This is a genomic window from Microbacterium sp. GCS4, from assembly GCF_001262495.1.
Classification (GTDB): Bacteria; Actinomycetota; Actinomycetes; order Actinomycetales; family Microbacteriaceae; genus Microbacterium.
Genome location: NZ_LGYE01000002.1, coordinates 57,455 through 113,319 on the forward strand (window position 1 = coordinate 57,455; position 55,865 = coordinate 113,319).

Consider the following 55,865-nt stretch of genomic DNA (forward strand, 5'->3'; position numbering starts at 1 on the left):
CCCTACTTGATCGGTTTAGCCTGCAGGAAAAGAAAGCCGTATCGTTTCGACGCAGATGCTAGATCGTTTTAGTAAATCGGATAGCATCGTCGGACGACACCGCATCGCGGATGTCCGCCCCCTCACCGTCGAGCCCGGAGACCACCCCCATGCATGACGACACCTCGCTCACCGTCGGACGCGTCAAGCGCGTGCTGGACGAGCGGATCCGCCCGGCCATCCACTCGGCATCCGTGCCGCTCGAGATCGCCGTCCACGAGCTCCCCGGCGAGCCGATCGCTCCCGGCGACGGACTCGCGCTCGAGTTCGCGCCCGCGTCGGTGCCCGCGCCGTGGGGACCCGCCTGGAGCACCACCTGGTTCCGCCTCACCGGCGCCGTGCCCGCCGACTGGGCCGGCCGTCGCGTCGAGGCCGTGATCGACCTCGGCTTCGACATCAACATGCCGGGCTTCCAGTGCGAGGCTCTCGTCTACCGTCCCGACGGCTCTCCCGTGAAGAGCGTCAACCCGCGCAACCAGTGGGTGCCGATCGTCGAGACGGCGCAGGGCGACGAGCCGGTCGAGCTCTACCTCGAAGCCGCGGCGAACCCCGTGCTGCTCGACTACCACCCCTTCCTCCCGACGCAGCAGGGCGATATCCGCACATCCTCGCCGGAGCCGCTGTACCGCACCCGGCGCATCGACCTCGCGGTCTTCGAGCAGGACGTCTTCGACCTCTCCCTCGACCTCGAGGTGCTGTTCGAACTGCAGGCCGAGCTGCCGGCGACCTCGCCCCGTCGCATGCGCATCCTCCAGGCGCTGGACGACGCCCTCGACGTCCTCGACCTGCAGCGCATCGTCGAGACCGCACCGAATGCCCGGGCGCAGCTCGCGGACGTCCTCGCGGCGCCCGCCGAAGCGAGCGCCCACCGGATCTCGGCCGTCGGGCACGCGCACATCGACTCCGCGTGGCTGTGGCCGGTGCGCGAGACCATCCGCAAGGTGGCGCGCACGACCTCCTCCATGACCAGCCTCATCGAGGAGCAGCCGGACTTCATCTACGGCATGTCCAGTGCGCAGCAGTACGCCTGGATCAAGGAGCACCGCCCCGAGGTGTGGGAGCGGGTCAAGGCCGCGGTCGCCGACGGGCGCTTCCTGCCTCTGGGCGGGATGTGGGTCGAGTCCGACACCGTCATGCCCACGGGCGAATCGCTCGTGCGGCAGTTCTCCTACGGTCAGCGCTTCTTCGAGCGGGAGTTCGGCATCCGCTCGAAGGGCGTGTGGCTGCCCGACAGCTTCGGATACTCGCCGGCCCTGCCGCAGCTCATGCGCCGGGCCGGATTCGAGTGGTTCTTCACGCAGAAGATCTCGTGGAACCAGCAGAACGTCTTCCCGCACCACTCCTTCCTCTGGGAGGGGATCGACGGGTCGCAGGTGTTCACGCACTTCCCCTCGATGGACACCTACAACTCGCAGTTGAGCGGCATGGAGGTCGCCAAGGCCTCCCGCCAGTTCAAGGAGAATCGCGTGTCCTCGCGGTCGATCGCCCCGGTCGGCTGGGGAGACGGCGGCGGTGGCACGACGCGCGAGATGACCGGCAAGGCCCGCCGCCTGCAGGACCTCGAGGGCAGCGCGCGCGTCGAGTGGGAGCATCCGGACGCGTTCTTCGACAAGGCCCGGGCCGAGATCCCGCACCCGGCGGTGTGGGTCGGCGAGCTCTACCTCGAACTGCACCGCGGCACGCTCACGAGCCAGCACGCCACGAAGGCGCTGCACCGCTGGGCCGAGCACGCGCTCGTCGAGGCCGAGCTGTGGGCGGCGACGGATGCCGTGCGCACGGGTGCCGCCTATCCGAAGGCCGAGCTCGACCGTCTGTGGGAGTCCGTGCTGCTGCACGAGTTCCACGACATCCTCCCCGGCACCTCGATCGCGTGGGTGCACCGGGAGGCCGTCGAGGTGCTGAGCGGGGTGCTCTCGGATGCCCGGGACATCGCGGATGCCGCGCGGCGGTCTCTCGCGGGCGAGGGCGACCGGGCGCTGCGCTTCACGCCGAGCTCGGTCGGCGCCGGACGCGCGCTCGGGGCGTCCTGGGTCGAGGAGTCGTCGGAGCCGTCGGTCTCGCTGAGCGAGGAGTCCGGCGGGTGGCGGCTCGAGAACGAGCTCGTCTCGGTGCTCGTGTCGGCCGAGGGCCTGATCGTGTCGGCGATCGACAAGGGCACGGGTCGCGAAGCCGTCGCGGAAGGCCGCGCCGCCAACCTCTTCCAGCTGCACCAGGACTTCCCGAACATGTGGGATGCGTGGGACATCGACCGCTACTACCGCAACAGCGTCACCGACCTGACCGGGGTCGCGTCGATCACGGCATCCCTCCTCGACGGCGTCGCGACCGTGACGGTCGTACGGGAGTTCTCGGAGTCGACCATCACCCAGGCGATCGCGCTGGCCCCGGGATCGCGCACCGTCGCGCTGCGCAACGACATCGACTGGAACGAGACCGAGAAGCTGCTCAAGCTCGCCTTCCCTCTCGACGTCCAGGCAGCGCACACCGAGGCCGAGACGCAGTTCGGCTACCAGGCGCGCCCCACGCACACGAACACGAGCTGGGAGGCGGCGAAGTTCGAGACCTCGATGCACCGCTTCGTGCTGGTGCGGGAGGCGGACTTCGGCGTCGCACTCGTGAACGACTCGATCTACGGCTACGACACCTCGCGCGACGTCGACGGCGACACGGTCACGACGACCGTGCGGCTGTCGCTGCTGCGCGCGCCGCGGTTCCCCGATCCCGAGACGGATCACGGGCACCACGCGATCGAGGTCGGCTTCGTGATCGGAGCGGATGCCGAGATCGCGACGGCCGAGGGGATCGCGTTCAACGCCCTCCCGAGCCTGGTGCGCGGCGCGCGCGAGGTCGAGCCGCTGGTCGCGGTCGAGGGTCGCGGCATCGTGGTCTCGGGCGTGAAGCTCGCGGACGACGACTCGGGGGACGTGATCGTGCGTCTCTACGAGGCGCTGGGGCGGCGGACGACGGGCACGCTCACCGCCGGTTTCGAGCACCGGGAGATCCGCGAGGTCTCGCTCATCGAGGACGCACTCGACGACGCGCGTCTCGGCGGCGAGCTGACGCTCCGCCCGCTCGAGGTCCGCACGCTCCGCATCGTGCGCTGACACCCGCTGCCCCGGCGCGCGGGGCGGCGGGCTCAGCGCGCCGAGCGGAACGCTGCGTAGTCGGCGAGCGAGACCTCGGCGTAGCCGCGTGCCCAGTCGAGGATCGCCGCCGCGACCGCCCGGCCTCCGCCGATGTACCCAGCGACCTGCGTGGCGGTGACCGACTGGCTGTGCGCTCGCGCGACGGTCGCCGCGCACGCCTGCGCGTACGTCACGAACGGGCCGTCGTCGAGCTCCTCGACGTCGACGCTGCCCTTCATGTCGTGGAACTGGCGGGCGTAGAAGTCGGCGACGGGGCTGCGGAGGTGCCCCAGGAACGGATCGGAGAGCGCCTGCAGGATGCGCTGCATCGCGACGACCCTGGCGCCCTCGCCGTGCGTGCGGATCAGCTCGCTCAGCTGGTGCGGCTGCTCGACGCGGCCGTACTCGACCAGCACGCTCTGCGCGGCCTGCTTGGGCTGCATGAGCAGGGTGTTCCCGTCTCCGTCCTGGAAGAGCACGAGGAAGCACCGGGTCCCGACGCTGCCGACGCCGACCACCCGTCGGGCGACGTCGCTCACGGTGTAGTGCTCGAACAGCAGGGCGACGTCGGGGTTCACGGTGCGGCGGTACTGGCCGACGAGCTCGTGCACCTGAGCGCGCTGCTGCTCGTCGATCGGCGTGGTCGTCGGCTCGTCGACGAGGAAGCGGCGCCGGCCCTCGGCATCCGCTTGCGTGAGTCGGCGCACCGCGCGGTCGCCCGTGCGCTTCTGAGCCTGCGCGACCGCGCTGCGGATCGCCCGCCGGGACTCCTTGTCGAGCATCCCCTTCGTGGAGTCCACGTCGAAGTGCGTGAAGTACCGGGCGGTCGGGCTGAGCGTGCTCGCCCGGCGGATGCCGCGCACGTACGCGGTGGTCGCCGCCAGCGCCGCCGCGTCGATCACAGAGTCGGGGCGTCCGGTCGCCTGGCCGCCGATCACGATGCTGGCCACGAGGCGCTTGACGTCCCATTCCCAGGGCGCCCAGGCGGCCTCGTCGAAGTCGTTGAGGTCGAACATCAGGCTGCGCTGCGCCGAGGCGTAGAAGCCGAAGTTCGACACGTGCGCGTCGCCGCAGGAGGCGACGAGGATGCCGCTGTGCGGCGCCTCGGCGAGATCGGCGGCCATCAGGGCGGCGGTTCCGCGGTAGAACGCGAACGGACTGGCGGACATGCGCTCGCTGCGCAGCGGGACCAGCTCGGGGATGCGCGAGCGGTTCTGCGCCTCGAGGATGCCGAGCGGGTCGCGGGCTGCGGTGGACAGCTCGGCGAGCGTGCGACGCGGCGTGCGCGCGCGGGCCTCGGCGCCGGCGGAGATCAGCTCCGCGGCCGTGAGCGGCGCGGTCCACGCGACGCTCACGGCAGACCTCTCTCGGTGCTCATGCGGCCATTGTGGCAGTCGGCGCGCAGGAGGACGATAGCGGCATGGCGACCATCGAGGACGTGCGGGCGATCGCGCTCGCGCTGCCCGGAGTGACCGAGCGCACGGGCGGTCACACCGGCGAGCCCGGGTGGCGGCTCCCGAACGGTCAGATCGCGTGGATCCGGGGACCGAGCGCGACGGATCTGCGCCAGCTCACGGCCCTCGGTGTGACGTGGCCGGAGGGCCCGGTGCTGGGCCTGCGGGTCGGCAGCCTCGAGGAGAAGGAGGCGCTGCTCGCGGCGGAGCCCGGTGCGCTGTTCACGATCCCGCACTTCGACGGGTATCCGGGTCTGCTCGTGCAGCTCGACGTGATCGATCGCGACCGGCTCGCCGAGATCATCGCGGACGCGTGGCTCGAGCGCGCTCCGGTGCTCGTCGCGAAGCAGTGGCTGGACGAGCGCGGCCTGGCGTGATCCGGCTGGGCGTCAGCCTGCCGCCGTGAGGAACGGTCGCGCGGCGGCGAGGAAGGCTCGGGGGTCGTCCGCCCAGAGTCGAACGCGAGCGACGGTGTGCACGCCGCCCTTCGGGTGCACGCCGGGCAGCCGGATGGCGATCGGATGCTCGAGCTCGATCTCGATGTTCGTCTCGTCCTGCACCCGTTCCGCGTACTCGCCGTCCGTGACGCGGCGCTGCTTCGGCTCGTCCACGCGGCGGGAGATCTCGATGGAGGCGATGTCGTCCCACGCGATCGACACCTCCGACTCCAGGCCGCTGCGCACCTGCACGCCGTCCGGCCCGATCGTGTGCGGCCGCATGAGCATGGCGCACAGCAGACCGACCATCCACGTCACCCCCCAGATCCCCACGACGAGCATGATGATCCGCACGACCGGCCAGCGGTGCACGATCAGGTCGACTATGGGGATCTCGACCGCGGACAGCCCGATGAAGACGATCAGGATGGTCAGCAGCGGACGGTGGTAGGCGATCCCGGTGCCGCCGATCGGGACGGCGGGGCGCCGGGCGATCGCTCGGGCGATGCTCGTGTAGACGCGGATCTCGCTCAGCAGGGCTCGACGCAGGAGGCTTCCCAGGCGGGTCGCCCGCGACGGGGGAGCGAGGTCGACCGTGCTCGCGGTCATGAGCCCGTGCCCTCGTCGCGCGGTCCCTCGTCGCCCGCAGCATCCGCGACCAGGTGTTCGAGGTGCGAGGAGATCGCGGCCAGTCCGCGCACCACGGCCTCGCGGTCGCCCGGTGCGACGGACCGCATCAGCGAGTCGTCCAGCTCGGAGTGCTCGCGCTGCATCCGTGTCATCGTCTCGACCGCCGACGGCGTCAGCTCGACGAGGACGGCCCGGCGGTCCGTCGGATGCGGTGCGCGACGAACGTGCCCGGTCTTCTCCAGGGCATCGACGAGCGCTGTGATGTTGCGGGGTGAGACGCTGCACGCGCGAGCCAGTGACTGCTGCGTCGATGGCCCCGCGTGCTGGAGCACCCACAGCAGGTGCACTCGCGCGGTCGTCAGGCCCGTGCCGGCGAACGCCCGCTCCATGTCCTTCTGGAACAGGTCGGCGATCAGCAGCAGGCGGTCGAGCAGAGGGACGTCCATGATCGTTAACCTACTACATAGTTACCTATATTCACTACATGGTCACGCGGGGCCGAGGCGCAGGACCTCCGGCGACTCGCCGCCGGTCAGTTCATCGGCGACGCGGATGCTGCGGGCGAGGTCGTCGAGCGCGCCGTCCAGCGTGCCGAAGCGCTCCCGGTCGCTGCACACCGCGGTGAGGGTGATGAGATGGGTGCCCGTGTCCCACGTGTACGTCGTGAACGGCGGGGAGGCGGGCGACGGCGGCATCGCCACCACGAGCTTCTCTCCCGCACCGAGCCAGCGACTGCGGAACGACTCGGTGTCGTCGTAGTCCATGGGCATGGATGCTCGGGCGATGCGCACCTCGGGGGTGAGGGTCTGCACGGTCGCCATCGCGACGACGAGCTCCGGATCGGCCTTCCACGTCCACACCAGCACGCGCCCGTCGGCGCGCTTCATGAGCAGCGGTGCCGCCTGGCTCATCGCCCACGCGCCGAACCGGGACCCCGGACGCTCGGTCGCGCCGAGCGCCGTGTTCGCCTGGCCCAGCAGCATCCGGATCGCGGCCTTGCGGTGGCGGCGGCCCTTCCAGCCGAGAGAGTCCGTGACGGGGATCCACTGCTGGGGGTCGGCGTCGGCAGTCAGTCGCATGGCTCCACGCTACGGGGGAAAGCTACGGGATGCGCGGGAATCGGGTCTGCACGGGGCACGGCCCGCCTCGGCGGTGCCATCAGGGGCCTCGGGTAGAGTGGCCAGCGCCCAGATCGGGCATCCTGGCCGCCAGACCGATAGGCAGAATGTCTTCCTCTCCCTCCGATCCGACGAGCGCCCCCGACGCCGTGTCCGCCGCCCCGACCCCGGGTGAGCGTCCGCTGCGCATCCTGATCGGCTGCGACACGTTCGCGCCCGACATCAACGGCGCCGCCCGCTTCGCCGAGCGCCTCGCGGCCGGCCTGGTCCAGCGCGGCGACGACGTGCACGTGGTCGCCCCGAACGTCGCGTACCGCCGAGCCCCGGCGCGCACCGAGGTCATCGAGGGCGAGCCGATGACGATGCACCGGCTGCCCTCCGTCCGCTGGGCGCCGCACGACTGGCTGCGCTTCGTGTGGCCGTGGCGCTCCAAGCACTACGCGCGCAAGGTCCTCGACGCGGTGCAGCCCGACGTCGTGCACATCCAGTCGCACATCGTGATCGGACGCGGTCTCGCGCGCATCGCCCACCAGCGCGGCATCCCGGTCATCGCGACGAACCACGTGATGGCCGAGAACATCCTCGACCACACCACCATGCCGAAGTGGGTCGACGACCTGGTCCTGCGCTTCGCGTGGGCCGACGCCAAGCGCACCTTCGGCCTCACCAGGGCCGTCACGACCCCCACGCGTCGCGCCGCGGACTTCCTGGAGCGGACGATCGAGCTGCAGGGCGTGATCCCGGTGAGCTGCGGCATCGACCGCAGCCAGTACACGCCGGTGATCGGACCTCGCGACAAGAACCGCATCGTGTTCGTCGGACGCCTCACGGCCGAGAAGCAGGTGGAGGTCATCCTGCAGGCCATGACGAAGCTCGACCCCGCGCTCGACGTCACGTTCGACATCGTCGGCGGCGGGGACCAGCGCAAGCAGCTCGAGAACCTCACGGCACAGCTCGGACTCGCCGACCGTGTGACGTTCCACGGCCGCACGACGGACGAGGAGCTGCGCGCGCTGCTGTCGCGCGCCTCGCTGTTCGTGATCGCGTCGATCGCCGAGCTGCAGTCGATCGCGACCATGGAGGCCATGGCGTCGGCGCTGCCGATCGTCGCGGCCGACGCCGTCGCCCTGCCGCACCTCGTGCACGACGGCGAGAACGGCTACCTGTTCGCACCGGGCGATGCGGACGCTCTCGCGGAGCGGCTCACCCGCGTGCTCACGGCGGAGCCTGCGGAGTACGAGCGGATGCAGCAGGCGTCGCTCGACGGTGTCGCGATCCACGACATCCACCGCACGCTCGACACGTTCGAGGCGCTGTACCGCGACGAGCCCCTCCCGCAGTAGCGGGCCGCCATGCACATCGTCTTCTTCGGCGATCAGCACCTGGACTCGCTCGGCGGAGCCCAGGTCTCGATGCGCCTGCAGCGGGAGTTCCTCGAACGTGCGGGCCACACCGTCACCGTGGTGGCTCCGCGGATGCACGGGCCGCGCGCCGCGCGCGTCCCCGATCCCGCGAACGTCGACCTGCCGTCGATGCCCATCACGCTCGACCGCGAATACTCGATGAGCTGGCCCGGCCGTGCCGCCGACCGGCACCTCGACCGCGCCATGACGCACCGGCCCCCGGTGGACCTCGTTCACGTGCAGGCCGACTTCTGGGGCGCGTTCATCGGCCACCGGTACGCGGCGCGCCACGGCATCCCGGTCGTGCACACCATGCACAACCGCGTCGACGTGGGGATCGCGGCGGTCACGCCGCTGCATCGGCCGGTGCTCGCCGTGCTCAACCTCTGGCGGCGTGCGGCCCTGCGCGGCGTGGTCGAGCGCATCGGGGGAGCGGACGGCTGGGCGTTCCTGCGCGGGCTCGCCCGGGGAGCGGATACCGTGACCGCGCCGTCGACCCATTTCGCCCGCCGACTCGAAGAGCACGGCGTGTTCTCGCCGGTGGATGTGGTGTGGAACGGGATCGACGACGACATCCGGGAGCGGACGCTCGCCGCCGCGTCCGCCGGGCGTGAGCCGGGCCGACCCCGGTTCGTGTGGCTCGGACGGATGAGCCCGGAGAAGCGACTGCTGCCGTTCCTGCGGGCGTTCGTCGAGTCCGGCGTCGATGCCGACCTCGAGATCATCGGCGGGGGAGGGCAGCGCGCAGCCGCAGAGAGGATCGTCGCGGGGGACCCGCGCGTCCGGTTCGTCGGCACGCTCAGCTACCCCGAGACCCTCGCGCGGATCGCTGCGGCGGATGCTCTCGTGCAGACGTCGATCGGCTTCGAGACGCAGGGGATGACCCCGTTCGAGGCCGCGACCCTCGGGACGCCGTCGATCATCAGCGACCCCGACATCGCGGCCGAGCTCGGCGGAGGTCTGTGGGCCGTCCCGGGTGCGGCCGGTACCGAGGCCCAGCGCGAGGCGGGGCTGGTCGAGACGCTCCGGCGCGCAGCATCCGACATCTCCTCCGGTATCGCTCCCGTGCCGTCGCGCGAGGTCTCGGAGGCGTTCCGCCAGTCGTCGCGGACCGCCGCGATGATCGAGGTGTACGAGCGGGTGCTCACGGGCCGACCGGCCTGAGCCCGGGCCGCAATCCGACGTCGCGGATCAGAGCCCGATGGAGGATCAGAACCCGATGTAGTAGAACAGCGTCGACGCCCAGCCGAACAGGCGCATCGCGATCGACGCCCCGGCGATGCCGATCGCCATGGCGGCCAGCACGTGCGGCGCGGGTCGGCGGAGCGCGACGATGCCGAGCACGAGCGCCGCCGCGTTGCCGAGGAGCACGAAGACCCCGATCACCGTGCTGAGCCCGTCGGCGACCGCGTATCCTCCGCTCGAGTACAGCAGGGGGGTGAAGAACGTGACGATCAGGCCGATGCCGAGGGTGATGAGGGCGATCACGAAAGCGGTGCGGCCGAGGGTGTTGCCCGGGCCGCCTGCACCCGACGCGGCGCCCGGATATGACGGATTCTGCGGGTACGACGGATTCTGCGGGTACGGCTGTGCCTGCGGGTAGGGCTGGCCCTGCTGCGGGTACGACGGCTGGCCCTGTGCGTACGGCTGGCCCTGTGCGTACGGTTGGCCCTGTGCGTACGGCTGGCCCTGCTGCGGGTACGACGGCTGGCCCTGCTGCGGGTGCGGCGGGGCCTGCGGTGCCGGATATCCCAGGCCGGGGTCCTGCGGAGGCGCGGGAGGTGTTCCCTGGGGCTGGCCGGAGGGCTGCTGCTCGCTCATGCTGTCGAGCGTAGTCCGGTACTCCGGTGTGCAGGAGAACATCCGGTGAGGCGCCGAGGCGTCGAGGAGGTGCGTCAGCGATAGGCGTGGCCGGACTGCGCATCGTCGAGTGCGTCGCGACCGGCGACGCGGCCCCAGTCGGTCGGCTGCCGGCGATAGCCGTCCCGGCGGATTTCGACGACGGTCGCGACGACCGCCCAGAGGGAGAGGGCGAGGAGTGCGATGAGAAGGATCATGGCAGAAAAGCTACGCTCGGTCTTGATCCGCCACGAGTGGCAGATTAGACTCCGAACATCGGAAAACTGCCAAACCGGGGAGCCGCCATGGAAACCGTCGCCTGCATCGTCCAAGAGGGGTTCGCGCCCTTCGAGTTCGGGCTCGCCTGCGAGGCCTTCGGTCTCGACCGGTCGAACGACGGCGTGCCGAACTTCGACTTCCGCGTCGTCGCGCCGCATCCCGGGGCGATCCCGTCCAAGCTGGGGTACTCGCTCAACGTCGAGAACGACCTGTCCTTCGCGTACGAGGCCGACCTCGTCGTGTTCTGTCCGGTACCGCGCGAGTACTGGTCGACGATCGATCCGCTCCTGATCGAGGTCGCCCGCGACGCGGTCGCGCGCGGTGCCTGGGTCCTGACGATCTGCAGCGGGTCGTTCATCCTCGGTGCGTCCGGGGTGCTCGACGGCCGTCGCGCGACGACGCACTGGATGTACTCCGACGTCATGGCCGACATGTACCCGCAGATCGACGTCGATCCCGATGTGCTGTTCGTGCAGGACGGCCGCATCATCACGAGTGCCGGCACCGCGGCCGGCATCGACGCGTGCCTGCACCTGCTCCGTCAGGAGCTGGGCGCCGAGCTCACCAACCGCATCGCCCGGCGCATGGTCGTGCCCCCGCAGCGCGACGGCGGTCAGGCGCAGTTCATCGACCGGCCGATCCCCGTGGTCCCGAACGACTCGCTCGCCGCGGTCGCCGACTGGGCGGTGTCGCACCTCCGCGAGGACCTCGGCGTGGACCAGCTCGCAGCCCGCGCACTCATGTCGCCGCGGACCTTTGCGCGGCGGTTCAAGGCCGAGTACGGGGCGACGCCGGCGGCGTGGCTCGCCCGCCAGCGGGTGCTGCACGCGCAGCGGATGCTGGAGCGCAGCGACGTCCCGCTCGATCGCATCGCCCAGGAGTGCGGCTTCGGGTCGGCGGCCGTGCTGCGCCAGAACTTCGCGCGTGTGCTCGGTACCACGCCGACCGCCTATCGTGCCCGGTTCTCGTGCGCCGACGACCTCGAGGCGATGCCGGCGCCCGAGCCGACCGCCGCCTGAGCTGACCGCCGCCTGACCTCGCGGGGCGCCTGACCTCGCGCCCGCGATCAGTCCCAGTGCCCGGCGTGCGCGAGCGCGCGGTAGTCGAGCACGATGCCCTTCGGCGTCACGGACGCCGTGCAGTACAGCAGCGACTGGGTCGGGTAGCCGTGCGGACGGTTGTCGCGGATGATCGCCCGGTCGTCCTCCGGGTCGAGTCGCGCGGACGCGCCGAGCAGCGCGGTCCACGCCGAGGTCCAGTCGTCGAGGTCTGCGGCGGGACCCAGAGTGCGGAACTCGGGCAGCCACGTGGCGATGCGCGGGGTCGCGCCGTCGTCGAGATCGTCGTGCGCGATCATGTGGATGCCGGGTGTGATGGGAGTCTCGCGCAGGACGACGCCGTCCCAGCTGAGAACGCGGGCTCCCGCGGGGCCGACCTCGAGCAGGTTGAAGCCGTGCATCGGAAGAGCGCTCTCGGGGGACCGTCCCGAGACGGATTCGAGCACGAGTGAACCGCGGGACTGCGGCGTGCCGCCCGGGATCTCGGCCACGTCTGCGCGGTTCAGCAGGACGGCGAGCCGTCGCTCGGAGGGGTTCACGGCCAGCCACGCGCCGCCGGCCCGACGGTCGCGGATCCCGGAGATCCCGGGATACCGATCAGGCCACCAGTCGCCGGGAGCATCCCATTCGCGCTGGGGATCCTCATCGCGCACCGCGAGCAGCCGCGCGTTGCCGGCATCCTCGACGTCGATCACCACGGTGCACACCATGTCAGTCTAGGTCGGCGCCGTGTGCCGAGATTCTCGCATGTCGGAAAACTAATTTCAGATTGCACTGGACGATCCGGGATGCCCGGGGTACAGTCGGTGGTGGCTGGACGACCGATGGAGGTCGGCAGTCACGAAAGCACAACCTAGCGGTTCGACGTATATCTCGAGGCCGACCCCGGCGGGGCCGACCGGAAGCCGTATCACTGCGACGACAGCAAGGAAGCCTTCATGACCAGCATCAGCATGCCCGCGACCGACTCGCAGCCCACTCCGGCCGAGTACCTCTCCGAGGCCGTCGCCCTCGCCACCGACAACGTCCGCAATGCGGGCGGCCCGTTCGGGGCCATCGTCGTCTCCGCCGACGGCCGTGTCTTCGAGGGCGTCAACCGGGTGACGGCCAACCTCGACCCGTCCGCGCACGCCGAGGTGACCGCCATCCGCAACGCCTGCCGGGAGCTCGGCACCTTCGACCTCACCGGCGCCACGCTCTACACGAGCTGCGAGCCCTGCCCGATGTGCCTCGCCACCTCGCTCTGGGCCCGCATCGACCGGGTCTACTTCGCCGCCGACCGCCACGACGCGGCCGACGCCGGATTCGACGACGCGGTGTTCTACCGCTACTTCGAGGGCGGCCCCGACGACAGGGCGATCATGCCCGTCAGTTCGGCGAGCCTCTCCGCCGACGAACGCGTCGCGCCGTTCACCGAGTGGAACGCCACCGCCGAACGCACCGAGTACTGAGGCGACGCGCACCGACCACCGAGGCGTCGCGCACCCACCACCGACGCGACGCGCACCCACCACTGACGGCCTCGAGCCGCCAGTCGATCCGGCGAACCGGTCCTCGGCGACCCGGGAACTCCTTCCACCCCACAACACTGGAGCCGATGATGTCTTCACATGTCTTCAACGACCCCGAGACCGGCGCGGTCCCCACGCCGGCTCTCCCGCCCCTGGCCACCGGAGCGACCACCACGGTCGACGCCGAGCCCAAGAACGCCGTCGACCGCTTCTTCGAGATCACGCGTCGGGGCTCGACCTTCGCCCGCGAGATCCGCGGCGGCATCGTCACATTCGTGACCATGGCCTACATCGTGATCCTCAACCCGCTCATCCTCGGCGGCGTCGAGGACGTCGCGGGCACCGCCCTCGACGGCGCGCAGATCGGCGCGGCCACGGGCCTCACCGCCGGTGTCATGACCATCCTCTTCGGCCTCGTCGCCCGGCTGCCGTTCGCGCTCGCCGCGGGGCTGGGCATCAACTCGTTCCTCGCCGTCTCGGTCGTCGGCCAGGTCACCTGGCCCGAGGCGATGGGGCTCGTCGTCATCAACGGCATCCTCATCGTGCTGTTCGGCGCCACCGGCATCCGGACCGCGATCTTCAACGCCGTGCCCGCTCAGCTGAAGGCGGCGATCACGGTCGGCATCGGTCTCTTCATCGCCTTCATCGGCTTCGTGGACTCCGGCTTCGTCACCCGCACCGCGGGCGGCCCGCCGGTGCAGCTCGGCGACGGCGGCTCGATCACCTCGATCCCGACCCTCATCTTCCTCATCGGCCTCGTGCTCATCGGCGTGCTGGTCGCGCGCCGCGTGCCCGGCGGCATCCTGATCGGCATCGTCGCCTCCACGATCCTCGCGATCATCGCCCAGGCGATCTTCACGCTCGGATCGAGCGCCGAGGGCCCCGGCGGCTGGCACATGACGATCCCGGAGATCCCGACCGCGCTCGTGACGATCCCCGACTTCGGCCTGATCGGCCAGTTCGACCTCGTGGGCTCCTTCGGCCGCATCGGCGCGCTCGCCGCGACCATGCTCGTCTTCACCCTCGTGTTCTCGAACTTCTTCGACGCCATGGGCACCATGACCGGTCTCGCGAAGAACGCCGGCCTCGCCTACAAGGACGGCACGTTCCCGCGTCTCCGCTCGGCCTTCGTGGTCGAGGGCCTCGGGGCCGTCGCGGGCGGAGCGTCCTCGACCTCGTCGAACACCGTCTACGTCGACAGCGCCTCCGGCATCGCCGAGGGTGCGCGCACGGGGCTCGCGGCCGTCGTCGTCGGCGTGCTCTTCCTGCTCTCGATGTTCTTCACGCCGCTGACCCTCGTCGTGCCGATCGAGGTCGGCTCCGCGGCACTGGTCGTCGTCGGCGCGATGATGATGGGGCAGATCAAGGAGATCAAGTTCACGAACTTCGCGGTCGCCCTTCCCGTCTTCCTCACGATCGTGACGATGCCGCTGACCTACTCGATCGCCAATGGCATCGGCGTCGGCTTCATCACCTGGGCGCTCGTCAACGCGCTCTCCGGTCGTGCGCGCAAGGTGCACTGGTTGATGTGGATCGTGGCCGCGGGTTTCGCTCTCTACTTCGTGCGCGGGCCGATCGAGATGCTGCTCGCCGGCTGAGCCCGGTCCTCACGACGACGCCCCCTCCGGTCCGTCGGAGGGGGCGTTTCTCGTCGTGCGAGAGGAGCAGTGACCGGTGGTCTCAGCCCAGCTGCGGCCAGGCGGCGAGATCGTCGGGGATGTCGACGTCGGCGCCGGAGCCGATGTCGGCGCACTCGACGCGATCGACGAGGTGCGGATGCCGTGACATCCAGGATCGTGCGCCGGAGTCGCCCTGCGCGAGGGCTGCGGCGGCGATGAGGTCGGCGGTGTCGAAGACGACGGGGGTGCCCGCGACCCCGTGCCAGGCGGCCCTGGTCGCCCGGCCGGGCCGGTGTGCGGCCAGCAGTCGGCTCACGACCGGCTCGTTCACTCCCGGCTGGTCGACCAGCAGCACGACCACCACGTGCGGGCGGGCGGGCGCCGAGGCGAGATGACGCACCGCGGCGCGGAGGGAGGCCGACATCCCGGAGGCGGCGTCGCGCACGTAGACGGTGCTCGCGGAGGCGCAGCGGGCGCGCAGCCATCGCCTCGCCGTGCGCGCCTCGGGCCCGACCGCGACCGTGACGCTGCATCCCGCGTGCGCGGCGACCCGGGCCGCGCGGGTGACGAGCACCTCGTCGTTCCAGGGCAGCAGCGCCTTCGGGCCGCGTCCGAGCCGGGAGCCGCTCCCCGCGGCGAGCACGATCGCGTGACGGTAGAGGAGGGTCATGGCCGGGGCGGTGTCGCGTCGCGGTCGAGGATCGCGGCGTGGATGCGGTCGCGCGTGAACGGCGTGGCCGTCATCCGGATGCCGGTGGCGTCGCGGATCGCCGCCGCGAGGGCGGGCGCGACTGGATTGAAAGGGGACTCGCTCATCGATTTGGCCCCCAGTGGCCCGAGCACGTCGCTCGTGCGGGCGAAGGTGATCTCCGAGCGCGGCACATCGGCGAAGGTCGGCACGTGGTACTGGCGGAGGATGTCGGTGACGACCACGCCGCGCTCGTCGACGCGCACGTGCTCGTGCAGCGCGGCCCCGAGGGCCTGCGCGATGCCGCCCTCGATCTGCCCCCGGCACTGCTCCGGATTCACCACCACGCCCGCATCGGCCGCGTGGATCGACCGGAGGATGCGCAGCTCGCCGGTGCCCTCGTCGATCGCCACCCGGAAACCCTGCACGTTGAAGGCCACCGAGCGCGGCGTGCCGCCCCAGTAGCCGGTGGTCTCCAGGGGCGTCGCCGTGCGGATCGCGTCGGCGGCGAGGTCGCGCAGCGACACGGATGCGCCACCGTGCACCACACGGTCGCCCACGAGAAGGCACTCGTCCACCGGGGCCCCGAGCAGCTCCGCAGCTCGCGCACGCAGTCGCTCCGCGAGGGCGGTCGCCGCGGCGTGCGTCGCGCGCCCAGCGACGACCGTGCCCGTGGAGCCGAAGGCTCCGGTGTCATGGGGCACGAGAGCGGAATCGGCCTGGCGCAGCCGCACGCGACGCGTATGCGTCTGCAGCACGGTCGCCGCGATCTGCTGATGCACGGTGGAGGTGCCGTTGCCGAACTCCGCCGTGCCCACGTCGAGGGTGAAGTCGCCGTCCTCGTCGAGTCGGATCGCGGCGTGGGCGTGGTGGCCGCGGGGAGGGACGGTCGCGATCATGGCCACGGCCGCACCCTCGCCGATCCGCCACCCGGGCTCGAGCGCGGCGGCATCGGCATCCCGGTCCCTCGCCAGCGTCTCCTGCACCATCGTCACGCACTCGTCGAGGCCGTAGCTGCCGATGAGCAGATCCGGTTCCTCGTGCGCCGCGATCATCGGATCCTCGGCGCCGATGAGGTTCAGCCGGCGCAGGTCGAGCGGATCCATGCCGAGACGGCGCGCCACCTCGTCGACGGTCGACTCGATCGCGAAGATCATCTGGCTGAGGCCGTAGCCGCGGAAGGCGCCCGAGGGGATCGTGTTCGTGTAGACGACGTCGGCGTCGATCTTCTTCGCCGCCGCGCGGTACACCGCGATCGACTCGCCCACGCCGTGGAACATCACACCGGGCCCGTGGTTGCCGTACGCGCCGGTGTTCGACCGCACGTCGACGCCGATGCCGGTGATGGTGCCGTCCGCCGTCGCGCCCATGCGCACCCGGACGCGGAAGGGATGGCGCACGGTCGTGGCCGTGAGCACCTCTTTGCGCGAGAACTCGACGCGCACCGGGCGACCGGTGGCCTGCGTCGCCAGCAGCGCGAGGTCCTCGGTGAGCATCTCCTGCTTGCCGCCGAAACCGCCGCCGACCCGCGCGGCGTACACGCGCACCGCCTCCTTGTCGAGGCCGAACACGCGGGCCAGCGTCCGGCGCACGAGGAACGGCACCTGCGTGCTGCTGCGCACGACGTACCCGCCGTCCTCGTCGCGCCAGGCGATCGAGCCGTGGGTTTCGAGCGCGGTGTGCGACACGCGATGGGTGTGGAAGGTGCGCTCCTCGACGACATCGGATGCCGCGAGGGCGGCGGCGAGGTCGCCCACCTCGGAGTGCAGCTCCACGAGGACGTTGCTGTCACCGTGCAGGGTCGGCGTGTCCGGATGGTCGGCGAGCTCGGGGTCGACGTTGGCCGGCAGCACCTCGTACTCGACGTCGACGAGGCGCGCGGCGCGTTCGGCCAGACGCGGGGACTCGGCGACGACCAGGGCGACGCGCTGGCCGACGAAGCGCACGACGTCGTCGAACACGCGGGTGTCATCGGGGTCGTCCTCGACGAGCTCGTGCTGCGCCGACGAGAAGAGCGTGCGCGGGGCGTCGTCGCGCGTCAGCACCGTCACGACGCCGGGAGCCCCGAGCGCCCGCGTCGCATCGACGTGCGCGACGCGTGCGTGGGCGTGGGGGCTGCGCACGACGGCCGCGTACAGCAGCGTCCCGGGCAGCTCGGTCTCGTCGACGTCCATCGTGTACCGGACCGTGCCCGTCACGACGCCCATCGCGGCAGGCGTCCCCGTCGCATGGCCGACGCCCCCGGCGCGGTCGTCGATGTTGACGCGTCCGTGCACGGCGTCCTCGATGCTGCGGTAGCCCGTGCACCGGCAGATGTTGCCCTTGAGCGTGCGGCCGAGATCCTGTTCGGCGCCCTCCGGCATCGACGCGACCGTGCACACCATCCCCGCGGTGCAGAAGCCGCACTGGAAGCCGGCGGCCCGACGGAAGCTCTCCTGCACCGGGTGAGGATGCTCGGGGGACCCCAGTCCCTGCACCGTGACGATGTCGCGACCCGAGGCGCGGTGCGCGGGGTAGACGCAGCTGTGCACGGCCTCGCCGTCGACGATCACCGTGCAGGCGCCGCAGTCGCCGCCGTCGCACCCCTTCTTCACGCCGTACGACCCCTGGTCGCGCAGCCAGGTGCGCAGGCACTGCCCCGGCTCGGGGGACACCGCGACCGTGCGGCCGTCGAGGGTGGCGGTGGGGCCTGCGGCGGCGGTCTGGCCCACCACGTCCGCGGGGGCAGTCGCGTCGGCGGCATCCGCGGCGATGCCGATCTCGTCCGTGCTCATGCAGCTCTCCTCTCGATGCGCAGATCGCCCGTGACGCGACCTTCTGCCCGATCCACCCCGGTGGCGATCCCCGGCAGCAGCTCGGCGAGGATCTCGTCGCCGAGGCGATGGGTCATCAGACGTCGCCAAGCGGGGTCGCCATGGACGTCGTCGTACCATCGCCCCGCGGCCCGATCGACGGCGGTGCGCCATGCCCCGGCATCCGCGCGCACGGCTCCGGAGCGTCGGTCGAGTTCGGTGTCGGCCGTGAGGTCGAGCATGACGGGGCGGGCGACCGATGCCGTGACCGACAGCCGCAGCGACCGCTCGGAGGTGCGGCGCCCGATCAGCAGGGCGGCGGACCGTCCGCGCTCGGTGAGCGAGATGCGCCGGAACGCGGGCCGCTGGCGCAGGGAGGCACCTGGCACGAGGAAGCTGCGGATCAGCTCCCCGTATCCGAGGCGTGTCCTCGTGGCGCCGACGACGAGGTCGGCGACGGCGACGCGACGCCGCCGGCCGTCGGGGCGCAGGATCAGCGCGGTCGCGTCCCAGGCGGTGAGCAGGGAGATCAGGGGGCCGGCGGGCAGGGCGGTCGCGACGTTGCCGCCGACCGTGGACATGTGCCAGATCTTCCACGAGGCCACGAAGGAGTCGCACACCGGCGGGATCAGGTCGAGGCCGGGAAGGGTCGCCCGGTCGACGCCGCCGGGTCGGGGCTCGTCGGCCAGGGCGCGCAGGTCGGCGACGCGGCAGGTCGCCGCGATCTCCAGAGCGGGCTCGCCTGCGGCATCCTCGTGCCAGGTGAGCGGTCGCCAGCCGGCGCCCGTGATGTCGAGGAGGCGCCGAGGGGCCCCGCGGGTGACGTCGGTGCCGTAGGAGTAGAGGACCGTGCCTCCGGCGAGCCACGAGTCTCCGGAGCGCCACTCCCGCGGATCCGCGCACATCAGCACCTCGTCGACACTGGTCACATCCATGCCGGCACCTCCGTCGCGGTCGGGGGTGTCGTAGGCACCCGGCCGATCGTCGGCGCGGCGGCGCAGGTGCGGCCGGTGTCGTGCACGGCGCCGTCGGTGTCGCGCAGCCTCCGTGGCACCGCAGCCGACGCGCTGCGTGTGCCGCCGCTCGTCGCGAGGACGAGCTCGGCGAGGATCGACACGGCGACCTCGGCGGGGGTGCGGGCGCCGAGGTCGAGTCCGATGGGGGAGTGCAGGCGCGCGAGCAGGGCGTCGGGGATGCCGCCCGATCGCAGCTCCTGCATCCGCTTCTCGTGCGTGACGCGTGAGCCCATCGCACCGACGTACGCGACCCCAGAGCGCAGCGCCTGCTCCAGCACGGGGAGGTCGACCCGCGGGTCGTGGGTGAGCACGACCACGGCCGTGCGAGCGTCGAGGCGTCCGGCCTCCGCCTCCCGCGCGAAGTGCACGGCCGGGGGCATGAGCACCACCTCGTGCGCGCCGGGGTGGCGCGCGGACGTGGCGAACACGGGGCGTGCGTCGCACACGGTCACCCGGCGTCCGAGGAGAGCAGCGGCCTGGGCGAGCGCCACGGCGAAGTCGTTGGCCCCGTAGATGAGGAGTCGCGCGGGCGCGGCGGTCGACTCCACGAGCACCCGACGCGCGACGGGGCACTCCGGCCGGCTGCGGTCGGCGATGTCGACGACATGGGTGCCGCCGGCCTCGAGCGCGGCCCGGATGAGCGGATCCTCGGCGGCGTCCGACGCGTTCGAGGCGGCCGACGCGTTCGGGAGGAGGGCTCGCGCTCGGGAGGAGGCGTCGCCGGGCGAGGTCCTCCCGAGGCGGAGGGCTCCGCCGTTGCGGGCACTGTCGTCGAGGGGGAGGTCGCGCACCAGGCGCAGTCCGGGCTCCGGCGCGGCGAGTGCGAAGAGCAGCTCGGAGGGCAGCGTGCGCAGGGGGTGCACGAGCACGCGCACATCGCCGCCGCACAGGAGTCCGATCGAGATGCCGTCGTCGTCGGCGTACCCGAAGGAGTGCAGCTCGACCGAGCCGGACTCCAGGCAGCCGAGGGCGGCGTCGACGACCGCGCCCTCCACGCATCCCCCCGAGATCGAGCCGATGGTCCGCCCGTCGTCGCGCACCGCCATGGAGGTGCCGGGCGGCCGCGGCACGGAGCCGGAGACCTCGACGATCGTGGCGATCGCCCAGCGGTCGGGATCGGCCAGGCACTCGGCGTAGTCGTGGATGCGGTCGAGCATGTGGGGAACCTCCCGGGTCGCAACCGCGGCGTCTTCGCCGCGGGATGCCCGGTAGATGGTTCACAGTGGTAACCCGCCTAGGCCTGGGTCGAGTGTAGGACAACCCTCCGAGCATGTCCATAGCGCGGAGATGAGATTCCGCGATGCGAATGTTTGGACGCGATCCGTGCGAGGACCGCGACCCGCGCGATCGGATGCTGGGGCAGAATCGAACCGTGAACATCGTCGTCGGAGTCACGGGTGGAATAGCCGCGTACAAGACAGTGCACCTGGTGCGGCTGCTCACGAAGAGCGGACACGAGGTGACCGTCGTTCCGACCGAGGACGCGCTGCGCTTCGTCGGCACGCCCACGTGGGAGGCGCTGAGCCGGCACCCGGTGACGACCAGCGTGCACGACGACGTCGCGCGCGTGCGGCACGTCGCCCTCGGGCAGAACGCCGACCTCGTGATCGTGGCCCCGGCGACCGCGAACACGATCGCGAAGATCACGGCCGGCATCGCCGACGACCTGCTCGGCACGACACTGCTCGCGACCGAGGCGCCCGTGCTGCTCGCACCGGCCATGCACGCCGAGATGTGGCGCAACGCCGCGACCCAGGCGAACATCGCGACTCTCGTCGCGCGCGGCATCCACCTGATCGGACCCGCCGACGGCGAGCTCGCCGGCGGCGACAGCGGCCCCGGACGCATGGTCGAGCCCGAGCAGATCGCCGAGGCCGCGCACGCCCTTCTCGCCCCTCAGGACCTCGCGGGACTCCGGGTCGTGGTGTCGGCGGGCGGCACGCGCGAGCCGATCGACCCCGTGCGCTTCCTCGGCAACCGGTCGAGCGGTCGGCAGGGGGCCGCGCTCGCCTCGGAGGCCGCCGCCCGCGGTGCCGCCGTGACCCTCGTCGCCGCACACGTCTCGGCCGACGTGCTCGCCGAGACGCGGCATCCGTCCCTCGTGGTGGAGCCGGTCGGGACGGCGGCGGAGCTCGCCGACGTCATGAAGCGCGTCGCGGTCGAGGCCGACGTGATCGTCATGGCGGCTGCCGTGGCCGACTACCGCCCGGCGGAGGTCGCCGCGCAGAAGCTCACGAAGGAAGCCGGTCCGCTCACGCGCATCGACCTCGTCGAGAACGGGGATGTGGTCGCCGCGCTCGCCGCCGCCCGGAGTGCCGGCTCGGCACCCGCGGGGCAGACCATCGTCGCCTTCGCCGCCGAGACGCTGCCGGACCCCGCCGAGCGCCTGGAGCGTGCGCGTCGCAAACGCGAGCGCAAGGGCGTCGACCTGCTCGCCGTGAACCTCGTGGATGCCGAGCGCGGCTTCGAGTCGGCCGAGAATGCGGTCGAGGTCGTGGGGGAGGGCGGCGCGGTCGTGGCCTCCGCCGCGGGCAGTAAGCGCGAGGTCGCGCAGGCGATCCTGGACGCCGTCGCCGCCGTGCGCTAAACTTGAGTCATCTCCACTCAACTTTCTGGCGAGTGGCCATCGACGACAAGGAGTCTCCTCAGGAGGAACAGATGCCAGGCCCACAGAGCACCGCGCAGAACGACGACCAGCAGTCCGCCCTCGAGCAGTTCGGGATCAACCTCACCGACCGCGCCCGCCAGGGCAAGCTCGACCCCGTGATCGGCCGCGACAGCGAGATCCGACGCGTGAGCCAGGTGCTCACCCGACGCACCAAGAACAACCCCGTGCTGATCGGCGAGCCCGGCGTCGGCAAGACCGCCGTCGTCGAAGGCCTCGCACAGCGCATCGTCGCGGGTGACGTCGCCGAGTCCCTCAAGGACAAGGAGCTCGTGTCGCTCGACATCTCCGCGCTCGTCGCCGGTGCCATGTACCGCGGGCAGTTCGAGGAGCGCCTCAAGAGCGTGCTCAAGGAGATCACCGAGTCCGACGGTCGCATCATCACCTTCATCGACGAGTTGCACGTGCTCATGGGCGCGGGTGGCGGCGAGGGGTCCGTCGCGGCGTCGAACATGCTCAAGCCCATGCTCGCCCGCGGGGAGCTGCGCCTGATCGGCGCCACCACGCTCAACGAGTACCGCGAGTTCATCGAGAAGGATGCCGCACTCGAGCGTCGCTTCCAGCAGGTGTACGTGGGCGAGCCGACCGTCGAGGACACGATCGCGATCCTTCGCGGGCTCAAGGGCCGCTACGAGGCGCACCACGGGGTCACGATCTCCGACAGTGCGCTCGTCGCCGCGGCCGCGCTCTCCAACCGCTACCTGCCGGCGCGGCAGCTTCCCGACAAGGCGATCGACCTGATCGACGAGTCGATGTCGCGTCTCAAGATGGAGATCGACTCCTCACCCGTCGAGATCGACCAGCTCAAGCGCCAGGTCGACCGCATGAAGCTCGAGGAGCTCGCGCTCAAGCGCGAGAAGGACGCCGCCTCGAAGGAGCGTCTCGGCGCGCTGCGCGAGCAGCTCGTCGGCCTCGAGGCGCAACTCGCCGAGCTCGAAGCGCGGTGGGCGCGCGAGCGGCAGGGCCTCAACCGCGTGGGCGAGCTCAAGAAGCAGCTCGACGACGCCGTCACGCAGCGCGACCTCGCGATGCGCGAGGCCGACTACACGCGCGCCTCGAAGCTCGAGTACGAGACGATCAAGCGCCTCGAGCGCGACATCGCCGAGGCAGAGCAGGCCGAGGCCGCAGCATCCGACGAGCCCCGCATGGTCAACGAGCAGGTCACCGACGAGGACATCGCCGCCGTGATCGCCGCGTGGACCGGCATCCCCGTCGGACGTCTGCTGCAGGGCGAGAGCGAGCGCCTGCTGCACCTGGAGTCCGAGCTCGGGCGACGTCTGATCGGGCAGAAGGATGCCGTGAAGGCCGTGTCGGATGCCGTGCGCCGCTCCCGCGCGGGCATCAGCGACCCCGGCCGCCCGACCGGATCGTTCCTGTTCCTCGGCCCGACCGGTGTCGGCAAGACCGAGCTCGCGAAGGCGCTCGCGGACTTCCTGTTCGACGACGAGCGCGCCATGGTGCGCATCGACATGTCGGAGTACGGCGAGAAGCACTCGGTCTCGCGGCTCGTCGGCGCCCCTCCCGGGTACGTCGGCTATGAGCAGGGCGGCCAGCTGACCGAGGCCGTGCGGCGCCGTCCGTACAGCGTCGTGCTGCTCGACGAGGTCGAGAAGGCGCACCCCGAGGTCTTCGACGTGCTGCTGCAGGTGCTCGACGACGGTCGGCTGACCGACGGGCAGGGGCGGACGGTCGACTTCTCGAACGTCATCCTCATCCTCACCTCGAACCTCGGGTCGCCGATCCTCATCGATCCGACGCTCGCGCCCGACGAGAAGCGCGAGCAGGTCATGGCGCTCGTGCGGCAGGCGTTCCGACCGGAGTTCCTCAACCGTCTCGACGACATCGTGATGTTCCAGGCGCTCAGCGAGGACGACCTCGCGCAGATCGTCGAGCTCTCGGTCGACCAGCTGCACGAGCGGCTGCGCGATCGTCGGCTGTCTCTCGCGGTCACCCCGGATGCGCGGTCGTGGCTCGCCGAGCGCGGATACGACCCGGTGTTCGGCGCCCGCCCGCTGCGGCGTCTCATCCAGACCGAGGTGCAGAACAAGCTCGCGACCGCGCTGCTCTCGGGCGGCGTGCATGACGGCGACACCGTGCGCGTCGACGTCGCGGCCGACGGCACGGCGCTCGTGCTGACCGCGACGAGTCCGGACCCCGAGCGTCCTGACGACGAGGGCGACGACGTGGTCGAGGCCGAGCTCCTCGACGACTGACGCCGACGCCCCTGCTGGCTGCCGACGCCCCTCCTGATACGCGTGAATCAGGAGGGGCGTCGGCGCTCAGGAGGGGCGTCGTCGCTGACGACGGACGTCAGCGCTCCCGACGCATTCTGAGATACGGAAAGAATCACCCGGCATTCGGAATCCCACCTTGACGATCTGACCGGGATGCTGGTAAACCTGATGGCACCCCGGCGACGGGGATCCTGGATCAGCAGACAGGACAACACTGAGCTGGCCCCTTCGGGGCCGGCCCGCGGCTCCGTTCGTACCGATGGAGCCACGCCATGTCCTCGACTGCCCGCCTCTGGGTGAAGAATCCCCTCGGCATCCACACCGGAACCGACGCCGACGCCGGCGGCGGCATCGTGATCGCCGACGGCCGCATCGCGGAGATCGTGCCCCGCGGAGCGACCCCTGCACAGCCCGTCGAGGAGACCGTCGACGCGTCGCGGCACGTCGTCATCCCCGGCCTGATCAACACGCATCACCACTTCTACCAGACGCTCACCCGCGCCTGGACGCCCGTCGTGAGCGCGGAGCTCTTCCCTTGGCTCAAGGGGCTGTACGGCGTCTGGGCCGGTCTCACCCCGCGCGATCTCGAGCTCGCGACGACCGTGGCGCTCGCCGAGCTGCTGCTCTCGGGCTGCACGACCGCCGCCGACCACCACTACCTGTTCCCCCAGGGGCTCGACGATGCGATCGACGTGCAGGTCGACGTCGTGCGCCGGCTCGGGATGCGGGCGACGCTCACCCGAGGGTCGATGTCGCTCGGCGAGGACGACGGCGGCCTGCCCCCGCAGAGCACGGTGCAGGACGCCGACGTGATCCTCGCCGACAGCGAGCGGCTCATCGGGGCGTATCACGAGCGCGGCGACGGCGCGCAGGTGCAGATCGGCCTCGCGCCCTGCTCGCCGTTCTCCGTCACCACGGGGCTCATGCGCGACACCGCCGCCCTGGCCGAGAACCTCGACGTGCGCCTGCACACCCACCTCGCCGAGACGCTCGACGAGGAGGACTTCTGCCGCGAGACCTTCGGCCTCCGCACAGTCGACTATCTCGAGAGCGTCGGCTGGCTGTCGGACCGCACCTGGCTGGCGCACGGCATCCACTTCGACGATGCGGAGATCACGCGCCTCGGCGCCGCAGGGACGGCGGTGTCGCACTGCGCGACGTCGAACATGCGGCTCGCCTCCGGGATCGCCCGCACGCTCGAACTCGAGCAGGCCGGCGCGCCCGTCGGCCTCGGCGTCGACGGCTCGGCCTCGAACGACGGATCGAACATGATCCAGGAGGTGCGCCAGGCGCTCTACCTGCAGCGTCTGCGCTACGGCGCCGCCGCGGTGACTCCGGAGCGGGCGCTGGACTGGGCGACCGCCGGATCGGCGCGCGCCCTCGGTCGCGACGACATCGGCGTGCTCGAGGTGGGGCGGCAGGCCGACCTCGCGATGTTCACACTCGACGGGCTGCGCTTCTCGGGCAGCCACGATCCGGTGGCCGCGCTGCTCCTGTGCGGCGCCGAACGCGCCGACCGGGTCATGGTCGCGGGCTCCTGGCGCGTGCTCGACGGGCAGATCGTCGGGCTCGACGTCGATCGCCTGATCGCCCATCACAGCGAGGCCGCCCGCGGCCTGCTCGCCGGACACGGCTGACCCGCACCCGCACGACCGACCACGACCAGCACCCCCACCCCGCACGACACCACCCACGACGAAGAGGTCGAGATGAAGAAACGCACCACCGCCGTACGCCCCGAAGACGAGCGGCTGCCGCTCGGAGTGACGGTCGCCTACGGCATCCAGCACGTGCTGACCATGTACGGCGGGATCATCGCCCCGCCGCTCATCATCGGCTCGATGGCCGGCCTGAACGGGGCGGAGATCGGCGTGCTGATCACCGCCTGCCTGTTCATGGGTGGCCTCGCGACGATCCTGCAGACCGTCGGCATCCCGTTCTTCGGCTCGCAGCTGCCGCTCGTGCAGGGCGTCTCCTTCGCGGGCGTCGCGACCATGGGCGCGATCGTCACGAGCGGCGGCGGGCTGCCCGCGGTCTTCGGCTCGGTGATCGTCGCCTCGGTGATCGGACTGGCGATCGCGCCGGTCTTCGCGACGGTCATCCGCTTCTTCCCACCGGTGGTCACCGGAACCGTGATCACGACGATCGGTCTCACGCTGCTCCCCGTCGCGGCCAACTGGGCGATGGGCGGCGACAGCACGGCATCCGACTACGGCGACCCGTCGAACCTGCTGCTCGCGCTGATCACGTTCGTCGTGGTCGTGGCACTGAGCAAGGTGCCCGTCGGCGCGATCTCCCGCCTGTCGATCCTGCTCGCGATCGTGGTCGGCACGATCGTCGCGGCGGTGCTCGGCCGGGTCGACTTCAGAGCCGTGGGTGAGGGGCCGATCTTCGCGCTGCCGAGTCCGTTCGCGTTCGGGATGCCGACCTTCGAGGTCGCCGCGATCATCTCGATGTTCATCGTGATCCTCGTCACGCTCACCGAGACGACGGCCGACATTCTCGCGGTCGGCGAGATCGTCGGCACGAAGGTCGACTCGAAGCGCATCGCCGCGGGCCTGCGGGCGGACATGCTGTCGAGCGCCGTCTCACCCGTGTTCGGCTCGTTCACGCAGTCGGCCTTCGCGCAGAACGTCGGGCTCGTCGCGATCACCGGCGTGAAGAGCCGGTTCGTGGTGACCGCGGGCGGCGTGGTGCTCGTCCTGCTCGGCCTGCTGCCCGTGCTCGGGCGCGTGGTCGCGGCCGTGCCGGCGCCGGTGCTCGGCGGAGCGGGCATCGTGCTGTTCGGCAGCGTCGCGGCGAGCGGCATCCGCACCCTGGCCAAGGTCGACTACCGGGGCAACATGAACCTCGTCATCGTGGCGTCGGCCATCGGGATCGGGATGCTGCCCATCGCGGCGCCCACGATCTACGACGGGATGCCCGACTGGTTCACGACCATCTTCCACTCGGGTATCAGCTCGGCCGCCGTCACGGCGATCCTGCTCAACCTGCTCTTCAACCACCTGGGTCGGAGGCCCGGGAAGGACGCGTCGGTGTTCGCGGCGGCGCCGACGCGCAGCATCCCCGTCGTGTACCTCGAGGCCTTCGAGGACGGCGACTCGATCGTCGACGGGAAGGTCGTCGACCGGCACGGCAACGAGGTGCGCGCCGAGAGCGCCGGGCACTGAGGCGCGGGGCGCCCGTACCGATTCGCCGACGCCCCTGTCTGCCGCCGACGCCCCTCCTGGTTCACGTGAACCAGGAGGGGCGTCGACGATCAGCAGGGGCGTCGGCGGCGTGAGGCGCGGACGTGCGGTCAGGCGCTGAGGATGACCGTCTCGTCGATCGGGCGGCGCACGCGCGGAGCGGTCTCGCCCTGCTGCAGGCCCTCGGGGAGGCCGGAGGCGTCGCCGAGCTCGCCCACGGCGATCACGGTGACGGCGCTGAAGCGTGCGGGCAGGTCGGCGAACTCGCGGACGACCTCAGGGTCGAAGCCGCTCATCTGGTGCACGAGCAGGCCCTCGTGGTGAGCCTGCACCGAGAAGTGCGCGACGGCCTGGCCGAGGTCGTAGATCGCGTGGCTGATGGCCTTGCCGTCCTCGGACTCGGTCTCGGCGATCGCGACGACGAGGGCCGAGGCCTTGCTGGCCCAGAGCTGGTTGAACTCGACGAGCGCGCTCGTGACCTGGTCGAACAGTGCGGTGCCGCGACGCGCGACGATGAAACGCCAGGGCTGCAGGTTGTAGGCGGAGGGCGACCAGCGCGCGGCCTCGAGGGCGGCGTTCAGCTTGGCGTCGTCGATTGTCGTGTCCGCGTCGTAGGCGCGGGGGCTCCAGCGTCCGGCGAGAACGTCCAGGACGGGGTGCTCGGTGGGGGCGGTGCGGTCGATGACGGGAGTGCTCACAGTGATGCCTTTCAGAAAGGAGTCGATCGGACTCCTTCGTCCGGGTACGAGGGTCTCAACGGATCCATGTGTGTGCATATTCCCGTGACGTTCTGTGACGTCATCGAGACCCCGGCTGTGGTCAGTCGAGGAGGTTGCGGGATGCCGTCGACGCGAGCGCCCGCCGCACGGCGCGGATCGACGGGGCGGCCGCCGAGACCCGCCGCGCGGAGGAGAAGATCTCGCGCCGCGGCTCCTCGGGGAGCGGGGTGAGGTCGACGGTCGGCGTCTCGCCCGCCCACACCAGTTCGGGCAGCAGCCCCACCGCGAGTCCGGCGCGGATCAGTCGCACGTGCGCCGTGAGGTCGGCGACCTCGAACCGTACGTCGGGTTCGAAGCCCGCCGTGCGGCACAGCTGCTCGGCCCACGCGCGCGAGGCCGTGCCGGCTGGTTCCAGCACCCAGGGCTCGTCGCGGGTGGCCCAGAGGGCAGCGACGGGGTCGTCGGCGGCGGGAGCGCCCGGATGCCGGGCCAGGGCGATCGCGTCGTGGGCGAGTGCCACCCGATCGAGGTCGGCGTGAATCGGCCGCGTGCGTCCGGGGTACTGCTCCGCGAGGATCAGGTCGAAGTCGCGGCTCGACACCCCGACGAGCCCGGTCTCGGGGTCGCTCTCGGTGACCTCGACGCGGAGCGACGGATGCTCGGCGCGAAGCGCCGCCAGGGCGCCGGGCAGCAGCGAATGGGCGGTGGACTGGAAGACCGCGAGGTGCACGGTGCCTGTCACCTCGGTGAGGGACTCGGCGACGGCGACCTCGGCCTGCTCGAGACGGTCGAGGATGCCGATGGCCTCGGTCACGAGCACCGTGCCCTGCGGCGTGAGCTGCACGCCCCGGCCCACTCGGCGCAGCAGGGGCACGCCGACCTCGCGCTCCAGGGCGCTGAGCTGCTGCGACACCGACGCCTTGCTGTACGACAGGGCGTCGGCGACGGCGGAGAGGGTGCCGAGTCGCGAGAACTCGACCAGCATCCGCAAGCGGTTGACGTCCAGCATCCGCTCTCTCCACCACCCTCGAACAGTTCAGGAAAACCGAACGGAAATGCTCCGAATCGGTTGATAGACGTAGCCTACTGCGGCGTCTGAGAATGATCGAGTCGCACACGGTCCCGGTTGTGCGCTCTCCGGAAGGTACCCCGATGACTGTCGCCGCCGACGCCGCCACCCCCACCACCACCCCGGGCTCCCACCCGCGCACCGAGGACGTCGCCGCGCTCGTCGAGAAGTGGCTCGCCGAGAGCGAGACCCACCCCGTCGAGCCCGCCGCTCAGCGTCTCTCCGAAGTGCTCAAGGACCCGAACGGCCTCGCCTTCACGGTCGGCTTCGTCGACGGCGTCATGCGCCCCGAAGACCTCGGCGTCGCCGGCCGCACCCTCGCGGGCCTCGCCGACATCACCCCCACGCTGCTGCCCGGCTACCTGCGCCTGGCGATCAAGGCCGGCGGCTTCTGGGCGCCCAAACTGCCCGGCGTCGTCGTGCCGATCTCGCGCCGGGTGCTCCGCGCCATGGTCGGCCACCTCGTGCTCGACGCGACCCCCTCGAAGCTCGGCCCCGCGATCGCGAAGCTGCGCAAGACCGGCAACCGCCTGAACCTCAACCTGCTCGGCGAGGCCGTGCTGGGCGAGCGCGAGGCCGGCCGTCGGCTGCAGGGCACGCGCGACTTCCTCGCCCGCGACGACGTCGACTACGTGTCGATCAAGGTGTCGAGCGTCGTGAGCCAGCTGTCGATGTGGTCGTTCGACGAGGCCGTCGCCGACGTCGTCGAGAAGCTCACCCCGCTCTACCGCCTCGCCGCCGCTGCGGAGTCGAAGGGCAAGGCCAAGTTCATCAACCTCGACATGGAGGAGTACCGCGACCTCGATCTCACGATCGCGGCGTTCACCAGCATCCTCGACCAGCCGGGTCTCGAGGATCTCGAGGCGGGCATCGTGCTGCAGGCCTACCTGCCCGACGCGCTCGCCGCGATGCAGCGACTGCAGGAATGGGCGGCCGCCCGCCGCGCGAAGGGCGGTGCCCCGATCAAGGTGCGCGTCGTCAAGGGAGCGAACCTCGCGATGGAGGAGGTCGACGCGAAGGTCCACGGGTGGCCGCTCGCGACCTACGGCACCAAGCAGGACTCCGACACGAACTACAAGCGTGTGCTGGACTGGGCCATGACCCCCGAGCGGCTGGATGCCGTGCGCATCGGCGTCGCGGGTCACAACCTCTTCGACATCGCCTACACGTGGCTGCTCGCCTCGCAGCGCGGCGTGACCGACGCCGTCGAGTACGAGATGCTGCTCGGCATGGCGACCGGCCAGGCCGAGGCCGTGCGCAAGGACGTCGGACGCCTGCTGCTGTACACGCCCGTCGTGAACCCCGCCGAGTTCGACGTCGCGATCGCGTACCTCGTGCGCCGACTCGAGGAGAACGCGAGCCCCGAGAACTTCATGTCGGCCGTGTTCGAGCTCGCCTCGAACCCCACGCTGCTCACCCGCGAGCGGGAGCGGTTCGAGCGCTCGCTCGCGGCGCTCGCCGCCGACCCCGCCGTCCCCGCGCCGCACCGCGTGCAGGACCGCACGACCGAGGTGTTCGAGGGTACGGCCGGCTTCCACAACCATCCCGACTCCGACCCGGCGATCGGCGCGAACCGCGCCTGGGGTCGCGAGATCCTGCAGCGCTCCGTGGACTCCACGCTCGGCCTCGACGCGATCGCCCGCGCCAAGGTCGAGACCGCCGACGAGCTCGACGGCGTCTTCGCCGACGTGACGGCCGCCGCCGCCGCATGGGCCGCGCGTCCGGCATCCGAGCGCGCCGAGATCCTGCACCGCGCGGGCGACGAGCTCGCCGCCCGCCGTGCCCAGCTCATCGAGATCATGGCCCACGAGGCCGGCAAGACGATCGCCGAGGCCGACCCCGAGGTCAGCGAGGCGATCGACTTCGCGCACTACTACGCCGAGCGCGCGCTCGACCTCGAGAACGTCACGGGCGCGGAGTTCGTGCCGTCGACCGTCACGGTCGTGACCCCGCCGTGGAACTTCCCCGTCGCGATCCCCGCCGGCGGAGTGCTCGCGGGTCTCGCCTCGGGCTCGGGCGTCATCATCAAGCCCGCCAAGCTCACTCAGCGCTGCGGTGCGGTCATGGTCGAGGCGCTGTGGGCGGCGGGTGTGCCCCGCGACCTGCTCGCGCTCGTCGACCTCGCGAACCGCGAGCTCGGCACGCAGCTCGTCGCGAGCGAGGCCGTCGACCGGGTCATCCTCACGGGCGCCTACGAGACGGCGCAGCTGTTCCGCTCGTTCCGCTCCGACCTGCCGCTGCTCGCCGAGACCAGCGGCAAGAATGCGATCATCGTCACGCCCTCGGCAGACCTCGATCTCGCGGCCGCCGACGTCGCCCGCAGCGCGTTCGGCCACGCGGGGCAGAAGTGCTCGGCGGCGTCACTGGCGATCCTCGTCGGCTCGGTCGCCGACTCCGAGCGCTTCGAGCGCCAGCTCGTCGACGCCGTCACCTCGATGCGCGTGGGCCTGCCCGAGGACCCCGCGACGCAGATGGGCCCGATCATCGAGCCCGCGAACGGCAAGCTGCTCACCGCACTCACGACCCTGGAGAAGGGCGAGCGCTGGCTCGTCGAGCCGAAGAAGCTCGACACCGAAGGCCGCCAGTGGACGCCCGGCGTCAAGATCGGCGTCGCCCCCGGATCGACCACGCACCTCACCGAGTTCTTCGGCCCCGTGCTCGGCATCATGCGCGCGAAGGACCTCGACGAGGCCATCCGCCTGCAGAACGCCGTGGACTACGGCCTCACCGCCGGCATCCACTCCCTCGACTCCGAGGAGGTGGCGACCTGGCTCGACGAGGTCGAGGCAGGCAACCTCTACGTCAACCGCGGCATCACCGGCGCGATCGTGCAGCGTCAGCCGTTCGGCGGCTGGAAGCGCTCGGCGGTCGGAGCGGGAGCCAAGGCCGGCGGGCCGAACTACCTGTTCGGGCTGGGGGAGTGGACGCGGGGTGAGCTGCCTGCCGCCGCATCCGACGCCGCCACGCTGCCGGCCGTCGACGCCGTGCTGGCCGCCGCCGCTGCCGACCTCGACGCGCTCGAGATCGAGTGGCTGCACCGCGCCGCCGCAGCCGACGAGCGCGCCTGGACCTCCGAGTTCGGCGTGACCTCCGACAAGTCCGGCCTCGGCGTCGAGCGCAACGTCTTCCGGTACCGTCCGGTCGAGGTCGACGTGCGCATCGCGGAGGACGCGGCGCTCGCCGACGGCATCCGCGTGATCGCCGCCGCCCTGCGCAGCGGCTCGCCGTTCACCGTGTCGGCCCCTGCGCTGCCCTCCCGCGTCGAGAAGGCGCTGCGCGCGGCGGGCGTGACCGTCTCGCACGAGAAGGACGCGGCCTGGGTCAAGGGCTTCGCGAAGGCGGCGGCGAAGGCCGCACACAGCTGGCGTCGCGTGCGGCTCGTCGGTGGCGACCCCGCGGCGCTGTTCGAGGCCCTCGGCGGCACGCCCGACGTCGCGGTGTGGTCGCATGCGGTGACGGGGGCCGGACGCGTCGAGATGCTGCCGTTCCTGCACGAGCAGGCCGTGTCGATCACGAACCACCGCTTCGGCAACCCCACGACCCTCTCCGAAGGCCTCCTCTAAAAAGCCCGTCTGTTTGTGCCGAATGGCAGAAATCCGCTGGGGATTCGCGTCATTCGGCACAAACAGACGGGCTGGAGGCTCGGGACGGGCTGGCGGCCGGGAGGCAGGAGCGAGCACTCAGCCGCGCAGCGCCTCCACGAGCTTGACCCGGCTGCCCATGCGCAGCAGCGAGTTCTCGTAGATCTTGGCGCCGATCACGATCGCCGCGACGCAGCCCGCCAGCAGGATCACCAGGCTGAGCAGCGGCTCCCACCACTGCGCCTCGCCCACGAACAGACGCATCGGCATGCCCACCGGAGCCGAGAACGGCACGTACGACATGATCGTCAGCACCAGCGGGTTGTCGTTGAAGACGATCACGAGGATGTACGGCGCCATGATGAGCATCGTGATGGGCGTCGTGGTCGAGCCGATGTCCTCCTGACGCGACACCATCGACGCGGCCGCGGCGAACATCGACGCGAGCAGGATGAACCCGAACAGGAAGAACACCGCGAACCAGATGATCGGCGCGCCGAGCGTGGCCAGCACCTCGCTCTGACCCGTCGCGGTGAGTCCTATCGTCGCGATCGCCGCGAGCGCGAGGATCTGCCCCATCGCGAGGACCGTGTTGCCGATCACCTTGCCCGCGAGCAGTGTGCGCGCCGAGATCGTCGACAGCAGGATCTCCACCACGCGGGTCTGCTTCTCCTCGACGACGCTCTGCGCGATCGTGCCGCCGAAGGTCGCCGCCGCCATCATGAACACGAGGCCGAAGCCGATCGCGATGAAGTACCGCAGCAGCGGGTTCGTCGTCGCCGGCTCGAGGATCTCCACCGTCGGGGTCTGCGACAGCGCCGAGACGAGCCCGCTCGGAGCATCCTTCAGGGCGATCACGGTCAGGCCGGTCGCGCCCTCGCCGGGGACGACCGCGGCGTCGACCTTCTCGGACCGCAGCAGCTCTTCGGCGGCCGCGGTGTCGGCGACCTCGGTCACCTCGACGTTCGGCAGCGCCGACACGGCGGAGACGGTCGCGGAGGTCGCGGCGACGGGAGTCGTCTCGGCGGCCGCGTTCTTGCTCGCGAAACCGCCGATGAGGATGCCCGCGAGCGCGATCAGCAGCAGGATGCCGGTGGAGATCAGGAACGCCTTGCTGCGCAGCTTCGACCCGATCTCCCTTTCGGCGACGAGCCAGATCATGGATGCCTGGCTGGGGGCGCTCGTGCCGGAGCCGGCGCCGGTGCGGACGGGGGTGCTCACTGGATGACCTCCTTGAAGATCTGGGCGAGGGACGGATGCTGGGGCGCGAAGCTCGCGACATCGCCGCGCTCGACGGCCGCGCGCAGCACGCGCTGCGCGGTCTCGGCGCTGTCGGCGTCGAACAGTGCGTACCCGCCCTCGAAGTCGACGACCGTCACGCCGGGCTCGGTGCGCAGCCAGCCGGCGTCGCCCGCCGAGACAAGCTCGTACCGGCTTCCCGAGTGCTCGGCACGCAGGGCGTCGCGGGAGCCGGCGGCGCGGATCTGCCCGCCGGCGAGGATCACGAGGTCGTCGCACAGGCGCTCGACGACGTCCAGCTGATGGGACGAGAAGAGGATGGAGGCGCCCTTCGCCGCGGAGGACTGCAGCACCGAGGCGACCACGTCGACCGCGAGCGGATCGAGGCCCGAGAAGGGCTCGTCGAGGATCAGGACGTCGGGGTCGTGCACGAGCGCCGCGGCGATCTGTGCGCGCTGCTGGTTGCCGAGCGAGAGCGACTCGATCGTGTCGTTCAGGCGTTCCTCGAGGCCGAGCTCGGTGAGCAGCGCGGTGGCTCTCGTGGCGGCATCCGTCTTGGAGAAGCCGTGCAGGCGCGCGAGGTACACGGTCTGCTCGAGCACCTTCATCTTGGGGTAGAGGCCGCGCTCCTCCGGCATGTACCCGAAGTGGCTGCGGTCGGCGCCCGTGAGCGTACGGCCGTCGAGCTCGACCGTGCCGGAGTCGGCACCGAGGAGTCCGAGCACGATCCGCATGGTCGTGGTCTTGCCGGCGCCGTTGCCCCCGACGAAGCCCGTGAGGCGCCCGGGGGCGACCTCGAACGAGACGTCGTCGAGCACGCGCCGTGAGCCGTAGCTCTTGGTGATGCCTGCCAGTACGAGGTTTCCTGTCATGCCTTCACGCTATGACCGGGCCGGCGGCGACGGCATCCCCCGTGCGGCGGATCAGCGGCGCGGTTCCTGTTCGGCATCCGTCGCGCGGCGGATGCCGGGAGATCACGCGTTCGGGGCTCAGCGCAGGAACAGGAAGCCGAAGATCCCGAGCGCGAACGGGGCGAGTCCGACGAGCAGCAGCGCGCCGAACACGATGCCGAGGATGACCCAGGGACTCCGTCGCCGGAGCCGCCGGCCGGGCGGGGCGACGCCGATCGGCGGCGGGGTGAGCAGGCCGGAAGGGGCGGCGAAGGGCAGCGCGGGCACGCCGGTAACCGGTGGGACGGACGGATGCTGCGGCTGCGCCGGCGTGTGCCCCGTTGCAGCAACCGGTGGACCGGCCGCGAGCCGCAGCCTCTCGTCGCGCCACCGCGCCCACTGGTCGAGCTTCACCAGCAGGGCGCCGACCGCGCCGAACAGCCACGCCCACGTCGCGGGGTCGAGGGTCGACGCTTCGCGCCGCGTGTACAGGAACAGCCAGTCGTCGACGATCTCGACGTCGAGCTCCGCGGCGTGGTCGATGAAGCGGGCCATGACGTCAGGCGTGAACAGGTAGAGCGCGTCGACCTCGTAGCCCTCGGGGCAGAACAGCGAGAAGTACCGGTCGAAGTCGCCCTCGAGCGACAGGCGCTGGTCGCGGCGGAAGCCCGTCGCGATGCTGCCGCCCAGGCCGTTGTTGCCGAGCGCGTCGAGCACGATGTTCGGCAGCGGCACGTCGAGCTTGACGGCGACGTAGCCCCACCGGTGCGTCTGCGAGCTCTTGCCGTTGCTCGTCGTGTACTGGTAGTTGCCGAATTCCACGAAGCGCGGCTCCGTGCCCCGCAGCACATCCGTCGACATGCGCCCAGACCCCGCCTGGAAGATCATGCCGGGCAGCGGCGGTGCGTCGATCCGGTCGAGGTACGTCATCGCGTTCGCGGCGGCGAAGCGGGAGAGCCGGAACCGGGCGAGGGCCCGCTGGCGCATGCTCCGGCGCACGAGCGCCACGACTCCGACGACGAGCCCGGTGAGCAGCACCAGGCCGATCACGCCCGTAACGGCCACACCCGTGCCGCGTCCGATCGCGTAACCGAGGCCGAGGATGAACACCCCGATCATCGGCACGACGAGCGCCAGCGCGACGATCGCCACGACCCAGGCGGCGATGTGCGATGCGGGTGTCGGGTGCGCGGCGCGATGCGCCCGGGTGAAGGCGTCGACCTCGGCCGGGTCCACCGGGTCGAGGAGGGCGCGGGCGTCGAAGTGTCCTGCCGTCATGATCCGGCCTCCCGCCGCTTCCCGAGGTGCAGCACCGTGCGCACGAGGAGTCCCGCGACGAGCGCCCAGAACGCCGCGCTCACGCCGAGCACCGCGATGCCCGAGGCGGCGACGAGGAACGTCACGACCGCGGGGAGGCGCTCGCCCGGGTCGTCGATCGCCTGCTGCACCGACGAGCCGAATGCGCCGAACAGCGCCAGACCCGCGACGGCGGGGATCACGGCCTCCGGCGCGAGAAGCACGAGTGCGGCGAACGCGGCCGAGAACCCGCCGAGCACCAGGTACGACACTCCCGTCGAGACGCCGGCGACCCATCGGCGACGCGGATCGGGATCGACCTCGGGCGAGGCGGCGAGGGCCGCGCTGATCGCCGCGAGATTGATCGCATGACCGCCCGCGGGGGCGCCGAGCGCCGTGCCGAGTCCCGTCACGAGCATGGCCGGACGCCAGGGCACCTCGTAGCCGAAGCTGCGCATGATCGCGACTCCCGGCACGTTCTGCGACGCCATCGTCACGATGAACAGCGGCAGGGCGATGCCGACCAGCGCGCCGAGCGTGAAGACCGGCGCGGTGAGCTCGACGCGGGGGACGAGCAGGCCGGGGTCGACGGACGCGCCCTGGTGCGCGAGCGACACCCCGACGACCACGGCCGCGGCGGCGAACGCGAGCGGAACGGCCCACCTCGGCGCGAGGCGCGCGCACACCAGCCAGGTGACGACCACGGGGATCACGCCCCAGGGGTTCGCGACCAGGCCGGTGATGGGCGCCAGGCACAGGGGCAGCAGCACGCCCGCGAGCATCGCCTGCGCGATCGACGGCGGGATGCGGGCGATCAGCGCCCCGAGCGCGGGCCACAGCGCCGTCAGCAGGATCAGCGCCGCCGCGACGAGGAACGCTCCGACCGCGGCGGGCCACCCGCCCTCGACCGTGCCGGTCGCCGCGAGCAGGGCGGCGCCGGGCGTGGACCACGCCGAGGTGATCGGCATCCGGTACCGCCAGGCGAGCACGATGCAGGCGAGGCCCATCGTGAGGCTCAGCGCGAGGAGCCCGCTGGCCGCCTGAGCCGAGGAGGCGCCGACCGCGTGCAGCCCGGTGAGCACGACCGCGAACGAGCTCGTGAACCCGACCAGCGCCGTGACGACCCCGGCGAGGACCGCGCGAGCGGATGCGGGGCGGGACGGGGGAGCGGGCACCCTCCGAGAGTAGCGGGAGGCCGTGGTCGATCCGTCGTCAGGCGAGGCCCATCCGGTGCGCGAGCACGACGGCCTGCACGCGGTCGCGGGCGCCGAGCTTCTGCAGGATGCGGGAGACATGGGTCTTCACGGTGGCCTCGCCGATGAACAGCGCGGCCGCGATCTCGCCGTTGCTGCGCGCGTCGGCGAGCAGGGTCAGCACTTCGGCCTCGCGGTCGGTGAGCGGTTCGAGCAGCGAGTGCGGTTCGAGCAGCGCGGGCGGGGTGACGGATGCGGCGCGTGCGGGTGCCGGCGCGGGGCCGGCCGAGAACCGGGACAGCACGCGCCGCGTGACCTCGGGAGCCAGCATCCCGTCGCCCGCCGCGAGCGCCCGCACGGCGGCGATGAGGTCGTCGGCGCCGGCGTTCTTGAGCAGGAATCCGCTGGCTCCGGCATCCAGCGCCCGGTAGAGGTAGTCGTCGCGGTCGAACGTGGTGATGATCGCGATCTGCGCTGTGATCGCGGGGTCGGCGACGAGCAGGCGTGTGGCTTCGATGCCGTCCATGTCGGGCATCTGCACGTCCATCGTGATGACGTCGGGATGCAGAGCGGATGCCGCGGTCACGGCCTCTGCGCCGGTGGCCGCCTCGCCGACGACCTCGATGTCGGGTTGCGTGTCGAGGATGGTCCGGAACCCGGCCCGCAGCATCGCGTGGTCGTCGACGAGCAGGACCCTGATCGTGTTCTCGGTCATGCCGGGTCTCCCATCGTGACGGGGGCAGCGGGTAGCGGTACCCGCGCCCGCACCCGGAGCCCGCCGCTGGCACGTGGTGCGATGTCGAGCGTCCCTCCCGAGGCTGCGGCGCGCTCGCGCATGCCGAGCTGGCCGAGTCCGGGGCGGAGAGCGGCGACCGTGCGGCCGGTGTTGACGACCTCGACCTCGACGGCCGCGTCGTCGTAGCGCACGCGCACGTCGGCTGTGGCGCCGACCCCGGCGTGACGGCGGGCGTTCGTGAGCGACTCCTGCGCGATGCGGTAGAGGTTCACGGCGACGACCGAGGGGACGGGCACGGGGTCGCCGATCACGGCGTAGTCGGTGGGGAGCCCTGCCTCGACCGAGGCGGCGACGAGGTCGGCGATGTCGTCGAGCGAGACCGTCGACGATGCCTCCGACGTGTCCCCACCGGGGGCCCGCAGGGTCTCGAGCAGCTGGCGGAGCTCGTGGATCGCGTCGCGCGCCGACCCCTCGATCCCCGCGAGGATGCCGCGTGCCTTCTCCGGGTCCTGGTCGATCACGAGCCGTGCGGCCCCGGCCTGCACGCCCATGACCGAGACGTGGTGTGCGACCACGTCGTGCAGTTCGCGGGCGATGCGCACCCGGTCGAGCGCGACGGCCTGCGCGGCGGTGACCTCGCGCTCGCGCTCGAGCTCGGCCGTGCGGTGCTCGAGGACCTCGCGGGCCTGCGCCGCGTTCCAGGAGCGGTCGCCGAAGTAGTACGCCCCGCCGAAGTACAGGGCGTTCAGCAGGATCTGCAGCAGCATGAACGCGACGTAGGGCGAGAGCAGACCGGCGGCGATGTCGGCCTCGTCCGCCTGCTCGAGCGCCGTGCGGTACATCGAGATGAGCAGCCACACGAACATGCCGACGATGATCGCGATCCGGACGATCGTCGCGGCCCGTCGATTGTTCATCCATGCGCCCACCGTGTACAGCGACACGAACATCGCGATGTTGCCGACGTAGATCTCCGGCACCTGCAACGAGACCGCCGCGAAGTAGGCGAGACACACGACCACGGCCACCGGGGCCGGGAAGCGACGGCGGAACGCGAGGGGCGCCGTGATGACGGCGGCGTACACGATCGCGGTCCACGGCTCGGCCCGCGTGTCGCCGTAGATCTCGGAGATCGTCGACAGTGCGGCGCTGAGGATCGCGCCGACGAACATGATGGCGGCGAGCACGAGGTCGCTGCGGCGGTCGCGGATGCTCGGGGTACGGGTGAACGGCACGACGGGCATTCCCCCACCGTACGGCGAGGGGGATGCCGCGGCATCCCCCTCGCGACGGATGCGTGTCCTCACAATCGCATGAAACTTGCTATTGACAAGTGAGGTTGCTTTTTGCAAGTATCGATCCATCCACAAACCGACAAGGGAGTCATCGTGACCAGCGTCTTCGTCAACCTGCCCACCACCGATCTCGAACGCGCCAAGGCGTTCTACACGGCCCTCGGCTGCGAGATCAACCCGAACTTCACCGACGAGAACGCCGCGTGCGTGGTCTGGTCGGACACCATCTACTTCATGGTCCTGAAGCGCGAGTTCTTCCAGACCTTCACGGACAAGCCCATCGCCGACCCCACGCAGGTCGCACAGGTCTCGGTCACGTTCAGTCGTGAGTCGCGCGAGGACGTCGATGCAATCACCGAGAAGGCCCTCGCCGCCGGCGGCACCGAGCCCAAGCCCGCGCAGGACTACGGGTTCATGTACTCGCGCGACATCGACGACCCCGACGGCAACTCCCTCGGCTTCCTCTACATGACCCCGGAGGCCATCGAGAACGGCCCGGAGCACGTCGCGGAGCAGAGCGCCGGCTCCTGATGGCGGCGCGCAGTTACGGCCAGTACTGCGGTGTGACGACGGCCGTCGAGCTGATCGGGGAGCGGTGGGCGCTGCTCATCGTCCGCGATCTGCTCGTCGGGCCGCGTCGCTACACCGACCTCAAGCAGGGCCTGCCGCGCATCCCCACGAACATCCTGTCCACACGTCTGAAGGAGCTGCAGGACGGCGGCGTCGTGCGCCGCATCCCGCTGCTCCGCGGCCTCGCCTACGAGCTCACCCCCTACGGCCAGGCGCTCGAGCCGGTGATCCTCGCTCTCGGAAGGTGGGGCTTCCAGACCATGGGCGACCCCGAAGAGGGCGACATCGTCACCGCCGACTCGCTCACGATGGCGCTGCGCACGGCCTTCCGATCGGATGCCGCCGACGACGTCGAGTACGAGCTGCATGTGGGCGAGGTCGCGCTGCACGCCTCGGTGCGCGGCGGCGAACTCGCGGTGATCCAGATCTCGCCGCCCGCCCCGCCCGTCGGCGGGCGGGAGCCGGTGAGAGAGGAGCCGGATGCCGTGATCGTCGCCGGTCCCGGCATCCGTCGTCTCATCGGCGGTGAGATCACGCCCGCCGAGGCGATCGCGCAGGACGTGGTCGCGGTCGTCCGCGGCGATGCCGCGCACCTCGAGTCATTCGCCCGCACGTTCCACATCGCGCCTCTGGGCACACCCCTTTCCGTGTAGTACCCGCTGTTCCCTCGTGCACAGGAGCTCATCATGACCGGACGCATTCTCATCGACCTGTTCACCACCCTCGACGGCGTCGCGCAGGGGCCGGGCGGCGTGGGGGAGGACACCTCGGGCGGCTTCACCTTCAGCGGCTGGCAGGCCGGATACCCGTCGTCGGGCGTCGGCCCCGAGATCGCGAAAGGCATGGAGGGCCTCGATGCGCTGCTGCTGGGCCGCCGCACGTACGACATCTTCGCCGCGTACTGGCCGCAGCACACCGACGGACCCTCGGGTGAGATCGGGCAGCTGTTCGACCGTGTGCCGAAGTACGTCGCGACGCGCGACCCCGATTTCCCTCTCGCCTGGCAGGGAAGCTCCCGCGTGGGGGCGGACCTCGCCGCCGAGATCGCCGACCTGCGGGAACGTCATCGTGAGGTGCACGTGATCGGCAGCATCGACTTCGTGCACACCCTGCTCGCCGAGGGGCTGTTCGACCAGCTCAACCTCTGGGTCTACCCGATCCTGCTCGGCGCGGGCAAGAAGGTGTTCCGCGACGACGCGCTGCCGTCGGTGCTCGAGCTGATCGAGAAGCCGGTGACGGATGCCGAGGGCGTGACGCTCCTCCGCTACGGCCGCACCGACCGGACGCCGGAGGTCGACACCTTCGAGGACTGAAGACTCAGTCGACGCCCAGCATCCGTTCGATCACCCGCGCCACCCCGTCGTCGTCGTTCGACGCGGTGGTCTCGTCGGCGGCGTCCTTCACCGGGTCCTCGGCGTTCGCCATCGCGACGCCGTGGCCGGCCCAGTGCAGCATCTCGACGTCATTGAGGGCGTCGCCGAACGCGACGACGTCTGCCCGGTCGATGTCGAGGTGCTCGCACAGTCGCGCGAGCCCGGTGGCCTTCGTGACGCCCTCGGCCATGACCTCGACGAACGGTGCGCCCGAGAGCGTGGCCTCGAACCCGGTCAGCCCGAGAGCGCGCAGGGCGTAGAAGACGGCCGTCGGCGCGAGCTCGGGATGCCGGATCACGAGCTTGAGGCTGGGTGCAGCGAGCACGTGCTCCAGGTCGACGCCGCCCATCGTGCGCGGGTCGCGCTTGTGGTCGGTGAGGTCGGCGATCTCCGCGTAGCCGTGCTGCGCGACGAAACCCTCGCCGCCCTCGCGCACGCTTGCGAACAGCAGGTCGGGGATGCTCGCGCGCAGCGCCGCTGCCAGCGTGCGAATCGTGTCGGCGGGGAGCTCCTCGGCGAACAGCATCCGCCCGTCGGAGAGGTGCGTCGCGAACGCGCCGTTGCTGCACAGGGCCCAGCCGTCGAAGCCGGCCCCGCTCGCGATCGCGCGCAGGCCGATCGGCTGCCGCGCGGTGACCGGGACGACGTGGATGCCGCGAGCCCGTGCCGTGTCGAGCGCCGCGCGCGTTCGCGGGCTCACCTCGACCGCGGAGGTGAGGAGCGTGCCGTCGAGGTCGGTCGCGATCAGGCGGAGAGTCATGGCGTTTCGTCTCGCGGAGACCTGCACTGAGCGAAGCGGAGCGAGTCGAAGTGTCGCTCAATGACCGGGGACGTCATCGTCTCGTCTCGCTGCGCTCGCTCAACGACCGGCTCTCAGGAGAAGATCATCGGGAGGTCGTCGTCGTCCTCGGCGGCGCTCGTGCCGAGACGGCTGTCGTCGAGGTCGACGAGCACCGGCACGTGGTCGCTCGGCTGCTCGCCCTTGCGCTCGTCGCGGTGGATCGAAGCCGCGGTGACCGCATCCGCCAGCGTCTTCGAGCCGAGGATGAAGTCGATGCGCACCCCCTCGTTGCGCGGGAACTTGAGGCGCTGGTAGTCCCAGTAGGTGAAGCCCTCGGGGATCAGCGGGCGCACGACATCGGTGAGTCCCGCGTCGGCAAACGCGAAGAACGCCTGCCGCTCCTCGGGGGAGACGTGCGTGGAGACGCCCTCGACGATGTCGGGGTCTCCGTTGTCCTTGTCGAACGGGATGATGTTGAAGTCGCCGACCAGCGCGAGCGCCTGCTCGGGGTTCGCCGCGAGCTCGGCCGCCGTCGCGGTCTTCAAGGCTTCGAGCCAGTGCAGCTTGTAGGCGAGGTGCGGGTCGCCCAGCGCCCGCCCGTTCGGCACGTACAGGCTCCACACGCGCACGCCGTCGATGAGCACGCCCAGCGCCCGCGCCTCGAGCGGCGCATCCGGACCCTCGTGGCCCTTCGCGAAGCCCGGCATCCCGGCGAAGGAGGTCTGCACATCCGTGATCGGGAGGCGGCTGGCGATCGCGACGCCGTTCCACTGGTTCAGTCCGTGCACCTCGACGTGGTACCCGGCCTCCTCGAACGGCCCGTACGGGAACTGCTCGGGCTTGCACTTGATCTCCTGCATCGCCAGCACGTCGACGTCCTCACGGACGGCGAACTCGACGGTGCGGGTGACGCGGGTGCGGATGGAGTTGACGTTCCAGGTGGCCAAGCGCATGGGTCCAGCCTAGTTGCGGGTACCGACACCGGACTTCGCGTGACATCTGCGGGGGATGCCGCCCGCGCCTCCTACACTGGAAGCCGTGACCGCACTCGACGCAGACCGCCAGACACTCCTCGACCTCATCACAGACGAGGCCGTGTTCCACGGGGACTTCACCCTCTCCAGCGGCAAGCAGGCGACGTACTACGTCGACATGCGCAAGCTCACGCTCGACCACCGGGCCGCCCCCGCGATCGGCCGCATCATGCTCGACCTGATCTCCGACCTCGACGTCGTCGCCGTCGGCGGACTCACGCTCGGCGCCGACCCGATCGCCAACTCCGTGCTGCATGCCTCGGTCGCGACCGATCGCCCGCTCGACGCCTTCGTCGTGCGCAAGGAGCCCAAGGACCACGGCCGTGGCCGCCAGATCGAGGGCGCGGACGTCAAGGGCAAGCGCGTGGTCGTACTCGAGGACACATCGACCACCGGCCAGTCGGCGCTCAAGGCCGTCGAAGCCCTCCGCAAGGAGGGTGCCGAGATCGTTGCGGTCGCTGTGATCGTCGACCGCAAGACCGGAGCACAGGCCGCGATCGAGGCCGAGGGCCTGGAGTGGCGCGCCGCGTTCGACCTCGACGACCTCGGGCTCGACCCGCAGTGACCAGGTACGCACTCGCCGTCGACGTCGGCGGCACGAAGATGGAGGCCGCGCTCGTGAGCGAGCACGGTGTGCTCGTCGAGGGCAGCCGCTCGCGTCAGGCGACCGGCCGCGAGGCGACGTTCGAGTCGCTCGATCGCGGTGTCGCCGCGGTCGTCGCGCACGCGCTGTCCGCGCTGCCGACGGATGCGGAGCTCGTGGGTGCCGGGGCGGGAAGCGCGGGTCCCATCGAGCGCGCCGCCGGGGCCATCGTGCCCGTCAACATGCCCCTCGCGCGCGGCTTCGGTCTCGCGGAGTCCGTGCGCGCGAGTGCCTCGGCCGCGCTCGGCCGTGAGGTGCCGACCGTGCTCGGCCACGATGGCGGAGCCCTCGCTCTCGCCGAATCCTGGCGGGGCGCGACGCAGGGCGCGGGAGCATCCCTGTCGATCGTCGTGTCGACGGGCGTCGGGGGCGGTTTCGTCGTGGGCGGCGCCTACATCCCGGGCGCGACGGGCAACGCCGGGCACCTCGGTCAGGTGCGCCGCGAGGGAGGGCTCACGCTCGAGGAGATCGCCTCGGGTCCCGCGAGTGCCGCCTGGGCGCAGCAGCAGGGCTGGACGGGCGCGACCGGCGAGGATCTCGCACGGGATGCCGCCGCGGGCGTCGAGATCGCGCGAGCCGCGATCGTGCGCTCAGCGACGGCCGTCGGCGAGGCGCTCGCGGATGCCGCGACCCTGGTCGACCTCGACATGGTGGCGATCGGCGGGGGATTCTCGCGGGTCTCCGACGACTACATCGACCTCGTGCAGGCCGCGCTCACGACGAGCGCCGCCCACGAGTACTCCCGCCGCACGCGAGTGGTGCGCTCGGGGCTGGGCGACGAGGGGCCGCTGATCGGCGCCGCCGCGCTCGTACTGCGCTGAATCGGTTCCGTCGGTCGCTCCTCGCGGACACCCGCGGCGGCCGAGGTCAGCGCGGGCGCGTGAGCAGGTGCGGCACCGGTCCTTCGAGACGCGCCACCGCGATCTTGAGTTCGGTGACCTCGTGCGCGAGGTTGTCGATGCGTGTGCTCACCCGCTCCTCGACGGCATCTGTCCGGCGCACGCACCACGCGAAGCCGAGAAACATGCTCGTGCCGAGGGTCAGCACGATGCCGATCGCGCTGAGCACGACGGCGACGATCTCTGCGGACACGAACATGCTCCTATTCTGTCGTCGCGAGGGTGAGGTTCGCAGAATGCTAGCTGCGGGACGGTCGTGATCGAGCGCGGCGTGACGGGAGAGCACGGACGCTGTGAAGAGCCGCCGGCGACGGCGGGTTGTGGAGGAGAGATCACACCGTTCCGTCTGCATCCCTAACAAAATCCCCGTAGGCTCGGACCAGCACATCCACCGCCGTCAGAAGGGCTGCACATGCGCGTACTCGGACTGCTCTCCGGCACCTCGCACGACGGGATCGACGTCACGGTCGTCGACTTCCGCGAGAACGACGGCGTGCTGCACGGCACGGTCCTCCACGAGGACAGCGTCCCTTATCACCCCGCGCTGCGCGCCCGTCTCGTCGCCGCTCTGCCTCCCGCGCAGACCACGTTCGCGGAGATGTGCGAGCTCGACACCCTGGTCGGCCAGGCGTTCGCCGAGGTCGCCGCCGGGGCGGCCGAGGCGGTCGGAGGAGTGGATGCCGTGTGCACGCACGGGCAGACCGTCTTCCACTGGGTCGACGGCGGGCACGCGCTCGGCACGCTGCAGATCGGCCAGCCCGCGTGGATCGCCGAGCGTGTGGGCGCCCCGGTCGTCTCCGACGTCCGCATCCGAGACATCACGGCAGGCGGCCACGGCGCCCCGCTCGTCTCCTTCCTCGACGAACTGCTCCTCCGCGGTCGCGCCGGGATCTCGGCTGCTCTGAACCTCGGGGGGATCGCGAACATGACCGTGGTGGGCCCGGAGGGTCTCGTCGCGTACGACATCGGCCCGGCCAACGCGCTCGTCGACGCCGTCGTCGTCTCCGAGGGGCTCGACGAGCGCGGCTACGACGCCGACGCCGCGATCGCCCGCACCGGCACGGTCGACGAAGCGCTGCTCGAGGCACTCCTCGCCGACCCGTACTACGCGCTCCCGGCCCCGAAGAGCACGGGCAAGGAGCATTTCCACCTCGACTACGTGCGTGCTCACGTCGACGCGGCTCGGCGAGAGGGGTGGGAGGTCTCCGCACCAGACCTCGTGCGCACCCTCACCGAGCTCACGGTGCGCACGGTCGCTCAGGACGTCGCCGCGGCCGGCATCCGCTTCCTCGCGGTCTCGGGTGGAGGCTGCCACAACCCGCTGATCCTGCAGGGGCTGCGCGATGCGCTCCCCGACGTCGAGGTGGTCCTCGCCGACGAGCTGGGCGCCCCCGTCGACAGCAAGGAGGCCATCCTCTTCGCGCTGATCGGGTGGTGCACGATGCACGGGGTCCCCGCCGTCACGGCCGGCGGCACCGGAGCACGCGAACCGCGCATCCTCGGCACGATCACGCCGGGCCGGGGACCGCTGCGGATGCCCGTGCCCGTCGAGTCCGTGCGGAGCCTGACGCTGCGCTGAGGGCGTTTCGTCTCGCTGCGCTCGCTCAACGACCGGGTGCGGAGCCTGACGCTGCGCTGAGGGCGTTTCGTCTCGCTGCGCTCGCTCGACGACCGGGTGCGGAGCCTGACGCTGCGCTGAGGGCGTTTCGTCTCACTGCGCCCGCTCAGCGCTTGCGGTCGTCGTCCTCCCACGGACCTTCCCACCAGCCCGCGCGGCCGTCGTCATCGTCCGGGCCGCGTCGGCGGGAGCGCACGAACTGCACGATGACGATCGTCAGCGAGCTGACCCCGATGAGGATCAGGACGAGGAACAGCACATCCTGCTGGGTCATGGGCGCTTCCCCTCCGCGGCATCCGCGACGATCTTCGCGATGCGGGCGGTCGTCGTCTCCGGGCGCTTCGCCATCGCGATGTGCGTGAGTCCGAACTTCTTCACGGACTTCGGGAACGCGTCCCAGTGCGCGCGAGCCGCGGGGACGGCATCCAGCGCCGCGGTCAGCTCCGGCGGCTCGATCCCGGCCTCCGGACCGTCGAGCACCGTCCAGGATCCGTTGGCCTTGGCGATCTCGAGCACTCGGATGCCGGCGGGAGCCAGCAGCCCCGCCGCCTCGAGCTCCGCGATGCGCGCCTTGTTGGTGGCCGCCCAGCCGCTCCCCGGTCGCCGCGGTGAGAACCACTGCCCGACCGTGGTGTCGTCGAAGGTCCGCACGGGGCCGTCGATCCAGCCGAAGCACAGTGCCTGCCGGACGGCGTCGTCGTAGCCCACGCCCTCGCCCCTGCCGCCGCGCACGCTCAGCAGCCAGACGCCCGCCGCGCGCTCGTGGTTCTGCTCGAGCCAGGCGCGCCACACCGCCGCGTCCGCCGCGCTGATCCGCTCGCCCTCGTCGAGTGCGCCCATGGCCCGGTCGCCCGTCAGTCCTCGTCGAGGGTCGGGATCGACTCCGTGACGGTGGGGAGCAGGTCGGCGACCGAGTCGACGATCTCGTCGGGGCGGAAAGGGTACTTCTCGATCTCGGCCTGGTCGCTGATACCGGTCATCACGAGCACGGTGTGGAGGCCCGCCTCGATCCCCGCGACGATGTCGGTGTCCATGCGGTCGCCGATCATGCCCGTCTTCTTCGAGTGCGCGCCGATCTTGTTGAGCGCCGAGCGGAACATCATCGGGTTCGGCTTGCCGACGACGTAGGGCTCCTTGCCGGTGGCCTTCGTGATGAGCGCCGCGATCGCGCCCGTCGCGGGGAGCACGCCGTCGGCCGAGGGCCCCGTCGCGTCCGGGTTCGTGACGATGAAGCGCGAGCCGTTGATGATGTGGCGGATGGCCTTCGTGATCGCCTCGAACGAGTAGTTGCGCGTCTCTCCCACGACGACGAAGTCGGGATGAGTCTCGGTCATGATGAACCCGGCCTCGTGCAGCGCCGTGAGGATGCCGGCCTCGCCGATCACGAACGCCGAACCGCCGGGCAGTTGCTGCTTGAGGAAGTCCGCGGTCGCGAGCGCCGAGGTCCAGATGCGCTCCTCGGGCACGGTGAGGCCGCTCGCGCGCAGTCGCGCAGAGAGGTCGCGCGCCGTGAAGATCGAGTTGTTCGTGAGCACGAGGTACGGGATCTCGTTCTGCTCCCAGCCGGCGAGCAGCTCCGATGCGCCCGGGATGGCGGTGTTCTCGTGCACGAGAACGCCGTCCATGTCGGTCAGCCAGCACTCGATGTCGTCGCGGTGTCCCATGTGCTCAGCGTACTGGGCGAGTGTTGCCGGGAGGTGACCGGTCGGCGCGCTATGCGCTCAGCCAGACCACGTCGGCGGCGCCCTCGGGGAGGTCGACGTCCGCGCCGTCGATCGTGATGCCGGATGCCGTGGTGGTCACGGCCGCCGCCACGACGAGTCCGAGCGCTTCGAGGCTGCGGAGCAGGTCAGGGTCGCGGTCGTCGACGCGCAGCACTCTGGCGCTGTGCCCGGTGGGCGCATCCGCGAGGAGCACGAACGGCTCGCGGTCGACCCGGCCCTCGGCATCCGGGATCGCATCGCCGTGCGGATCGAAGCGCGGTCGTCCGAGGCGCGCGTCGATGCCCTCGAGCAGGCGGTCGCTGATCGTGTGCTCGAGCACCTCCGCCTCGTCGTGCACCTCGTCCCAGCCGTAGTCGAACTCCTGCACGAGCCACGTCTCGATCAGCCGGTGGCGACGCACCATCGCGAGGGCGCGCTGCGTTCCGGCATCCGTCAGCCGCACGGCGCCGTAGGGCACGTGCGAGACGAGACCGGCGGCGGCGAGCTTCTTCACCATCTCGGTCACCGACGAGGGGGCGATGCCCAGCTTCGCCGCGAGCACTGACGGGGTGATCGGCGCATTCTGCCACTCGGTGTGCGCGTACACCGTCTTCAGGTAGTCGTCTGCTGCGGGGGAGGCCACCCGTCCAGCTTAGGCGAGCCCGATCCGCGCCCCGGCCCGGGGGAGGTTCAGTTGGCGACGGCGACGAGGATGCCGAACGCGACCTGCCCGGCGAAGAAGACGACCAGGAACCCGAGCAATGCGGCGAACAGTGAGAGCCGGCCGTCGAAGCCCTCGATCTCGGCGATGCCGAGCTTGCGGGCGCGGAACGCCAGCACGAGCGTCGCGATGCCGAGTGCGAGCTGCACCCACGGTCCACCCACCGGGAGGACCTTCGGGAAGGCGACGAGCAGGCCGCCGATCACTCCCGTCGCGACCCCGATCCAGGTCAGGATGCGGACGGTGCGGCGGGCGGGATCGGCAGACATGCTCCGAGCCTAATCCGGGGGCGGTGGCTCCGTGATTCGGGGTGGGTCACGCTCCGCGCTCACGCCCCCGTCAGCACCAACCACAGCAGAGCGCCGTTCAAGGCGATCAGCAGGACCGAGGCGACGATGCCGGCCGCGGTGGTCCACACCCGGTTCGCCCACGCACCCAGGGTACGGCGCTGTGCCGTGAGGGCGACGAGCGGGATGAGGGCGAAGGGGATGCCGAACGACAGCACGACCTGGCTGAGCACGAGCGCGAGCGTGGGGTCGATGCCGAGCCCGAGGATGAGGAGCGCGGGGATCAGCGTGATGAGGCGTCGGGCGAGAAGCGGGACGCGGACGCGCAGCAGCCCGTGCATGATTTCCGCGCCGGCGTACGCGCCGACCGAGGTCGAGGCGAGGCCCGAGGCGAGCAGGCCGACCGCGAAGAACGTCGCGACGACCGGGCCGAGCCCAGCGGCGAGTGCCGCGTGCGCCCCTTCGAGCGAGTCGGTGCCGTCGACGCCGGCGAGGTTCGCGGCGGCGAGCAGCAGGATGGCGAGGTTGACGGATCCGGCGATGATCATCGCGATCGACACGTCCCAGCGGGTCGCCGTGAGCAGCCGTCGGATGCGGGAAGTCTCGGTACGGGCCGTCTCGCCGGGGGAGCCGGGCGCTGCGGCGCCGAATCGGTCGCGCGCGAGTGAGGAGTGCGCGTAGATCGCGTGCGGCATGATCGTGGCGCCGAGGATCGAGGCGGCGAGCAGCACGGAACCCGTGTCCTGGAAGCGCGGGACCAGACCGCCGACGACCCCGGCCGGGTCGGGCGGGGCGATGAAGAGGCCGGCGACGAAGCCGATCGTGATGATCGCCATGAGCCCGATGATCACGAACTCGAAGGGACGCGGACCGCGGCGGCTCTGCACCAGGAGGATGGCGATGGAGACCGCGCCCGTGATGACGCCTCCGACCAGCAGGGGGATGTCGAACAACAGGTTGAGGGCCACTGCGCCGCCGATGACCTCGGCGATGTCGGTGGCCATCGCCACGAGCTCGGCCTGCAACCAGTACGCGCGTCGTGCCCAGGGTCGGTGCAGGCGCTGACCGAGCACCTCGGGGAGGCTCTGCCCGGTGACCACGCCGAGCTTGGCCGACAGGTACTGGATCAGCCAGGCCATGACGTTGCCCGCCACGACGATCCACACGAGGAGGTACCCGTACTGCGCGCCGGCGGTCATATTGCTGGCGACGTTGCCGGGATCGAGATACGCGACACCCGCGACGAGGGCCGGTCCGAGCAGCCAGAGACTGCGGGGCGGGGTCGTGCGAGGAGCGGGCGTCTCGATCATGGAATTTTTAGGCACACCGAAACCATAGCGGATATTTCGGTCTACCTAAATATCGTTCGCGACGCGCCGGGATAGCCTGGCCGGATGGAGCCCCAGAACCCCGACGAGCCTCGCGACGGATCGTCGGCTCAGCCCGGCTACGGGGTCGGCCCCTGGCCCGGCGGCGAAGCCGCGTGGCCGACCGAGGAGCACTACGACCGCGAGCTGCTCGCGACGGGCGACACCCGCAACGTCGTCGACCGCTACCGGTACTGGCGGATGGACGCGATCGTCGCCGACCTCGACACCGGTAGGCATCCGTTCCACGTCGCGATCGAGAACTGGCAGCACGACATGAACATCGGCTCGATCGTGCGCAGCGCCAACGCGTTCCTCGCCGACACCGTGCACATCATCGGGCGTCGGCGGTGGAACCGACGCGGGGCGATGGTCACCGACCGCTACCAGCACGTCGTGCACCATGAGGACGTCGCGGCGTTCACGGCCTGGGCTGCGGCCGAGGCCCTCCCCGTGATCGCTGTCGACAACGTCGACGGCGCCGTGCCCGTCGACCGTGCCGACCTGCCCGAGCGCTGTGTGCTGCTGTTCGGACAGGAGGGGCCGGGGCTGTCGGAGGAGGCGCTCGCCGCGGCATCCGCCCACGTCGAGATCACCCAGTACGGCTCGACCCGCTCGATCAACGCGAGCGCGGCCGCCGCGGTCATCATGTACGAGTGGTGCCGGCGGCACGCTGGCTGAGCCGCGCCCTCGGGCCGTCGACATCGACGGTCAGCCGCGATCGATGCCGAACAGGTGCCGGTAGATCGCGTTGACGTCGCGATCCAGATGATCGATCCGTCCGTGCACGGCGCTGATCTCGGTGCGCACGCTCGCGAACTCGCTCCGCATCTCGGTGCGCACGCTCGCGATCTCGGTCCGCACGCTCGCGAACTCGCTCCCGAACTCCTTCCGCACGCTCGCGAACTCGGTCTTCATGATGTGCGTGAAGGATGTCACGACGATCGTGATCGTCCCGAACATCCCGGCGGCGAAGACGCCGATCACTGTCCACACTTGTGGTTCGTTCATCCCCAGCATCCCTTCAGTGTCCGCCGATCATGTCGGAGCGCGCCAGGGGGCGGCGGTGCTGTATTCCGGGAAACTTCCGGGCCTGGGGAGAACCCGGCCGGCGACCCCGTCGGTGGAGGGGGAGTGTCGGCTCACCGAGCGCCGGCGGCGACCCATCTGCCCGAGCGGACACGCCAGCCGAGGGTCGCGAGCCGCGCGAGCAGGTAGACGCCGAAGAACGCCACGGCGAGCCAGACCAGCCCCGGCGCGGCGTCCACGCCGCTCGCCGCGATGATCCACAGCACTGGCAGGAACGGCACGAGGTTGAGGCCGCCCGCGATCGCGAGATAGCGGGCGTCGTCGGCTCCCATCAGTACGCCGTCGAGCACGAACACGACCCCGGCCACGGGCTGCGCCACGGCCAGGACGAGCAGCGCCGGCTGGACGAGCGTCGCGACGACGGGATCGCCCGTGAAGACGATGCCCAGCACGCCCGACAGTGCCGCGATGACCGCGCCGACGATGACGCCGAACCACACGCCCCAGGCCACAGTGCGCCGGAGGACGCGATGCACCTGGCGTTCGTCGCCGGCGCCGAGCTCTTTGCCGATCAGCGCCTGCGCCGCGATGGCGAGCGCATCGAGCGCGAACGCGGCGGCCGAGAAGATCGTGAACACGATCTGCCATCCCGCGAGCTCGGACGTGCCGATGCCGGTCGCCACCGCGACCGTCGCGAGCAGGGCGACGCGCAGGCTGACCGTGCGCAGGAACAGCCACCCACCCGAACGGGCCGTGCGACCGAGACCCTCGCGATGCACCCGGAGGGAGGCCGTATGGCGTGCCGCGAGTCGGCGCACCACGAGCACATAGGCTCCGACCATGCCCCACTGGGCCACGACCGTGCCGGCAGCCGACCCGGCGATGCCCCACCCGAACCCGTAGATGAAGAGCAGGTTGAGCAGCGCATTCGCGCCGAAGCCGAGACCCGCGATCCACAGGGGCGTCACGGTGTCCTGCATCCCTCGCAGCAGACCGGTGGCCGCGAACACGATCAGCATGGCGGGCAGACCCCACATCGAGACGACGAGGTACGCGTTCGCCTCGGCCGACACGGCCTCGCTCGCCCCGAACAGAGAGACGAGCCAGGGGGAGCTGGCCGCGCCCGCCGCGGCCAGCACCGCGCCGAGCGCGAGCGCGAGCCACATGCCGTTGACGCCGACGGACACGGCGTCGCCCGGACGACCCGCGCCGAAGTGCCGTGCGACGGCCGGGGTCGTCGAATACGCGAGGAACACCATCAGGCCGACGATCGTCTGCAGCACGGCGCCCGCGATGCCGAGGCCCGCGAGGGGCGTGGTCCCGAGGTGTCCGACGAGTGCGGCGTCGACGATCAGGAACGCCGGCTCCGCCATCAGGGCACCGAGCGCCGGCACGGCGAGCCGCAGGATCTCGCGGTTGAGGGGGCGCTCGGTCATCCTCCGAGCCTATGGGCTGCCGCCGACGCCCGGTTCAGGAGCGCGGCGTACGCTGGAAGCGCGGGCAGAGTCGACGATGCTGCGGAGGTGAGTCATGTCGGATCCCCGGGAGGCCGCGGCCCGATATCGCGCTCAGCAGCGGGCCGAGAGCGCGGACGAGCGCGGCCCGGAGGACGCGGAGGCGGGATCCGCACCCGGCGTCGCAGCCGCCGTCGATCGGGCGGCGTACATCGAGACCGCGATCCAGGTCGCGATCCGCCGCGGCGAGTTCGATGACCTGCCGGGCGCGGGCAAGCCCCTGGAGGGTCTCGGCGGGCACCACGACCCGGACTGGTGGATCCGTCGCAAGATCGAGACCGAGAATCTCACGGGGCTCGGACCTCCCGCCATCATGCTGCGCGCCGAGGATCGCGACCTCGACGCGCAGCTCGACGCACTCGGCCGCGAGGCCGATGTGCGCGAGGTGCTCGAGGACTTCAACCGCCGCGTCATCGAGGCGCGGCGCCAGCTGCAGGGCGGTCCTCCCGTGGTCACCCCGACGCGCGATGTCGACATCGAGATCGCGGCATGGCGGGAACGCCGTGCCGCGAGGACCACGGTCGCGGCCGACGAGGCCCCTGCCGCGCCTCGACGCCGCCGGTTCGGCATCCGTCGCCGGACCTGAGGCGCGGAGATCCTCCGCGTCCGGGGATCCGCTCCGTCCCTAATGTCGGACCGCGGCCTAGGCTGGTCGCATGACCGACGTGCTTCCCTCCGGCCTCGAGACCACCGAGTTCAGCTCCGACATCCGCCCGCAGGACGACCTGTACCGCCACGTCAACGGCGCCTGGCTCGACCGCACCGAGATCCCGGGTGACAAGGCCCGCTGGGGATCCTTCCACCTGCTGGCCGAGCAGGCCGAGAAGGACGTGCGAGCCATCATCGAGGAATCGCAGGATGCCGCCGACGGCACGCTCGCACGCAAGATCGGCGACCTGTTCGCGAGCTTCATGGACACCGAGCGCATCGCCGCGGCGGGCGCGACGCCGCTCGCCGCGACGCTCTCCGAGATCGACGCGATCGACGGCATCCCCGAGCTGCTGCGTGTTCTCGGCGAGTACGACCGGGACGGCAGGGCCCACCTGCTCGGCTTCTACGTCGACGGCGATCCCGGCGATCCCGAGCGCTACGTCCCGGTCATCCTGCAGGCCGGACTGTCTCTCCCCGACGAGAGCTACTACCGCCTCGACACGTTCGAGGGCACGCGGGCGGCGTACCGGGCCCACCTCGAGCGTCTGCTCGCGCTCGCCGGCGTCGAGGATGCGGCGGCGCAGGCCGAGCGGTCGATCGCTCTCGAGGGCGAGATCGCCACGCGCCACTGGGACAACGTGCGCAGCCGCGATGCGGTCGCGACCTACAACCTCAAGACCTGGGACGAGGTCCAGCAGCTCATCGGCGTCGACCTGGCACCGTGGCGCGATGCGGTGGCGCCGAGCAACCCGTCGGCCTTCGCCGAGGTGGTGGTGTCGCAGCCGAGCTTCCTCGAGGGTCTCGGCACGCTGCTCGTCGTCGAGCGTCTCGATGAATGGAAGGCGTGGCTCCGCGCCCAGGTCGTGCATGCGGCCGCGCCGTACCTGACCGACGACATCGTGCAGGAGAACTTCTCCTTCTACGGCACTGAGCTCTCCGGCGTGCCCTCCATCCGCGAGCGCTGGAAGCGCGGTGTCTCGGTCACGGAAGGGGCGCTCGGCGAGGCGATCGGCAAGGTCTACGTCGAACGGCATTACCCGCCGACGGCGAAGGCCGCCATGGATGAGCTCGTCGCGAACCTCATCGAGGCGTACCGGCGCAGCATCACGGAGCTCGAATGGATGACGGCCGAGACCCGCGAGCGCGCGCTCGCGAAGCTCGATGCGTTCACGCCCAAGATCGGCCACCCCGAGGTGTGGCGCGATTATTCGACGCTGACGATCGATCGTGAGGATCTGCTCGGCAACGTGCGTCGCGCGGCGATCTTCGAGCACGACCGCCACGTCGACAAGGTCGGGAAGCCGATCGACCGCACCGAGTGGCACATGCCGCCGCAGATGGTCAACGCGTACTACAACCCGTCGATGAACGAGATCGTGTTCCCCGCGGCGATCCTGCAGTACCCGTTCTTCGATGCGTCTCGCGACGCGGCCGCGAACTACGGCGGCATCGGCGCGGTGATCGGCCACGAGATCGGACACGGCTTCGACGATCAGGGCAGCCGCTACACGGGAGACGGCAAGCTCGAGGACTGGTGGACGGATGCCGATCGCGCGGCATTCGAGGAGCGGACCAAGGCACTGATCGCCCAGTACGACGCGCTCGTGCCGGAGGGGCTCGACGCCGAGCACCACGTGAACGGCGCGCTGACGATCGGCGAGAACATCGGCGACCTCGGCGGGCTCGGCATCGCGCTCAAGGCGTACGAGCTCTCGCTCGACGGCGCCGAGGCTCCGATGGTCGACGGCTACACGGGTGTGCAGCGGCTGCTGCTGTCGTGGGCGCAGGTGTGGCAGCAGAAGAGCCGCGAGGCCGAGACCCTGCGGCTGCTGACGATCGATCCGCACTCCCCGAACGAGTTCCGCTGCAACCAGATCGTCCGCAACATCGACGCGTTCTACGACGCTTTCGGCGTCACGGAGTCCGATGCCCTGTGGCTCCCCGCGGGCTCGCGCGTCACGATCTGGTGAGCTCGCGCGTCACGATCTGGTGAGCGCTCGTGTCCCGGAGTCCGATGCTCTGGAGTCTGTCGGGAGCGCTCCCCACCATTCGGCGAGCTCTCCCGTTTCCGCCGCGTGACGTTCTGGTGACCAATCTCCGCCGTCTGTGGGGCATCCACATCCGACGGGGTTACGATATCCGTGCCGTGGGGGACGAACCCCGCGGCTACCCGCCAATCCACACCCCCTGTAAGGATCACGCGTGGGCGCTCCCGAGCCTGTCGATGGGCCACCTCTGGCCTCGCTGCGCCGCTCTCAGCGAGCCAGCCGCCGCTTGCCGCGCCGTGCCGCGGCCGGACGTCGATCGTTCACGGCGACGCTGCGGGCGCTCGAGCAGCTCGCGGATGCCGGGGCGCAGGTGTCGGTGCACGTCGTCGATCTCGACAACCACGTGCACGTCCTGTCCGGCGACGACCACGTGACGATGCCGGTCGCGGGGCTCGGCGTCGTCCCGTTGCTGATCGAGGTCGCCGCGGCTTTCGAGGCCGGAGCGCTCGATCCGCTCGAGATCGTCGAGCGCAGCGCCGTCGACTCGGTGTCGACGTCGGGTCTGTGGCGGCAT

General features: G+C 70.9%; 52 protein-coding genes (1 of these 52 cut by a window edge). 22 read left to right on the plus strand and 30 right to left on the minus strand.

Annotation, left to right across the window (positions count from 1 at the left end):
- Positions 1-149 precede the first annotated feature (149 nt).
- Positions 150-3,143, plus strand: a complete 2,994-nt coding sequence (locus AKH00_RS07520; RefSeq protein ID WP_050722136.1) for an alpha-mannosidase — start codon at positions 150-152, stop codon at positions 3,141-3,143.
- Positions 3,144-3,175: 32 nt separating this feature from the next.
- Here AKH00_RS07520 and AKH00_RS07525 read toward each other — a convergent pair whose 3' ends face one another.
- Positions 3,176-4,519, minus strand: a complete 1,344-nt coding sequence (locus AKH00_RS07525) for a DUF2252 domain-containing protein (protein WP_082297494.1) — start codon at positions 4,517-4,519, stop codon at positions 3,176-3,178.
- Between the two features lie 65 nt (positions 4,520-4,584).
- Here AKH00_RS07525 and AKH00_RS07530 point away from each other — a divergent pair, with 65 nt between their 5' ends.
- Positions 4,585-4,995: an MmcQ/YjbR family DNA-binding protein gene (locus tag AKH00_RS07530; protein ID WP_050722137.1), complete on the plus strand. Its 411-nt coding sequence runs from the start codon at positions 4,585-4,587 to the stop codon at positions 4,993-4,995.
- A gap of 12 nt (positions 4,996-5,007) precedes the next feature.
- Here AKH00_RS07530 and AKH00_RS07535 read toward each other — a convergent pair whose 3' ends face one another.
- From AKH00_RS07535 to AKH00_RS07545, 3 genes are read right to left on the minus strand one after another with little or no spacing between them, the layout of a single operon-like run.
- Complete coding sequence (locus tag AKH00_RS07535) at positions 5,008-5,664, minus strand: hypothetical protein (protein ID WP_050722138.1); 657 nt, start codon at positions 5,662-5,664, stop codon at positions 5,008-5,010.
- Positions 5,661-6,131, minus strand: coding sequence for a MarR family winged helix-turn-helix transcriptional regulator (locus tag AKH00_RS07540; RefSeq protein WP_050722139.1), 471 nt, complete (start codon positions 6,129-6,131; stop codon positions 5,661-5,663). The genes AKH00_RS07535 and AKH00_RS07540 overlap by 4 nt, the downstream gene beginning before the upstream one ends.
- A gap of 42 nt (positions 6,132-6,173) precedes the next feature.
- Positions 6,174-6,764: a hypothetical protein gene (locus AKH00_RS07545; RefSeq protein WP_050722140.1), complete on the minus strand. Its 591-nt coding sequence runs from the start codon at positions 6,762-6,764 to the stop codon at positions 6,174-6,176.
- A gap of 146 nt (positions 6,765-6,910) precedes the next feature.
- Here AKH00_RS07545 and AKH00_RS07550 point away from each other — a divergent pair, with 146 nt between their 5' ends.
- Positions 6,911-8,146 (plus strand): glycosyltransferase, encoded by a 1,236-nt coding sequence (locus AKH00_RS07550; RefSeq protein ID WP_050722141.1) that lies wholly within the window; start codon positions 6,911-6,913, stop codon positions 8,144-8,146.
- Between the two features lie 9 nt (positions 8,147-8,155).
- A complete protein-coding gene (locus AKH00_RS07555) occupies positions 8,156-9,370 on the plus strand; it encodes a glycosyltransferase (protein ID WP_050722142.1) in 1,215 nt (404 codons plus the stop codon).
- Positions 9,371-9,415: 45 nt separating this feature from the next.
- On the opposite strand, the gene AKH00_RS18130 is transcribed toward AKH00_RS07555, so the two are convergent.
- Together AKH00_RS18130 and AKH00_RS18135 are read right to left on the minus strand one after the other, a co-directional pair.
- Positions 9,416-10,027 (minus strand): hypothetical protein, encoded by a 612-nt coding sequence (locus tag AKH00_RS18130; protein WP_050722143.1) that lies wholly within the window; start codon positions 10,025-10,027, stop codon positions 9,416-9,418.
- A gap of 74 nt (positions 10,028-10,101) precedes the next feature.
- A complete protein-coding gene (locus AKH00_RS18135; protein WP_200903819.1) occupies positions 10,102-10,263 on the minus strand; it encodes a hypothetical protein in 162 nt (53 codons plus the stop codon).
- Positions 10,264-10,350: 87 nt separating this feature from the next.
- On the opposite strand from AKH00_RS18135, the gene AKH00_RS07565 reads away from it, so the two are divergent.
- Positions 10,351-11,343 (plus strand): GlxA family transcriptional regulator, encoded by a 993-nt coding sequence (locus AKH00_RS07565; protein WP_050722144.1) that lies wholly within the window; start codon positions 10,351-10,353, stop codon positions 11,341-11,343.
- Positions 11,344-11,390: 47 nt separating this feature from the next.
- On the opposite strand, the gene AKH00_RS07570 is transcribed toward AKH00_RS07565, so the two are convergent.
- Complete coding sequence (locus AKH00_RS07570; protein WP_442922377.1) at positions 11,391-12,092, minus strand: NRDE family protein; 702 nt, start codon at positions 12,090-12,092, stop codon at positions 11,391-11,393.
- Between the two features lie 228 nt (positions 12,093-12,320).
- On the opposite strand from AKH00_RS07570, the gene AKH00_RS07575 reads away from it, so the two are divergent.
- Together AKH00_RS07575 and AKH00_RS07580 are read left to right on the plus strand one after the other, a co-directional pair.
- Complete coding sequence (locus AKH00_RS07575; RefSeq protein WP_235556721.1) at positions 12,321-12,833, plus strand: nucleoside deaminase; 513 nt, start codon at positions 12,321-12,323, stop codon at positions 12,831-12,833.
- A 146-nt stretch (positions 12,834-12,979) separates the two neighbouring features.
- Positions 12,980-14,491 carry an NCS2 family permease gene (locus tag AKH00_RS07580; RefSeq protein WP_082297495.1) on the plus strand — a complete coding sequence of 504 codons (1,512 nt, stop codon included), beginning with the start codon at positions 12,980-12,982 and terminating at the stop codon, positions 14,489-14,491.
- An 82-nt stretch (positions 14,492-14,573) separates the two neighbouring features.
- Here the strand turns inward: AKH00_RS07580 and AKH00_RS07585 are convergent, their stop codons facing one another.
- From AKH00_RS07585 to AKH00_RS07600, 4 genes are read right to left on the minus strand one after another with little or no spacing between them, the layout of a single operon-like run.
- The gene (locus AKH00_RS07585; protein ID WP_050722145.1) at positions 14,574-15,182 is read right to left on the minus strand and encodes a nucleotidyltransferase family protein; all 609 of its coding nucleotides are present in this window, start codon (positions 15,180-15,182) and stop codon (positions 14,574-14,576) included.
- Positions 15,179-17,974, minus strand: coding sequence for a molybdopterin-dependent oxidoreductase (locus tag AKH00_RS07590; protein ID WP_082297496.1), 2,796 nt, complete (start codon positions 17,972-17,974; stop codon positions 15,179-15,181). The genes AKH00_RS07585 and AKH00_RS07590 overlap by 4 nt, the downstream gene beginning before the upstream one ends.
- Positions 17,971-18,927: an FAD binding domain-containing protein gene (locus tag AKH00_RS07595; RefSeq protein WP_050722146.1), complete on the minus strand. Its 957-nt coding sequence runs from the start codon at positions 18,925-18,927 to the stop codon at positions 17,971-17,973. The genes AKH00_RS07590 and AKH00_RS07595 overlap by 4 nt, the downstream gene beginning before the upstream one ends.
- On the minus strand, positions 18,918-20,165 hold the full coding sequence (locus AKH00_RS07600; protein ID WP_050722147.1) for an XdhC family protein: 1,248 nt from the start codon (positions 20,163-20,165) through the stop codon (positions 18,918-18,920). Before AKH00_RS07600 ends, AKH00_RS07595 begins: the two co-directional genes overlap by 10 nt.
- A gap of 215 nt (positions 20,166-20,380) precedes the next feature.
- Between AKH00_RS07600 and coaBC the strand changes: the two genes are divergently transcribed.
- The 4 genes from coaBC to AKH00_RS07620 all read left to right on the plus strand — a co-directional run bounded on the left by coaBC (position 20,381) and on the right by AKH00_RS07620 (position 27,077).
- Positions 20,381-21,595, plus strand: a complete 1,215-nt coding sequence (gene coaBC / locus AKH00_RS07605; protein ID WP_050722880.1) for a bifunctional phosphopantothenoylcysteine decarboxylase/phosphopantothenate--cysteine ligase CoaBC — start codon at positions 20,381-20,383, stop codon at positions 21,593-21,595.
- Positions 21,596-21,666: 71 nt separating this feature from the next.
- Positions 21,667-23,886 carry an ATP-dependent Clp protease ATP-binding subunit gene (locus AKH00_RS07610; RefSeq protein WP_082297567.1) on the plus strand — a complete coding sequence of 740 codons (2,220 nt, stop codon included), beginning with the start codon at positions 21,667-21,669 and terminating at the stop codon, positions 23,884-23,886.
- A gap of 293 nt (positions 23,887-24,179) precedes the next feature.
- Positions 24,180-25,544, plus strand: coding sequence for an 8-oxoguanine deaminase (locus AKH00_RS07615; RefSeq protein ID WP_050722148.1), 1,365 nt, complete (start codon positions 24,180-24,182; stop codon positions 25,542-25,544).
- 72 nt (positions 25,545-25,616) lie between these two features.
- Positions 25,617-27,077 (plus strand): nucleobase:cation symporter-2 family protein, encoded by a 1,461-nt coding sequence (locus AKH00_RS07620; protein WP_050722149.1) that lies wholly within the window; start codon positions 25,617-25,619, stop codon positions 27,075-27,077.
- A 128-nt stretch (positions 27,078-27,205) separates the two neighbouring features.
- On the opposite strand, the gene AKH00_RS07625 is transcribed toward AKH00_RS07620, so the two are convergent.
- Together AKH00_RS07625 and AKH00_RS07630 are read right to left on the minus strand one after the other, a co-directional pair.
- Complete coding sequence (locus tag AKH00_RS07625; protein WP_050722150.1) at positions 27,206-27,793, minus strand: nitroreductase family protein; 588 nt, start codon at positions 27,791-27,793, stop codon at positions 27,206-27,208.
- A gap of 121 nt (positions 27,794-27,914) precedes the next feature.
- Positions 27,915-28,823: a LysR family transcriptional regulator gene (locus tag AKH00_RS07630; protein ID WP_050722151.1), complete on the minus strand. Its 909-nt coding sequence runs from the start codon at positions 28,821-28,823 to the stop codon at positions 27,915-27,917.
- Positions 28,824-28,966: 143 nt separating this feature from the next.
- Between AKH00_RS07630 and AKH00_RS07635 the strand changes: the two genes are divergently transcribed.
- Positions 28,967-32,446: a proline dehydrogenase family protein gene (locus tag AKH00_RS07635; protein WP_050722152.1), complete on the plus strand. Its 3,480-nt coding sequence runs from the start codon at positions 28,967-28,969 to the stop codon at positions 32,444-32,446.
- A gap of 117 nt (positions 32,447-32,563) precedes the next feature.
- Here AKH00_RS07635 and AKH00_RS07640 read toward each other — a convergent pair whose 3' ends face one another.
- The 6 genes from AKH00_RS07640 to AKH00_RS07665 form a co-directional block, all read right to left on the minus strand.
- On the minus strand, positions 32,564-33,625 hold the full coding sequence (locus AKH00_RS07640) for an ABC transporter permease (RefSeq protein WP_050722881.1): 1,062 nt from the start codon (positions 33,623-33,625) through the stop codon (positions 32,564-32,566).
- A 56-nt stretch (positions 33,626-33,681) separates the two neighbouring features.
- The gene (locus AKH00_RS07645) at positions 33,682-34,575 is read right to left on the minus strand and encodes an ABC transporter ATP-binding protein (RefSeq protein ID WP_050722153.1); all 894 of its coding nucleotides are present in this window, start codon (positions 34,573-34,575) and stop codon (positions 33,682-33,684) included.
- Positions 34,576-34,692: 117 nt separating this feature from the next.
- Positions 34,693-35,871, minus strand: a complete 1,179-nt coding sequence (locus AKH00_RS07650) for a hypothetical protein (RefSeq protein ID WP_050722154.1) — start codon at positions 35,869-35,871, stop codon at positions 34,693-34,695.
- A complete protein-coding gene (locus AKH00_RS07655; protein ID WP_050722155.1) occupies positions 35,868-37,064 on the minus strand; it encodes a benzoate/H(+) symporter BenE family transporter in 1,197 nt (398 codons plus the stop codon). Before AKH00_RS07655 ends, AKH00_RS07650 begins: the two co-directional genes overlap by 4 nt.
- A gap of 37 nt (positions 37,065-37,101) precedes the next feature.
- Positions 37,102-37,797 carry a response regulator gene (locus tag AKH00_RS07660; protein WP_050722156.1) on the minus strand — a complete coding sequence of 232 codons (696 nt, stop codon included), beginning with the start codon at positions 37,795-37,797 and terminating at the stop codon, positions 37,102-37,104.
- Entirely contained in the window at positions 37,794-39,125 is a 1,332-nt protein-coding gene (locus tag AKH00_RS07665; RefSeq protein ID WP_327037265.1) for a sensor histidine kinase, read from the minus strand. Before AKH00_RS07665 ends, AKH00_RS07660 begins: the two co-directional genes overlap by 4 nt.
- Positions 39,126-39,206: 81 nt before the next feature.
- On the opposite strand from AKH00_RS07665, the gene AKH00_RS07670 reads away from it, so the two are divergent.
- Genes AKH00_RS07670 through AKH00_RS07680 form a run of 3 tightly spaced genes read left to right on the plus strand, consistent with a single transcriptional unit; the run spans position 39,207 to position 40,996 of the window.
- Positions 39,207-39,644, plus strand: coding sequence for a VOC family protein (locus AKH00_RS07670; RefSeq protein WP_050722158.1), 438 nt, complete (start codon positions 39,207-39,209; stop codon positions 39,642-39,644).
- Complete coding sequence (locus tag AKH00_RS07675; RefSeq protein WP_050722159.1) at positions 39,644-40,336, plus strand: winged helix-turn-helix transcriptional regulator; 693 nt, start codon at positions 39,644-39,646, stop codon at positions 40,334-40,336. Before AKH00_RS07670 ends, AKH00_RS07675 begins: the two co-directional genes overlap by 1 nt.
- A gap of 33 nt (positions 40,337-40,369) precedes the next feature.
- Positions 40,370-40,996 carry a dihydrofolate reductase family protein gene (locus tag AKH00_RS07680; protein ID WP_050722160.1) on the plus strand — a complete coding sequence of 209 codons (627 nt, stop codon included), beginning with the start codon at positions 40,370-40,372 and terminating at the stop codon, positions 40,994-40,996.
- A 4-nt stretch (positions 40,997-41,000) separates the two neighbouring features.
- Here the strand turns inward: AKH00_RS07680 and AKH00_RS07685 are convergent, their stop codons facing one another.
- Both AKH00_RS07685 and AKH00_RS07690 read right to left on the minus strand, forming a co-directional pair.
- Entirely contained in the window at positions 41,001-41,816 is an 816-nt protein-coding gene (locus AKH00_RS07685) for a Cof-type HAD-IIB family hydrolase (protein ID WP_050722161.1), read from the minus strand.
- Between the two features lie 113 nt (positions 41,817-41,929).
- Positions 41,930-42,790 (minus strand): exodeoxyribonuclease III, encoded by an 861-nt coding sequence (locus tag AKH00_RS07690; protein ID WP_050722162.1) that lies wholly within the window; start codon positions 42,788-42,790, stop codon positions 41,930-41,932.
- A 55-nt stretch (positions 42,791-42,845) separates the two neighbouring features.
- Between AKH00_RS07690 and pyrE the strand changes: the two genes are divergently transcribed.
- Positions 42,846-43,436, plus strand: coding sequence for an orotate phosphoribosyltransferase (gene pyrE / locus AKH00_RS07695; protein WP_050722163.1), 591 nt, complete (start codon positions 42,846-42,848; stop codon positions 43,434-43,436).
- Positions 43,433-44,335, plus strand: a complete 903-nt coding sequence (locus tag AKH00_RS07700; RefSeq protein WP_050722164.1) for an ROK family protein — start codon at positions 43,433-43,435, stop codon at positions 44,333-44,335. The genes pyrE and AKH00_RS07700 overlap by 4 nt, the downstream gene beginning before the upstream one ends.
- Positions 44,336-44,381: 46 nt before the next feature.
- Here the strand turns inward: AKH00_RS07700 and AKH00_RS07705 are convergent, their stop codons facing one another.
- The gene (locus AKH00_RS07705; protein WP_235556722.1) at positions 44,382-44,612 is read right to left on the minus strand and encodes a hypothetical protein; all 231 of its coding nucleotides are present in this window, start codon (positions 44,610-44,612) and stop codon (positions 44,382-44,384) included.
- Between the two features lie 213 nt (positions 44,613-44,825).
- Between AKH00_RS07705 and AKH00_RS07710 the strand changes: the two genes are divergently transcribed.
- The gene (locus AKH00_RS07710; RefSeq protein ID WP_050722165.1) at positions 44,826-45,992 is read left to right on the plus strand and encodes an anhydro-N-acetylmuramic acid kinase; all 1,167 of its coding nucleotides are present in this window, start codon (positions 44,826-44,828) and stop codon (positions 45,990-45,992) included.
- A 145-nt stretch (positions 45,993-46,137) separates the two neighbouring features.
- Here AKH00_RS07710 and AKH00_RS18140 read toward each other — a convergent pair whose 3' ends face one another.
- The 6 genes from AKH00_RS18140 to AKH00_RS07735 are packed head-to-tail and all read right to left on the minus strand — an operon-like array spanning position 46,138 to position 50,052.
- The gene (locus tag AKH00_RS18140; RefSeq protein WP_200903821.1) at positions 46,138-46,305 is read right to left on the minus strand and encodes a hypothetical protein; all 168 of its coding nucleotides are present in this window, start codon (positions 46,303-46,305) and stop codon (positions 46,138-46,140) included.
- Positions 46,302-46,871, minus strand: a complete 570-nt coding sequence (locus AKH00_RS07715; RefSeq protein WP_050722166.1) for a YdeI/OmpD-associated family protein — start codon at positions 46,869-46,871, stop codon at positions 46,302-46,304. The genes AKH00_RS18140 and AKH00_RS07715 overlap by 4 nt, the downstream gene beginning before the upstream one ends.
- A 14-nt stretch (positions 46,872-46,885) precedes the next feature.
- Positions 46,886-47,695: an HAD-IIA family hydrolase gene (locus AKH00_RS07720; protein WP_050722167.1), complete on the minus strand. Its 810-nt coding sequence runs from the start codon at positions 47,693-47,695 to the stop codon at positions 46,886-46,888.
- A 49-nt stretch (positions 47,696-47,744) separates the two neighbouring features.
- Positions 47,745-48,377, minus strand: coding sequence for a metal-dependent transcriptional regulator (locus AKH00_RS07725; protein WP_050722168.1), 633 nt, complete (start codon positions 48,375-48,377; stop codon positions 47,745-47,747).
- Between the two features lie 47 nt (positions 48,378-48,424).
- Positions 48,425-48,724 (minus strand): hypothetical protein, encoded by a 300-nt coding sequence (locus tag AKH00_RS07730; RefSeq protein WP_050722169.1) that lies wholly within the window; start codon positions 48,722-48,724, stop codon positions 48,425-48,427.
- A gap of 59 nt (positions 48,725-48,783) precedes the next feature.
- The gene (locus AKH00_RS07735) at positions 48,784-50,052 is read right to left on the minus strand and encodes an Nramp family divalent metal transporter (RefSeq protein ID WP_152926167.1); all 1,269 of its coding nucleotides are present in this window, start codon (positions 50,050-50,052) and stop codon (positions 48,784-48,786) included.
- An 84-nt stretch (positions 50,053-50,136) separates the two neighbouring features.
- On the opposite strand from AKH00_RS07735, the gene AKH00_RS07740 reads away from it, so the two are divergent.
- Positions 50,137-50,790 carry a TrmH family RNA methyltransferase gene (locus tag AKH00_RS07740; RefSeq protein ID WP_050722171.1) on the plus strand — a complete coding sequence of 218 codons (654 nt, stop codon included), beginning with the start codon at positions 50,137-50,139 and terminating at the stop codon, positions 50,788-50,790.
- A gap of 30 nt (positions 50,791-50,820) precedes the next feature.
- Here the strand turns inward: AKH00_RS07740 and AKH00_RS07745 are convergent, their stop codons facing one another.
- Together AKH00_RS07745 and AKH00_RS07750 are read right to left on the minus strand one after the other, a co-directional pair.
- On the minus strand, positions 50,821-51,120 hold the full coding sequence (locus tag AKH00_RS07745) for a hypothetical protein (protein WP_050722883.1): 300 nt from the start codon (positions 51,118-51,120) through the stop codon (positions 50,821-50,823).
- Between the two features lie 131 nt (positions 51,121-51,251).
- Positions 51,252-52,574 (minus strand): MATE family efflux transporter, encoded by a 1,323-nt coding sequence (locus tag AKH00_RS07750; protein ID WP_050722172.1) that lies wholly within the window; start codon positions 52,572-52,574, stop codon positions 51,252-51,254.
- A 94-nt stretch (positions 52,575-52,668) separates the two neighbouring features.
- Between AKH00_RS07750 and AKH00_RS07755 the strand changes: the two genes are divergently transcribed.
- From AKH00_RS07755 to AKH00_RS07765, 3 genes are all read left to right on the plus strand, one after another.
- The gene (locus AKH00_RS07755) at positions 52,669-53,238 is read left to right on the plus strand and encodes a J-domain-containing protein (protein WP_050722173.1); all 570 of its coding nucleotides are present in this window, start codon (positions 52,669-52,671) and stop codon (positions 53,236-53,238) included.
- Positions 53,239-53,308: 70 nt separating this feature from the next.
- Complete coding sequence (locus AKH00_RS07760) at positions 53,309-55,273, plus strand: M13 family metallopeptidase (RefSeq protein ID WP_050722174.1); 1,965 nt, start codon at positions 53,309-53,311, stop codon at positions 55,271-55,273.
- Positions 55,274-55,505: 232 nt separating this feature from the next.
- On the plus strand, positions 55,506-55,865 hold the 5' end (the start) of the coding sequence (locus AKH00_RS07765; RefSeq protein WP_050722175.1) for a serine hydrolase. The gene runs 564 nt beyond the window's last position; the window shows 360 of its 924 coding nt (coding positions 1-360); its start codon is at positions 55,506-55,508; its stop codon lies off the right edge, out of view.

Excerpts from the sequence above, each read along its gene's own strand:
- AKH00_RS07520 (WP_050722136.1), top strand. The coding sequence starts at position 150 with ATGCATGACGACACCTCGCTCACCGTCGGACGCGTCAAGCGCGTGCTG.
- AKH00_RS07530 (WP_050722137.1), top strand. The coding sequence starts at position 4,585 with ATGGCGACCATCGAGGACGTGCGGGCGATCGCGCTCGCGCTGCCCGGA.
- AKH00_RS07535 (WP_050722138.1), bottom strand. The coding sequence starts at position 5,664 with ATGACCGCGAGCACGGTCGACCTCGCTCCCCCGTCGCGGGCGACCCGC.
- AKH00_RS07540 (WP_050722139.1), bottom strand. The coding sequence starts at position 6,131 with ATGGACGTCCCTCTGCTCGACCGCCTGCTGCTGATCGCCGACCTGTTC.
- AKH00_RS07545 (WP_050722140.1), bottom strand. The coding sequence starts at position 6,764 with ATGCGACTGACTGCCGACGCCGACCCCCAGCAGTGGATCCCCGTCACG.
- AKH00_RS07550 (WP_050722141.1), top strand. The coding sequence starts at position 6,911 with ATGTCTTCCTCTCCCTCCGATCCGACGAGCGCCCCCGACGCCGTGTCC.
- AKH00_RS07555 (WP_050722142.1), top strand. The coding sequence starts at position 8,156 with ATGCACATCGTCTTCTTCGGCGATCAGCACCTGGACTCGCTCGGCGGA.
- AKH00_RS18130 (WP_050722143.1), bottom strand. The coding sequence starts at position 10,027 with ATGAGCGAGCAGCAGCCCTCCGGCCAGCCCCAGGGAACACCTCCCGCG.
- AKH00_RS18135 (WP_200903819.1), bottom strand. The coding sequence starts at position 10,263 with ATGATCCTTCTCATCGCACTCCTCGCCCTCTCCCTCTGGGCGGTCGTC.
- AKH00_RS07565 (WP_050722144.1), top strand. The coding sequence starts at position 10,351 with ATGGAAACCGTCGCCTGCATCGTCCAAGAGGGGTTCGCGCCCTTCGAG.
- AKH00_RS07570 (WP_442922377.1), bottom strand. The coding sequence starts at position 12,092 with ATGGTGTGCACCGTGGTGATCGACGTCGAGGATGCCGGCAACGCGCGG.
- AKH00_RS07575 (WP_235556721.1), top strand. The coding sequence starts at position 12,321 with ATGACCAGCATCAGCATGCCCGCGACCGACTCGCAGCCCACTCCGGCC.
- AKH00_RS07580 (WP_082297495.1), top strand. The coding sequence starts at position 12,980 with ATGATGTCTTCACATGTCTTCAACGACCCCGAGACCGGCGCGGTCCCC.
- AKH00_RS07585 (WP_050722145.1), bottom strand. The coding sequence starts at position 15,182 with ATGACCCTCCTCTACCGTCACGCGATCGTGCTCGCCGCGGGGAGCGGC.
- AKH00_RS07590 (WP_082297496.1), bottom strand. The coding sequence starts at position 17,974 with ATGAGCACGGACGAGATCGGCATCGCCGCGGATGCCGCCGACGCGACT.
- AKH00_RS07595 (WP_050722146.1), bottom strand. The coding sequence starts at position 18,927 with ATGGATGTGACCAGTGTCGACGAGGTGCTGATGTGCGCGGATCCGCGG.
- AKH00_RS07600 (WP_050722147.1), bottom strand. The coding sequence starts at position 20,165 with ATGCTCGACCGCATCCACGACTACGCCGAGTGCCTGGCCGATCCCGAC.
- AKH00_RS07610 (WP_082297567.1), top strand. The coding sequence starts at position 21,667 with ATGCCAGGCCCACAGAGCACCGCGCAGAACGACGACCAGCAGTCCGCC.
- AKH00_RS07615 (WP_050722148.1), top strand. The coding sequence starts at position 24,180 with ATGTCCTCGACTGCCCGCCTCTGGGTGAAGAATCCCCTCGGCATCCAC.
- AKH00_RS07620 (WP_050722149.1), top strand. The coding sequence starts at position 25,617 with ATGAAGAAACGCACCACCGCCGTACGCCCCGAAGACGAGCGGCTGCCG.
- AKH00_RS07630 (WP_050722151.1), bottom strand. The coding sequence starts at position 28,823 with ATGCTGGACGTCAACCGCTTGCGGATGCTGGTCGAGTTCTCGCGACTC.
- AKH00_RS07635 (WP_050722152.1), top strand. The coding sequence starts at position 28,967 with ATGACTGTCGCCGCCGACGCCGCCACCCCCACCACCACCCCGGGCTCC.
- AKH00_RS07640 (WP_050722881.1), bottom strand. The coding sequence starts at position 33,625 with ATGATCTGGCTCGTCGCCGAAAGGGAGATCGGGTCGAAGCTGCGCAGC.
- AKH00_RS07645 (WP_050722153.1), bottom strand. The coding sequence starts at position 34,575 with ATGACAGGAAACCTCGTACTGGCAGGCATCACCAAGAGCTACGGCTCA.
- AKH00_RS07650 (WP_050722154.1), bottom strand. The coding sequence starts at position 35,871 with ATGACGGCAGGACACTTCGACGCCCGCGCCCTCCTCGACCCGGTGGAC.
- AKH00_RS07660 (WP_050722156.1), bottom strand. The coding sequence starts at position 37,797 with ATGACCGAGAACACGATCAGGGTCCTGCTCGTCGACGACCACGCGATG.
- AKH00_RS07675 (WP_050722159.1), top strand. The coding sequence starts at position 39,644 with ATGGCGGCGCGCAGTTACGGCCAGTACTGCGGTGTGACGACGGCCGTC.
- AKH00_RS07680 (WP_050722160.1), top strand. The coding sequence starts at position 40,370 with ATGACCGGACGCATTCTCATCGACCTGTTCACCACCCTCGACGGCGTC.
- AKH00_RS07685 (WP_050722161.1), bottom strand. The coding sequence starts at position 41,816 with ATGACTCTCCGCCTGATCGCGACCGACCTCGACGGCACGCTCCTCACC.
- AKH00_RS07690 (WP_050722162.1), bottom strand. The coding sequence starts at position 42,790 with ATGCGCTTGGCCACCTGGAACGTCAACTCCATCCGCACCCGCGTCACC.
- pyrE (WP_050722163.1), top strand. The coding sequence starts at position 42,846 with ATGCCGCCCGCGCCTCCTACACTGGAAGCCGTGACCGCACTCGACGCA.
- AKH00_RS07705 (WP_235556722.1), bottom strand. The coding sequence starts at position 44,612 with ATGTTCGTGTCCGCAGAGATCGTCGCCGTCGTGCTCAGCGCGATCGGC.
- AKH00_RS07710 (WP_050722165.1), top strand. The coding sequence starts at position 44,826 with ATGCGCGTACTCGGACTGCTCTCCGGCACCTCGCACGACGGGATCGAC.
- AKH00_RS18140 (WP_200903821.1), bottom strand. The coding sequence starts at position 46,305 with ATGACCCAGCAGGATGTGCTGTTCCTCGTCCTGATCCTCATCGGGGTC.
- AKH00_RS07715 (WP_050722166.1), bottom strand. The coding sequence starts at position 46,871 with ATGGGCGCACTCGACGAGGGCGAGCGGATCAGCGCGGCGGACGCGGCG.
- AKH00_RS07720 (WP_050722167.1), bottom strand. The coding sequence starts at position 47,695 with ATGGGACACCGCGACGACATCGAGTGCTGGCTGACCGACATGGACGGC.
- AKH00_RS07730 (WP_050722169.1), bottom strand. The coding sequence starts at position 48,724 with ATGTCTGCCGATCCCGCCCGCCGCACCGTCCGCATCCTGACCTGGATC.
- AKH00_RS07735 (WP_152926167.1), bottom strand. The coding sequence starts at position 50,052 with ATGATCGAGACGCCCGCTCCTCGCACGACCCCGCCCCGCAGTCTCTGG.
- AKH00_RS07740 (WP_050722171.1), top strand. The coding sequence starts at position 50,137 with ATGGAGCCCCAGAACCCCGACGAGCCTCGCGACGGATCGTCGGCTCAG.
- AKH00_RS07745 (WP_050722883.1), bottom strand. The coding sequence starts at position 51,120 with ATGAACGAACCACAAGTGTGGACAGTGATCGGCGTCTTCGCCGCCGGG.
- AKH00_RS07750 (WP_050722172.1), bottom strand. The coding sequence starts at position 52,574 with ATGACCGAGCGCCCCCTCAACCGCGAGATCCTGCGGCTCGCCGTGCCG.
- AKH00_RS07755 (WP_050722173.1), top strand. The coding sequence starts at position 52,669 with ATGTCGGATCCCCGGGAGGCCGCGGCCCGATATCGCGCTCAGCAGCGG.
- AKH00_RS07760 (WP_050722174.1), top strand. The coding sequence starts at position 53,309 with ATGACCGACGTGCTTCCCTCCGGCCTCGAGACCACCGAGTTCAGCTCC.